Below are 46,243 nucleotides of genomic sequence, written 5' to 3'. Positions count from 1 at the left end.
CTTATAGGTAGATTCCTTACGTGTTACTCACCCGTTCGCCGCTAACGTCAAAGGTGCAAGCACCTCGTCGGTTCGCTCGACTTGCATGTATTAGGCACGCCGCCAGCGTTCGTCCTGAGCCAGGATCAAACTCTCATGAAAGTTTTTCACGAGCTGTTTGCTAGCTCATTTTATTGCTGACTTATTTATAGTAGTTCTCACTACTTTGAATTGTTTGGTTTATCGATTGTTATCGATTTCCTACACAAATTGGTTCGTCTTCTTTGTTCAGTTTTCAAAGGTCTATATCGTTGCTGTTTGATGCAACTTTTATAGTGTATCGTAATCAGGAGTGATTGTCAATACTTTTTTAAAATTATTTTTTTAACAACTTGTTTTGTTGTTGTCGCCTCATCGAAGCGACTTAAATAATATATCATGTTAACCTGTAACATGTCAACAACTTTTTGAAATTTATTTTTGAAAAGTTGTTGAGATAAAAAATAATCTCAGTCGCATTTCTTAACGACTGAGATATATATTATCATGGTTTATTTACTTTGTAAATAGTTTGTTAAGACTTTTTTATTTAATTTAAGTTAATTTACTAATTCTAACTAATACCACTTGATATTACAAACGTTCATTTAACTCTTTCGCTAAGTCTTCAAATCCTGGTTTTCCAAGAAGTGCAAACATATTTTTCTTATAAGCTTCAACGCCTGGTTGATCAAATGGATTAACACCATTTAGGTAGCCTGAAATACCGACAGCTAATTCAAAGAAATAAATTAAATATCCTAATGAATAAGCATCCATTTTTGGTATAGTAATCAATAAATTAGGAACATGGCCATCTGTATGAGCTAATACTGTTCCTTCAAATGCTTTTGAATTAACGTAATCTACATCTTTACCTTCTAAGTAGCCTAATCCATCTAAATCAGATTCAAACTCAGGAATGTTAACATTTTTTTCTGGAGATGCTACTTTAATAACAGTTTCGAAAATATTCCGTTGTCCTTCTTGAATATATTGACCTAATGAATGTAAATCAGTTGTAAAGTTAGCGCTTGATGGATAAATACCTTTATTATCTTTACCTTCTGATTCTCCAAACAATTGTTTCCACCATTCAGAGAAATACCGCATTTTTGGTTCATAATTAATTAATAACTCTGTCACTTTACCTTTGCGATATAAAATATTCCGCATAACTGCATATTGATAGGCAATATTATTTTCAATCTTGTCGTCGCTTAAATCAGCAAGTGCATCAGCTGCTCCTTGCATTAAATCATCAATATTAGCCCCACTTACAGCAATAGGTAATAACCCAACAGCTGTTAAAACAGTAAAACGACCGCCAACAGCATCTGGAATTACAAATGTTTCATATCCTTTTTCATCAGCTTCAGATTTTAATGCGCCACGTTCTTTATCTGTTGTTGCATAAATACGTTTTGCTGCTTCTTCTTCACCATATTTATCAATCAACAGTTTTTTGAAGATACGGAAAGCAACTGCAGTTTCAGTTGTTGTTCCTGATTTACTGATGACATTAATTGAAAAATCACGGTCTCCAATAACTTCAATTAAATCAGCAATATAAGTTGAACTTAGAGAATTACCAGCAAAAAGAATTTGTGGTGTTTGTCTCTCTTCTTTTGATTGTAAATCAGCAAAAGTATGAGATAAGAAATCAATCGCTGATTTAGCTCCTAAATAAGAACCACCAATTCCCAATACTAATAATACTTCAGAATCAGATTGAATTTGTTTAGCCGCTTCTTTAATACGACCATATTCTTCTTTATCGTAATCTTTTGGTAATTGAACCCAACCAGTAAAATCATGGCCTAGCCCTGTACCTTCATGTAGCATTTTATGAGCTGCTGATACGAATGGTTGCATAGCGTCACGTTCATGTGGTTTTACATATGGATCTACTTTAGAATAATCAAATGTTAAATGTGTCATAATTTCTCCTCTATCCTTGATATTTTTTACAATTTTTTAACCCTTCATTTATCCACCCTGGCATTTCATCGGCTATCGATTGAAAACCAATATCGGGTGTTTTCCGCTTAGGCGGTCGCCCTAAACGTTTAGGATGATTTGGAACGTGCAAAGGTTTTAATGAGCGTACAGACAGACTAAGTTTTCTAGTATACTCATCATGATCGATGACTTGAACTTGAATCTCATCACCAATTGAAAAATAGTCATTAATATCCGAAACGTAGTGGTGATTAACTTCAGAAATATGGATTAATCCCTGTTGATTATCTGCAAGCTGTACGAATACACCATACGGTTGGATTCCTGTTACCTTTCCTTCTACGATATCTCCAATATTGTAACTTTTACCTTTATTCAACTGAATTCACATCTTTCGTGTCATCGGAAAAATGAATATTTTCAATCACAATATCGTCTATCGGTTTATCATTATCATCTGTCGAAACTTCTTCAATAGCATAAACGGTTTCCATACCATCAATGACTTGGCCAAACACGGTATGTTTTTGATCTAACCAAGGAGCGCCCCCGTTATCTCGATATGTAGCAATCACCTCTTCTGGCCATTGCAACATTTGCATCTGTTCAATCAACATATCAGGGACATCTTTAGCAGTCACAATAAAAAATTGTGATCCATTTGAATTTGGTCCTGAGTTTGCCATCGATAGAGCACCATTAAAATTGAATAAGTCTGTAGAAAATTCATCTGCAAACGGATGACCAAAGAAACTTTCTCCGCCATAACCTGTTCCAGTTGGATCTCCACCTTGTATCATAAAATCTTTAATGACGCGGTGAAAGATAACACCGTCATATTTCCCTGCTTTGGCTAAACCCATAAAATTTTCAACGGTTTTTGGTGCCTTATCAGGAAATAGAGCTATACTAATTTCACCTTTATTCGTTTGAATATGAGCAATCAATTTGTTATCGCTCAAATCAAGCTGTGGAAATGTCATTCTCATCCCTCCTTTTTCCTTTATTGTATCAAAATATCGTTTATTTAGCAGTATTTTTTATCAATCTCTACTTGACATGACTTATTGGTTCGTAAATGTTCAAGCATTTTATTTATAATCATCCTAATGAATTTTAGACTTTGCAAAATAATATTTTTAGTGACTGTCTTTTCATGATATGATTAACGTAAATTATTATTGGAGGCAGAAATGAATCAACTTATTAATTTTCCATTGATTACTTCATTTGCTGCAATAATCATCACTCAGTTAATTAAATATCCGATTGCCTTAATCTTTAAAAAGTCTGATACGAAACTTTCTATTATTCATGCGACAGGTGGCATGCCAAGCTCACATTCTGCGGCGGTAACGTCACTAATTACCACTTTAATTTTTCAGTATGGTTTTCGTTCACCATTAGTTGGAATAGCTGTTACTTTTGGTGTCATCATTATGTTTGATGCAATGGGAGTTCGTAGACAAAGTGGAGAACAAGGTGTTCTTCTGCATTTTCTAACGAAACAACTAAAGGCTAAAGCAAAAATAACAGGAGATACTGAGCTATTAGAACAGTTAAATAAGATGGACGAGGATCGCATGGTCATTAACGATTACTTAGGTCATAAACCATCAGAAGTAATTGGTGGAATGTTTTCAGGAATCATCATCGCTTTTATCTTCCGGGGCATTTTTACCCTGCTTCATTTGCCGATGTAAAAGAAGGAGCAATTATGACAGATACGACAGATATATTAATTATTGGTGCTGGCCCAGCAGGTTTATTTGCTGGGTTTTATGCTGGTATGCGTGAATTAACCACGCGAATTATTGATAGTTTACCTGATTTAGGTGGCCAACCTAAAGTTTTGTATCCTAAAAAAGATATATATGATATTGGTGGCTATCCGGCGATAACGGGGGACCAATTAACTAAACAATTAACCCAACAACTCCAACGTTTCAAAGATACGACGACCTTCCAACTAAATGAGGAAGTTTTAACATACGAACAGCATAATCATGTATTTAAGGTGACGACTAATAAAAATATTTATTACGCAAAAACGATTATCATTGCCACGGGAAATGGGTCTTTCCATCCCCGAAAAATCAAACTAGAAAACGATGATATCTATCAAAATAATATTAGTTACTACTTCCCCAACCCTAGTCAGCTAAAAAATAAAACGGTCGCGGTTTGCGGTGGCGGTGATAGTGCCTTAGATACTGCTCTGGGTTTAGCACCCTATGCCAAACAAATCTATTTGATTCATAGACGCAGTCGTTTTCGTGCTCATGAATACTCTGTTGCCCAAGCGAAATGTAAGGAAAATATTGAATGGATAACGCCTTATATTCCGAAAGGGGTAAATGGAAAAGCGGATACTATAACACATCTGGAAATTATGCATACGAAGACTAAAGAATATCAATTATTACCTATTGATCACTTATGTATGGCATATGGCTTTGTTTCTTCCTTAGGCGAATTAAAAAAATGGCCAATTGATTATGACCACAGTAAAATTAATGTCACTTCAAAAATGGAAACTAATATTGCAGGAATATATGCAATTGGAGATATTGCAACGTATCCTGGCAAAGCGGAATTGATTGCTACAGGTTTTGGCGAAGCACCAATAGCCATTAACAGTATTAAACAATATTTGAATCCAAAAGAACATATAAAACCTATTCATAGCTCCCATATGTTTTAAAAAGGCCGGACAATCGTTTATTGTCCAGCCTTTTTTATTTTTAAATCTCTTTTTCCAATCAATTGTAAAACAATAATGCCGATTTGTACGATTAAGAAACCATGAACAAAACAGGCGAGGAAAAAAGTATCATTCAAAACGAGGATAATAGGATCCGTACTAGGATAAAATAACCAAGCGTCATTATTGAAAAACACCTCATGGAACAGTGTAAATATCGATTCAAAATCAATAAACAATAAAAATACTACCATGATTGGCACCCAGCGTAACCATTTGAAAGTGATTCCCAAAACCCAAAGTTGACGACTTCGCGATAAATAAGTCATATATCCAATCGCTAACAGGATTGAAATAATTAATAAGCTATTATTCAATAAAAATAATTGTTTCACTTCTTCAAAATGAAACTCGCCTGAACTACTCATCGGAAAATATTGAAAATTCAAATCTTTTATCCAAGGAAACGTTACATACCGTAACAAATGCTTATAATCAGATAATATCTCGGGAATGGAAAATGGCACTTTTTGTTGTAAATTAAACCACTGTAAATTCAGCTTAAATAAACTAATATTCCAGGTCGTTACCAATATACTCCCTGTAATCAGACTCGCAAGACAACTAATGGTTCCAATGAAATGCCACCGTGATTGCTTCTCCATTACTATTCCTCAATCAGAAAGCGTTCAATAAATTCTTGATGATTTTTTACAATGGCATCCGGCGTTACACCTAACATTTCAATATCAGATTGGTGATGAACTCCAGTCTCAATAAGAACTGAATAAACATCCGCATTTAATCCCGCTTGAATGTCAGTTAGTAAATTATCTCCTAAAACAATAACATCACTGGAAGGAACACCTAATTTATCAATGGCACCTTCGATAATGGTTGGTTCAGGCTTTCCACAAACAATAGGTGATTGTTCTGTGACATCAGCGATAACTTGTGCGATAGCTCCTGCTCCAGGAACAAAGCCATTCTCACTTGGAAATTGAATATCTGGATTAGTTAAATAAAAACTTCCTCCGTTTTGAATCGCTAAACATGCAAAACTTAACTCCTGATACGACACTTCCTGATCTAAACTTACAATCACCACATCAACGGCTTGTTCATTAGTATTTTCTAAACGATAGCCTAGTTCTTCAATTGAGTGTTTTAAAGCTGATTTACCAATAACAAATGCTGATTCTTGACTATCACTAACCTGTAAACGACTAATTAATGCATCAGCGCTAGAATAAAAATGATTGTCATCCACAACAATATCATGATATTTAGCTAAGAAATGTTGTGCTTCCGCATGAGATCGTGTAGCGTTATTCGTCACAAATAAAAAAGGAATTTTATGTTCTTCAAGAAAATTTATAAATGCTTTAGCTCCTGGGATTGGAGACTTGCCATGATACATTGTACCATCTAAATCAATTAATAATGCAGTAATAAGGACCACCTCTATCTTATTTCAAAAGTCGTTGGTTTTTTCGTTTTTTTCCGTTGATTATTGGATTGTTTTCCACGACCTTTTTTATCAATTATTGTAAATTCTTTATTTATTTTAGCATGTTTTGGTTTCGCTTTTTTAGCTGTATTTTTTCGACGATGCGAACGGTTATTATTTTTACGTCGTTTCTTACGTGAACTTTTTTGAATATCTCGATACTCTTGAGTCACTTGGTTATCACGATTTTTAATTTCCGCCTCTGAACGTTTATGCTCTAAGACGAAATAGGCACAACCAAAGCTACAATATTCTAAAATATAATCCGGTAAATGTTTGATTTCTTGATCTTTCTGGCCTGTATGGGCTTCATCATAGTAAAATCCTTTTAAACGTAATTGTTCAAAACTCCAATCCCCAACAATAAAATCATACTGGTCAAATAGCTCTGTATAACGTTCACTAAGAGCATCACTATCAAATCCATCATGATAGTTTACCTTTAGTTCAAACTGATGATCATTAATTTTTAACTTATCCTCTGAGATACGCTGAACATTCGCTTTTGGATAAGGTAAGGCGTCATGTTTTTCTTTTAACTCAGCTTGTCGTTTTCTAGAAAGCATTTCATTCCTCCTCTCATCCCATTAATTATCGACATCTAACCAATGCCCTAGTGATACTGGTGGCAGTTGTTGATTATCTTTTTCTTGATTGACGTTATGATGGAAAGATGTTTGTTTTCCTTGTTGTTGCCAATTTAACAAAATACGTCCAATATAGCGGAAATTGTAAGCATTACTTAAGGCAGCTTCCCTAACAGCATCTTTAATCATTGACGGTTGATAGCGATCTTTAGTTAGCCAATGCGTAACCATTTCGTATTCAGTGGGGGAAAGTTGTCGTCCAAATTCATCTTCAATCAAATTAAACACGTCACGGACAGCTTGATCTTGATTTGCTTGAGTGACTTCTCGACTCTTTTGTTCTTCTAACTGCTCTAATTTCACATATAATGGGTGAAGACTATAATACTCCTCAACTTGTCCATCTTCGTTTTTACGTGATTTGATTGCTAAAACACCACGATCTAACAAATGATCAATACAAGCATAAATTTCTTCATCTGTATAACCCATTCGACGTTGTAAGGCATTAATAGAAGGAAAACTATTTCCCGATTGAATAAAACCCAGTAAATGAATTAAAAACATCATCGATTCATTTGTAATATCTAATTGATGATATTTCTCTAATATTTCTGTTCGAATAACCGTATATTGCTCTTCGTACAACCTTTTGCCCCTTTCTATGAATGGTGAATAATAAAACGTTCAATTCGTTTAATCGCTTGATTAAATATGTCTTCACTAGTGGCATAACTTAACCGAATATTTTGCGAAGCACCAAAAGCACTTCCCGGGATAACTAATACAAATTCCTCTTCTAATAAAGCTTGCACAAAATCATCGACTGATTGAAAGCCAGTCATTTCTACAGCTTTTGAGACATCAGGGAACAAGTAAAAAGCCCCTTGTGGTTTATCAGGTAACTCAAAACCAGGAATGCCAGTAACTTGTTGATACGCATTATCTAATCGTTTAGAAAACTCTTGGTGCATACGTTCAAAGGATTGATTGTCCCCAGTTAGAGCGGTCAAACCAGCATATTGAGTAAGCCCTGTGACATTACTATTCGTTTGGCTAGATAATTTAGCTAATTGGTTTATTATCTCTTCGTTAGCTAGAACATAGCCTAGTCGCCATCCAGTCATTGCATATGCTTTTGAAAAGCCGTTCACAATAATTGTTTGCTCACGAATATCTTTAGGTAACGACATCATTGAAAAACTTCTCGCATCACCATAAACTAAACGATAGTACATCTCATCAGCAATTATTAAGATATTATGTGCCACACAATATTGACCAATAGCTTGTAACTCTTCTTCACTATACACTTGACCAGTCGGATTAGATGGTGTATTTAAAACCAAAATTTTAGTGTCTTCAGTGACATATTGATCTAACAATTCAGGATTAACTTTAAAATGATCAGCTTGTTTAGTTTCAACGATTACAGGACGACCACCAGCTAATTTAACTTGCTCTACATAACTTACCCAGTAAGGGCTAGGAATAAAAACCTCTACCCCTGGTTCAACCAAAATCTGACATAAAAAGTAAAGAGCCATTTTAGCCCCATCAGCAACAAAAATTTCTTCAGGTGTATAACGGACCCCATCATGATTAAAATGAAAGTCGCTTATAGCTTGTCTGAGTTCTAAAATCCCTCTACCAGGAGTATAGTGATGACCTAGTCCTTGATACATAGCTTCTTGTACACCATCTAAAATATATTTGGGAGTTTGAAAATCTGGTTCGCCTAACCCTAGTGAAATAACATCCTTCCCTTCAGCTTTTAACTGACTAGCTACTTGACTAGACATTGTCGTTTTGGAAGGGGTTAATTGTTTAATTCGTTCTGTGAACATGATATCCTCCTATAAATTATTAATTGTTTCGTACCATTGGGCGTCGCTAGCATCGATATAATGGTAGCCTAAAGCACCATTTTTATCACGAAAACTAACTTCCCAGACATATTCGCCATCTTCTAACCCAATATTTGCTTCCTTCACCGTTGCATCTGGTAAGTTGTGTCTAGCTAGAGATAAGGCATTCTCATGATTGACCAATTTATCCGCTTTTGTTTGTGTTTTTTTTTTAGTATCAGGAGAATAAGTAAAATAAATTTTTTCGTTATTTTTATTATTACCCTCTACTGTATAATACGTTTTATCTGTCGTAAAAACATAAAAACGACGCACATTTTTTAAATTTGCCTCATTTTTTGCCATTTTAGTGGTCTCAGCTTCCCAATGCGCAACATCTTTTTGCGTCGTAAAATATAGAGCAGATGTCCCTAAAATGTAGATAAATAAGATAGCTATAATAATATTAATTATTTTCCTTGTCATAGGTTGCGTCCTTTCTTATATCAAACACATCTGTTACCGATTCAATTGGTAACCATTGAAAATTTAACCCTGTCGGTAAATATTTTTGAATTAGCGTCGCATATGCACTTTTCAAAATCCGTTGATCCAAGCTGATTAAAATGGCAGAATCCTCAGTTGACTGCAAGCATCTCCCAATCATTTGATTCAGTGAAATCATCATCTGAGGTAACGCATATTTTGTAAAGTAATTTTCTTTATAATAACTAGCCATATCTTGTTTGGCTTTTTGGTCTGCTCGATCTGGATGTGGAAAAGGTAGTCTCGTTAAAATATATATATCACTATTAGTCGTAAAGTGTACCCCTTCATTAAAGCTTTGTAACGCTAGTAAAAAACCACTAGTTACGCGATTATATTGGTCGTGAATCTTCTGCCGGTTTCTACCTGATAATTGGGGATAAATATACTGTTTCTCTTCAGAATGTAGTATATTTATCAGTTTTTGATACGTTTCTTCAAGTAGAGAACGTGATTGGAAAACAATATGGACTTTTACTTGTTGAGTAATAACTTGTGGCAATTGTTCAGCAATCAATTCAGCAATTCGTTCACTACTATTCATTTGTGATAATTTATCTATTGATGGCTGTCCTGAAATTACAAATGCCGGTAATTGTTCAGAATAGTTATATTCACTAGTATATTGGAAATAGTCAAAATGATTGATGGTCAACTCTTTAGGAATTTGACGTTCATTCATAAAATAATTTAGGCTAGCACTCATCCAAATCCGATTAATCATTGGTGCTTCAACAATTTTATTTAATCGATCCAACAACGAGTACGTTTTTCGATTGATTCGATAAGACGTTTCATTAACCTCAATCGTTAAATAATCATCTGAAGTAAGCGCAATGGTTGTAAAAACTTTTTCGTTCTCGTTTATAAGCAATTGAACAGCTTGAATCCAACTATTATAAGTCTCAGATTGGAGAAACTGACGATTCTTTCCCAACAATTGACCGAACCCTTTGCTAAACTCTGTTACAGCTTTTACTGCTACTCGTAAATAATCTAGCCATTGCATTTGAACGCTTTTTTTATAGGCAATATATATTTCTGGAGCAGCCGTTTGCTGATAATAGGCTAAATGTCCGTATTCAGTGTCCAAAGCATCTTCAAAAGCTGCTAAAGTTGCAATCATATTTTGATAGGACAACTGAACCTCGTAATACCTATCACTCATTTTATGTGAAATTTTATTTCTTAATAACCAGTCACTAAATTGATTAAATATGCGATCAACTTGTTTATACTTCGATTGATAAAGCCATGAATCAAAACTTTCTAATGCAAACCATCCTGAATTTAAAAATAATTGATGACATTCATCCATAATTAGGTGATGACAATTTAAATCGACTAGAATATTAGGATGTTGTAATAAATAAGCATGGTTGGTAATAACCAGTTCAGCATCTCGGGCACGTTCTAATTGCCTACCATAAAAGTCAATCATTAGTTGTTCGGATGATAATTCAGTACTCGCCAACTTCCAATAACGTTGCCAAAACTCTTTACTATACAACCCATGATGTAATTCATAAAAATCTCCGGTCTCAGTTTCTTCAATCCAAACTAAAATACTCATCGCAATCATCATATCTTGTTTTGATTCTTGCGAAAGTTGTGTCATCATTTGACGAATTAATAAATTAAAAATAGCTTGACTAATATAATGATTGGCACTTTTAACAACAACAGCTGATAGCGAACGACCTAAAACACTCTCTAATAATGGCACAGTATCTTCAGAAATCTGATATTGTAATAAAGTATTAGTCGTCGAAAATAAAATGTTTCCTTTATTTTTTTGCATGATTCCGACAATACTAGCTAACGTTTTCCCTGTTCCAGATGGGGCTTCAAGAAAAATATCCGTTTGTTCACTCTTTGATAGATCCTCAATCATTTTTTCCTGAATGGGTCTTAAATCCACTGCTTTTAAAAATGATGGTGCTATTTGAGATGCTCCAAAACTTGGAGTCACCGGATGATTAAAACGCTCCTCATACCAATGGACAATATATTTTCCCGTTTCCCGTACAAAAGCGGATAAGAATGGCTGGATTTTTTTAAAAGTTTGTTTAGATAACTGCTGCGCTTTAGCCATTGCTAATTCTAATACGTGCATCGTTGCCATTGCATCATCTATCGCCGAATGCGCATGATCTAGAGGAATACTCATTGCTTCTGCGAATTCTTGTAGTTTATAGGAAGTTGCTCTTGGATATAATACGCGTATTAATTCGACAGTATCAATGGCATCTTGATTTAAAGATGGAAAACCTTCAGCTTGAAAAGCATGATTAATAAAACCATAATCAAATTGAATGTTATGAGCAACAATCACCGTATTTTGTAGTTTCCCCCATATTGTATTTGCTACATCACTAAATTGAGGCGCATCCTTCACATCGTTTGGTGTAATACCTGTCAAGTCTGTAATATGAGTAGGAATATCCGTTTTCGGTTTAATTAATGTATCATAAGTATCAATATGTTGGCCTTGTTCCCAAATAACAATGCCCACTTGGATGATGCGATCACCATTGCGATATGATGGGCCAGTTGTTTCCAAATCTAATACAGCATAACGCGTTGGCATCTCTTGTCACCCTTTCCAATTAAATGATTTTGATAATTCGCTTAACAATAAATCTTTTTTATTAACTATTCGACCGCAAACAACCTCTTTTTCTAACCATTTCAAACTTTCACCTATTAGGCGTTTATTTTTGGGCGCAAATGATTGAATAATTTCTCTTCCACCAATCGCTAAGTCTTTTAATGAATGGATTGGTAAATCCTGATATTGTTTTGTGACTTCATCAGGCATTGCTGGTGAAAAATAATTTCCGAATGGTGAGTGAGCGTCTTGTTGTTCACATAAAAAGTCTTCAAAATCTTGAACCAATTGACCGTTCAGTTGATAAAGTTTCCAATTCGAATAATCATTATGCTGTTCACGATACTGGATAATGGTTAACCAATCATTGATTAATTCAATATTAGCATTCGACATTTTCCACGCTTTCCCAAATTTTTGAGGTGAAATAGCTGACTCATCTTGAAACCATAAAACTAAGGTCCATGCCAAAGTTGCTTCATTAAAAGGTGTGGACGGTGCAAAATCATTCAATAAATGTTCGAAACTTTTAGCTAATGAATCGGTTAGTGGACAATATTGATAAAGCTTCGTTTGATAGAAAGCAGATAATCCTTGTTGCCAATGTAAACTTTCCCACAATTTATTCATTTCAACTAAAATACGTTCAACCGCTATTTTAGAAAGCAACGGAGCGTGGTGAGCAATCGCATCATAGGTTTCTGACTCAATTGAAAAATTTAATTGTCCGGCGAAACGAACCGCTCGTAACATTCGCAGAGCGTCTTCATTAAACCGTTCATCTGCAATTCCCACAGCAATAATTTCTTGATGTTTAATCGCTTCTTGCCCGGCGAAATAATCAATAATTTCGCCATCTTTGGTCATCGCTAATGCATTCATTGTGAAGTCACGACGTAGTAGGTCTTCTGATAAATCTTTGACAAATTCAACCTTATCAGGTCTACGATAATCTTGATACCCAGATTCCGTTCGAAAAGTAGTGACTTCGTAGGTTTCTTGATTAGATAATACCATAACCGTTCCATGCTCTAGCCCAACGTCAAAATGTTTAGGAAAGATTTGTTGCACTTCTTCTGGATAAGCCGAAGTCGCAATATCAACATCTGAGATTTCACGTCCCAAAATCATATCACGAATACATCCGCCCACAAAATAGGCTTTATGGCCTTCATTTTCTAATTGGATTAATATATTTTTTGCTTTATTAAATAAGGGATGATCGATAAACATCCTACAGCTCCTAACACAATTAAACTCTTAAAAATCTAGATAGTCTTGATCTAACTTCCAAGCATTATAGCGTTCATAGATAGTTGCTAAGCTCGGCTGCATCGTTAAATTAGGATTATTAGCAAATACTTGTCCGATTTTAGACCAATTTCCCATTTCCTGTAAGAAAGATAGATAGTCTTCCATAAAGCTTAAATTATCTTGTAAGAAGGCTAATGCAGACTGATAACTTTCTTCTGCAGCTGGATAATCCTCTTCTAATTGGAACGTTTTAGCTTTCAACCAATCGACGTGTGGATCAACAAAATTTTCATTTTCTAAATCAGTGATTAATCCTTTTGCTAATGATAACTTGTTAGCTGCTACTGCGTATTCTAACATTTTAACTCGAGCTTCAATATTATCCGGGTCTAAATCACTAGCAGATTCTAAAGCATTGAAAGCTGTATCGTAATTGCCCATTTTTTCAGCAATTTCAGCTTTCATCGTATATAAAGCAACACCGTAAGGGTCTTTTTCGAGTGCTTCATCCACTAAATCCAACGCCTCTTCATAATTATAAGACATCGTTTTTACTTGGGCATACAAAGATAATAAATCGGCATTTAACGCGTCATCATCATAAAGCTCTTTTAAGAGGGTTTCTGCTTTTTCATATGCCTCCAAACGGTAATAATAAAAGGCGAGTTGCTGCCGTTGTTTTATTGTTCGTTTATCTGCTGGAATACGTTCAAGTGCCTCAGTGGCTGCTTCCACATCACCCGCCCAAGCCAATGAATCAATATAGTGGCCATCTGCCTGTTCTTTCAATTGTGACGGTAAATCTTTAAATTCAAATAACTCATTATACAGTGGAATGGCATCACTAAAATCTCCTTGCTCGTATTTTAATTCAGCCATTCCAAATACAATTGCAAACTGATCAGGAGCTAATTGTCTAGCTTCTTGAAGTTTTTGAAAACTCACTTCTGGTAGACTAATTAACTGATAGGCATCAGCTAACGATAATAAGCTGGCAACATATAAAGAACTATCAGTCGGAATAGTGAGTAATTGGTCAATGGCTTTTTCAATCTGACCATCGTCAATCAATAGTTCAGCTTCCAATAACGCCCAAGACTCTTCCTCAGGATAGTTAGCTTTTCCAATACTATAAATTTCTTGGGCATAGTGTATAAAGCCCAGTTGTTGTAGAGCATAGCCACTAGAAGCAATTGTTTCAATATCTTCTTCTTTTAAAATTTCTTTTAGCTCTTTAAAACTGTTATCCGCAGCTTCTAGTTCATTACGTTGTATATGGGTAATAACATCATTTAATTTATCACTCATGCTATCGCTCCTCTTTTTTATTTAGCATACCTTATATTTTACCAGCTTTATGACAGAGTATAAACAGAAACTATTTTATACTAGTGACTATTATATCGAAACTTTATCAACGATTCAGTAACATTTCTAGTAACATGAGCCTGCTTAATATAAAAGAAAAGGCTGGGTCTAAGCCCAACCTTTATTATTAATTATTTAACACGTTCATTTTAATATATGGAAATTAAACTGATATGTACTAGTGTTAAAACCCTATAAAATCAGCGTTTTTAACTCGATTCTAAATATAAATTTTCTAACTAGTGTGTACTAGTTGCTACTTTTTGCTACTTTTTTAAACGTGATAGGCACTTCACCGTCAGATGTTAAAAGCTTCCGTAACGCTTTAAAATCGTTTTGAAATGCAGTATTTGATTTACTACTCATTAAATAAGTAACGAGCAACTCCCGATGAGGAAGTCGCTCGTCTAATATTAGTGAGCCGTTCCGCACGTCCACCGTTTCTAACTCAACTGAAATTGTTTCACGTCCGCTTACTTTCAAAGTTTGGAACGCTTCAATTTCTGTGTCTAGTTGCTTGCCATTGAAATTGATTGCAACCGAAGGTAGCTGATTAGCTTCGACTTCAGTTGTTGCTTTTAAATCTTTAAACTTATACATTGCTACCTCCTTCTAAAATTGCATATCTAATTCTGTGATTACACCTTGCTCGCTTGAAATATCTTCAACATAAGCGCGGTAGCTATGGCCACCCATTGATAGATTGATCTCTGCAGGCTGTACCTGTTGCCCTAAACCGTTGAATTGATGCTGTACCATATCATTCACGCGTGCATTGGATCATGCGACCATTCCACCGATATCCAGTTGCATGTTAGCGCGTGGCTGTAAGTTCTCCGTTACGGCTTCCGACATGCTACGCGCGGTGCGTGTCACGTCTTTGATTTGCTTATCTAATCCGATCGCGAACCCTTCGCCAGTGTATCCACCAATGTCACGTGTTACACGTGATGGCGAATGAATCTTCAGAGTAGAGCGCATAGCCGAAGCCGCGGCATTTGTAATGCTTCGAGCCGTTGACATGATACTGCCACGCATTGAGGCGAGCCCATTGTTGAACCCTGCCCCCATGTTGCGTCCTGCTGCTGTTGCTTGACTAGCAGCCGAATTCATCGCAGACACTGCTGCGCTCATGGTGCTTCGAATCGTTGCAAGAGACGCGCTCATTGTGGACTGGATCACGCTTCTAACTGCGTTAAATCCCGATTGTGTCACGCTCTTGATTTGATTCATTGAGCTCTGAACAGTTGATTTAATGGCGTTTAGCGTTGATTGCACGTTCGATTTGATCTTGTTCAGCGAGCTTTGTACGAGTGATTGAATGCTGTTCATCGTGCTCTGTGTCGTTGACTTGATCGCATTCAGTGAACTCTTGACCGTGCTATGAATTTCGTTCATTGCACTAGATACGGTGCTTCTAATTTTGCTCATCTGAGATGATACGGTGCTAGACATTGCGTTAAAGGTTGACGTATACGCTGATTGGATACTGTTCAACCCTGATGTCGCCTGTGACACCATACCTGACATGCCACCAGTAACCGCTGCTCTAATCGCATTCATCTGAGCAGATACAACGCCAGCAATACCAGAGAATACACTCGTAAAGGCATTGCGCATTTGATTTAGCCCTGAAGTTGCCGCACTCGCCATCTGTGCGGTCATTGTTGTCACTGTAGACACCATTGTAGGTGCGACTGCTAAAACAACTTGCGGTAGTTGCTGCATACCTGTGCGAACCGCGTTAATCACGTTTTGCATACCATTTGTGGTTGCCGTCACCATCATTGTCATACCAGTCGTTACCCCTGTTGCCATCTGTTGGAAAGCCGTGGTAAATGACTGATTGATTCCTTGAAGTGACGTCATGATCGTTGTTCTAATTTGCGTCATTGCAGTAGTTACAACAGCTGTAATACCGACAAAAGCAGATTGAACCTGTGTAGAGATACCAGTAAATGACGTTGCGAACGCCTGTGACATCCCTGTAAGGCTCGTTTGAACGGTGGTGTTAATTGTGGTTAGAGTCGTTTGAATAGTTGTCTGAATACCTGTGAACGCCGTTTGGATATTGGTTTTTATGGTATTCATCGCGTTCTGCATTGTCGTGCCGATATTGGTAAAGGCAGTGTTGAACGTTGTACCGATGTTAGACAATGCGGTGCCGATGTTCGTGTTGACGCTCTCCATCGTGGTACTGATGTTAGTCTGCATGTTAGACATGATCTGTTGAATCTGGCTAGACATTTCAGAAAACTCTTGAACAGACCCTTGATTCAAAGTGTTGTAATTTCCGATACCTGAATCAGAGGCAGTACTCGTTGCGCTGTTAACTGCGTCCGCCTGCGCCTCCCTTTAATTATTAATATATTTATATTAAATGTTACTAAAACTGGCCGGAAAAGCAACTTAAAAAACGGCCCGCAACCGCGACCATTTTTTCAACCTTAGGCACTTAAATTTTTTCCGTCGGCGGCACCAGCACAAACCGCTGGTGGTGATCACGCCCCTGCTCCAGGGCGGCGTGTACTTCCGCAGCGGCCGCAAACGGCTGGCAATTGAGGTCGTCTTCGAGTAACGCACCCGCGGCAAACTGCGGATTTAACCACTTTGCCGCCCGCGCTAGTTGGTCGTCGGTAGCGTGGCTGATGACGAAGCCGCTAATTTGCTTTTGGGCCATGTAAAACTGGCGGACGTCGAAGGTAAAATGATTATCCGCCGGCGCCGTGATCAGCGTGACCTGGCCGCCCTGATTGAGCGCCGCCAAGTTAGCCTGCAATGGCACCTTACCGGACGTATCAATGATGTGATCAAACTGCCGGTCGCACTGGGACGCCACCGGTTCGTGGTAATCCAACGTTAACTCGCTTCCTAATTGCCGACAGCGGTCAAAGTCGCGCGCTGCGGAAGTCGTCGTCACGACCGCCCCTAACTGGTGCGCTAGCTGAATAAACTTACGGCCGACGTTCCCGGCCGCCCCCTCGATTAGGATGGCCTGCCCGCGGGTTAGTTGCATGACGTCTTGCAACACAATCGCGGCCGTCGCGGCCGAATGGACCGCCGCCACCAGTTGGCGGGCGTCCACACCGCATGGCACCGGATAAAGCCGGTCGGCAGCAACCGCCACCATTTCGGCGGTCGCCCCCATCCGCCCGTCGTAACCGGCAGAGTTGGTCCAAACCAAATCACCGACCGCAAAGTTAGTCACGCCGGCCGCCACCCGCAGTACCGTGCCGACCAAATCACGGCCGACAACGTGCGGCGTGGCCAGTGCCGTTTGAAACGCCCCACTACGAACAAAGGTATCGACGTGGTCGACCGCCACGGCCTGCACCCGGACCAGTACCTGATTGGCCCGTAGTTGCGGTTCGTCAATTTCCCGCAATCGTAACGCTTCCGGCCCACCGAGTTGCTCGAAAGTCACTGCCTGCATCTAAAAAAACTCCTCTCATCATTTTAATTATATCTGTCCTTAATTTTAACAAAACTGGGCGAGAACGCAAGGGTGGCTCGGTTTTCCAAATCTTCTAATTATCGTCACTGAACCAATATTTCCACTAAAAAAGTCGGCAACTACTTGCCGACTCCCGTCCCCTATTTCACTTCCACAAACTTACTCGTTGCGTCGTCGTACTTTGCTAAGATATCATTCTTTTTATCGTAGCGATAAATATCAACTAGCTTATCGCTGTCTTCATCGTATAACTTGATTTCGGTCACGTTATCCCACGGCTGACTTTCAACGTACGTGTAGTCGTCGGCGTCCCGGTCTTCTTTGTTAGCCATGACGGAAACCGCGGTCGCCGCGTCCTTTGAGAGCACGCTTAGCGCTTTTCCCGTATGGTGTTGGTTCGAATCTTCCGTGTCGTCACTATCATTTTCATCCACATCGTCGGTTGAAGTTGTCGTGGTGGTTGTAAGTAGTTTGACGGCCTTGCCCACGTTGGCTTGCCCCATCAAATCAACCTGCTTTTTGGCCGAGCCGGTACTACCTTCAAGTTTAAACGTGTAGGACCCCGGCATCAACGGCCCTGCCTGGTAGCTTTCGTGATCGTACTTCGTCGTACTCAGCTTGACATCGTTGGCGGTAATCGCTGCGCCCCTTCTAAAGTGCAACACAAAAGTTAGACAAAATTGAATATTTTTAAACTGCTAAGGCATGTTCCCTGTATTCGCAGGGAGTCATGCCTTTTGTTTTCTGTGATATTCGTCGATTGTTAAACCAATCGACGTAATTCTTTGTGATTTCCTTGAATTCTCCAATATCTTTACACTGTGGAAATCCATTAAGACATTCTGTTTTAAGAAGATGAAAGAAGCTTTCAATTGGCGCATTATCAAGACAGTTTCCCTTACGAGACATGCTTTGTATAAATTTTTTTCAGAGAGTTTATCGGTATAGTAATTCAATTGATAATGCCAACCTTGATCTGAATGAATTATTGGTTTTATTCCTTCCGGAATATTTTCTGTGAGTTCATCGAGTGTATCCATAATTAGTTTACTATTAGGACTATTACTTACTTGAAATGCTAAAACTTCCTTGCTTGCTTCGTCAGTAATAGCTGAAACGTAAGCCCACTTAGTATCGGCCAAGCGTACTTGTGTAACATCGGTATGTAATACCTTTGAATAGTAGGAAATAAAAAAGCCCTACCAGTCGGTTGATTGGTAGGACGTTTATTGGTTAAATATATTATATCATATAGGAGGAGAATCATGAGTAATTTATTTGTAGTTTTATTGTTAGGAGCTATTGGTGGTATTTTCTATTTTAGAAAAAAAAGACAAGAAGAAACGTAATATTGCAATCGGTGTTGCCATTATCTCGTTCATACTTTTTGGCTTAACTTCACCAGAAGTTGAAGATGGATACGAAGCAAGTAAAGAATCGGAAACACAAGAAAATTCAACTAATGAACCTGTAGAAGAGAGTTCAACTAGTGAATCATCAGAAGAAAGTTCCAAACCAGTTGAAAGTGAAGAAAGTTCTAAAGAGAGCGAAAGTGAAAGTGAATCATCAGAAGAAGTTACTTACGATGATCCATTAGAACAATCAGCACACGATGTATTTGGTGAAGATTTACGTTCATTCAATGTTATTGAAGATAGTGGAATGAAAGATATCTATGTTGAGGCGAATATTTCAATGAATTTGACCGCAAACATGATGAAAGGTAGCTTTGAAATGGATGTTCTTGACTATGCTGAAAAAGTTAAAGCCGAAGGGTTTTCTAACATAATTTATATGGCTTACGCTGAAGCAACAGATTCTTATGGTAATGGCACAGAAGTGGCGGCGGGTACAATCACACTATCTAAAGAAACAATTGGCAAAATTAATTTTGAACAATTTTCAAGAGATAATTTACCGAAAATCGCTGATAACTACAATATGAATATCGGAGATTAAAATAAAAAAGCCCTACCCTTTGACTTTGGACGGTACAAGGGTAAGGCAATCTGAAGTTTTAACAAAAACGCACGGAGTGTGTGCTTTTTGTATACCTATATTTTAACATAAGAAAGGAAGATTTGGTATGTGGGTAGTCCCATTAGATAATGGAAAATTTAAGTTTACTGAACGGTACAAGGGTAACTTAACAGGTAAAACTAAATATGTAAGTGTTACCCTAACATCAAAATCGAAACAAGCTGAAAAGAAAGCAATCAGTATTTTAAATAATAAAATTGAAGAAAAAGAAAACAGAACTACCATAAAAGATTTGTGTTTCCACGATGTACTGAGACGAGTGGTTTAATGGTCATTCAAAAACAATTAGATCATCGTCTATCGTTTCCACAAAATCAATCATCAAAATTGTAAAGAACAAAGTGGACAAGGACGTGTTGATATCAAGAATGGATGTAAGATATATGCAAAACTTAATGAACGGGTTAGATTACTCAAATTCCTATCTGACACATATTAAGTCCATTTTTAATTCTGTGTTTGATTATGCGGAGAAAATAAATGCCATTGAAAACTCGCCAATGCCTAAAGTTAAAATAAATTATAAAGCGAAAAGTTTAGAAGATTATAAAAGTACAAGTGAGAAGTATTTAACAGTGGATGAAGCAGAGAATCTAATTTCTACATTAAAAGGTAGCGAGCGAGTGATCCATTGTGGTTATTTAGCGGAGTTCTTGTATTTAACGGGTGCCAGATATAATGAAGCAGCGATTTTAACAGAAGATGATTTTGATTTTGACAATAATACTGTTTACATAAGCGGTACATTAGACAGGACAAAGGGATATAAGAATGCTATTAAAGGTCCAACAAAAACTGCACAATCAACTAGAGTTGTCCAACTGACCACTAGGACTATGAACACTGTCAAAGAAGTAATAGAGTTTAATAGATTGATGAAGTTAGCAAGACCAGCTTATACAGATAATGGATTTCTTTTCACAACCAAGAATGGTATACCAATTGCTAACAATGCTTTTAATCTTACATGTAAACGGATAGCCAAAGAAATTGGTATTGATAAGACTATCTCATCACACATATTTAGACACACACATATATCTATCCTTGCAGAAAATCGCGAACCAATGAAAGCAATTATGCAACGAGTTGGTCACGCTGATGAACGGATTACCAATGAAATATATACCCACGTAACACAGAATATGAAAGAAACCATGCTACACAATTTAGAGAAACAAGGGTTTTAAAATGAAAATAATTGCTACTTTTCTGCTACTTTTATCCTTAAAAACAAAAAATAACCGCTGATATACCTTGATATATCAACGGTTATAGATTGTTTCTATTTAACTGCATCTTTTAATCCTTTACCAGGTTTAAATGCAGGAACTTTGCTTGCTGGAATTTCAATTTCTTCACCAGTTTGTGGGTTACGACCTTTACGAGCGGCACGTTCACGAACTTCGAAGTTACCAAAACCGATAATTTGAACTTTTTCACCTTCAGTTAAGTTTTCTTGAATTGATTCAAAGATTGCATCAACGATAGGAGCTACTGTTTTTTTAGACTCATCTACTTTACCAGCAACACTTTGTACTAAATCTGCTTTATTTGCCATTAATTTCACCTCCTTCGTTAAATCATTATTATGATTTAAGCATATAGGAGTATCTTCGTTATCTGAGATAATCCTTCTATAATATAACACAGGAACCTTGTGATAACAACGTTTTAATCCGAAAAAAACGCAATTTAAAAGCGCTATTTTCTCTCTCTTGAAATCATATGGATAGGTGTTCCAACAAAATCAAAAGCTTCTCGAATTTGGTTACTTAAAAATCGTTCATAACTAAAATGCATAAGCTCTTTGTCATTGATAAATGCAACAAATGTTGGAGGCATAGTCGATACTTGCGTTAAATAGTAGACTCTTAACTTCCGTCCTTTATCTGAAGGCGCAGGATTAATTAGTACTGCTTGATTTAAGACCTCATTCAATACAGATGATTGTACACGACGTTTATGGTTGTCACTAACTCGTTGAATTAAATCAGGCAACTGGTGAACTCTTTGCTTAGTCTTAGCAGAGACAAAAACAATCGGTGCATAATCAATAAATTGGAAATGATAACGAATATCTTTCTCAAACTCTTTCATCGTTTGATTATCTTTTTTTAAGGCATCCCACTTATTGACAACAATAATGATGGCTTTCCCCTCTTCATGAGCATAGCCAGCAATTGTTTTGTCTTGTTCTTGAATACCCTCTTCCGCATTAATCACAATCAATGCAACTTGTGATCTTTCAATCGCACGCATTGCACGCATAACAGCATATTTTTCCGTTTTTTCATAAACTTTTCCTTTTTTACGAATCCCTGCTGTATCAATAATACGGAATGGCTGTTCATCAATAACAAATTCAGTATCAATAGCATCACGAGTAGTTCCCGCAACTTGGCTAACAATAACGCGTTCTTCACCTAAAATCGTATTAACCAAAGAAGATTTTCCTACATTCGGACGACCAATGAGAGAAAACGTAATCGTTTCATCATCATCTGCCATATCTGGTTCTCTAGGCACTAATTGGAAAACATGCTCTAGCACGTCTCCAATCCCCAACCCATGCGCTCCAGATAATGGATAAGGATCTCCAAGTCCTAAACGATAAAAATCATAAATTTCAGCTCGTTGTTCAGGATTATCTGCTTTATTAACCGCCAAAATAACTGGTTTTTTAGTTTTTCTTAGCATTTTAACAATCATTTCGTCTGTTTTAGTAATACCATCTCTAACATCCGTTAGCATAATAATGACATCAGCTTCATCCATCGCAATTTCGGCTTGCATATGAATTTGCGTCATAAAATCAGCTTGATTAAATTCCAAGCCCCCTGTATCTATGACATTTAACGTTCGGCCTAACCATTCACCTCTAGCATATATACGGTCACGAGTCACTCCAGGGATATCTTCGACAATGCTAATTCGATCTCCAACTATTCGATTAAAAATAGTAGATTTTCCTACATTTGGTCGACCGACAATAGCAATAGTAATTGCTTGACTCATACTTAGCCTCCTTCCATAAATAAAAAGGTAGGCCAGGTTTCCCTTAGCCTACCCAAAAATGTTTAAGCATTTAAATTATTCATCATCAAATGAAAAACCTTTTAATTGGTCTCCTAAGATATCAGACATTGTGAAGCCTGAGTCATCATCAGAAGTATTGTTATTTTGACGATTTTGAGGACGTGCTTTCTTTTGTCCTGCCTTAGGAGAACGTTTTTTAGTTTCTTTACGGAAACCATCATTTGATTCTTCTTGACGAGCAGGTGCTTCTTCTAAAGCTTTAATACTTAATGATAAACGTTGTTCTTCAGGATCTACATCAAGTACTTTAACTTTAACGTCTTGTCCTTCTTCTAATTTATCTGAAGGTGTTGCCACATGTTCATGTGCAATTTGAGAAATGTGAACTAAACCTTCAACACCTGGGAATACTTCTACAAAGGCACCAAAGTCTACTAAACGGCGAACAACACCATCTAATTCTGCTCCTTTAGGTGCTTTTTCTTCAATGTTATCCCATGGACCTTCTTGAAGATCTTTAATTGATAATGAAATACGTCCATGTTCTTCATCAACAGAAAGAACTTTAACTTTTACATCTTCACCTTCAGTTAATTCATCTGATGGATGTTTAACATGGTGATGAGCAATTTGAGAAATGTGAACTAATCCGTCAATTCCACCTAAATCGATGAAAGCACCAAAGTTTGCTAAACGAGCAACTTTACCTTCAACAACTTGTCCTTCTTCAAAAGAAGCTAATTTTTCAGCGCGTTCTTTTTGACGTTGTTCAGCTGCAATTTCTTTATGAGATAAGATTAGACGGTTTTCATTAGGATCAATTTCAATGATTTTAACTTCTAATTCTTTACCTTGGTATGGAGAGAAGTCGTCAACGAAATGATTTTCTACCATTGATGCTGGGATGAATCCACGAACGCCTGCATCAACAACTAAACCACCTTTAACAACACGTGTTACAGGTACAGTAATTGTTTCATTGTTGTCAGCTTTTTCTTCTAATTCAGCCCAAACTTTTTTCGCTTCAACACGACGTTTTGATAGTAAGAATGAACCATTTTCTTTTTCTTTAATTTGTTTAATAACAACTAACTCAACAACATCACCGACATTTAATACATCAGTAATTTCATCAAAAGGAGTGGCTGAAATTTCGTTGTAAGGAATAACTCCTTCAACACCAGCGCCTTCAATACCAACGATTACTTGTTTGTCATCGTCAATAGTTAAGACTTCACCTTTAACAGTGTCTCCAATTTTTACTTCCATTGATTCAGCAAATAAGTCTTCCATTGATGGAATTTCTTCGTTTGCTTCCACTTCGTTGTTTGCTTGTTGTTCTAATTCGTTTGACATAACCAATATCCTCTCCTAATAAGTACTACCTCATTCGCTATGTAATCTAGCCAATGATACAATCTCCATGTTATCATGAATAATCCATGAACTCAAGGTTTATTTTTAGAGTTTTTCAATCTCTTCAATGATACGATTCTCAACTGCATTTAAATCCATATCTGATGAATCAATAACAATCGCATCACTTGCTTGCTTCAATGGACTTTGTTCTCGCTGCATATCATAATTATCGCGCGCTTTAATGTCTTTTTCTAAGGTTGCTAACGATTCGGTAGAGTACCCTTTTTCGTTATTTTCAGCATAGCGGCGTCTGGCTCTCGCTTGAGGTGTTGCCGTTAAATAGATTTTTAAATCTGCATCAGGTAAAACAACTGTACCAATATCGCGACCATCCATCACGATGCCTGTTGTTTGTTTGGCAATTAATCGTTGTTTATCAACCATAATGTCACGAACTGTTTTAATCGCTGAATAAGCAGAAACAGCTCGTGTTATTTCATCTCGGCGAATAGCATTGGTGACATTTTCATTGTCTACAAAAACTTGTTGTTTCGAATCATCCGCTTCAAAATGAATTTTAAGCGCAGAGGCAAGTTCTGTAACAGCTTTTTCGTTGTTGGCATCAATTTCTTCTTTTAATGCTGCCCATGTTAATGCACGATACATCGCTCCAGTATCTAAATACACAATTGCCAAGCGTTCGGCTAAACGTTTGGCAATTGTGCTTTTCCCTGAAGCAGAAGGACCATCGATAGCGATTTGTAAGTCTTCTGATTTAATCTCAATCCGCTCCTTTTATTAATTCACTTTTAATGTTGTACCTGGGCCGATATTAGCTCCAGCTGAAAGACCGTTAAGTTCTAATAATTCGTCAAGTGACATTCCATGATTGACAGCAATCCGGTATAAATTATCTCCAGCTTGAACGGTATATGAATTACCACCACTCGCTTCATCATTAGCTGATTGTTCGGCTGCTTGTGACTCTTGATTAGCTTGTTCTTGCGCACGAGATTGAGATTCGGCTAAAGAGGATTGTTCAGCCTGACGTTGTGCCTCTGCTTGTTCTTGAGCATTTGATTGTTCTTCTTGTGCGATGCTAGCATTTTCTTCAGCTAAACGTTTAGATTCTGCCTCAGAAGATTGACGTGATTCTTCTTCCGCTTTTTTAGACGATTCTGCTTTTTTAGATGATTCAATCGATTCTTGTTTTTTCTTGCTTGATTCATCGGCACTGCTATTTTTTGTTTTAGACACCATGACTTGTTCAGCGTTTTCTTTTTCGGGTAATTTTTGCTGATTAGAATAATATCCAAAAACAATAATCGGAATTAAAACAATCACAATACCTAAGAATAGTAAGGCTTTTTGTAAGGATGTGACTGATTTTTTGTTTGAATTTTTATTGCGAGCTGAACGTGAGTACTTACGATTTTTTAAATTTTCATATTCATCAAAAGGTTGCTGTTCTTCAGATGTTGAAGTTGTATTATTTTCGTGTTTTGGTGTATTTTTAGCCTTTTTATTTTTTTTGAAACGATTCTTGAAATCCATAATAATCCCCTCTCTTAATTTCTCTCAAATTGTACCATTAATCAAATGCAAAGTCAGTAAATCCAGTTGATTAAACACTGATTATCCTAAAAGCTGATCTAATCGTTCACGCCAAGTTTGGCGTTGCCATTTTGGCGCTCGCTTACTGCGCTTTTTATATAACTGGAACCAATCACTATCTAAAAAGGTTGAATCACAATTTGAACAACACCGTGTTTGTTCACTTGATGGCGTATTATCTTGCGAATATAAAAGTTGCTTTCTTAAACACTGTTTAGTTGATAGTAATTGTTGAACTTGACTTATCTTTTCTTGTTGAGATTGGTAGTAAGATTCTAAATGTTTCTCTGCTTGAGAAAATTGGTTAAAATGTTGCGTGTAAAATCGTAAGACAGCTTGATGATATTCTGATAGCTGATTTTTAATTGGATTAAAACGTTCAGGATGGTTATAGCTTGTCTGTAATAATTGCTTCATTTCCTGGTAACTATCTTTATTACGTACTTTTAAGGTGGATAATCTACCTATTTCATTAGGTGTCACCAACCATAATGCTAATGACTGCTTGCCATCACGACCACAACGACCATCTTCTTGAATTAATTCTTCTACTGAGGTTGGTAAGTGGTAATGAATGACAAAGCGAATATTTTTTTGGTTAATTCCCATTCCAAAAGCAGAAGTCGCCAGTATAATATCTAGCAATCCCGTACGAAATTGTTGTTGAATAATATAGCGATCATGGTCAGATCGATCAGCATGGTAACTTTCAATTTGCCAATCAGTCACTTCTATTAATGTTTGTTTTAACGCTTCTAACTCTTCTTTATTATGAACATAAATAATTCCAGGTTTTGGTAGTTGATTAATCCATTCAATTAATACCGGTAATCGTTGTTCTTCAGAAGTTTCTACTTTGGCATAAAAAATATTGTCACGATTAATATCTTCCTGAATAATTGACACTTTTTCATCTGTCTGAAATAAAAAGCGTTGAATATCATAACGAACATTCTGATTGGCAGTAGCTGATAGCGCGAGAGTTAGCGGATTATTTAATCGTCTTCTCAATTTTCCCAATTCACTATACTCTGGTCTGAAATCAATCCCCCATTGGGAAATACAATGTGCTTCATCAATAACCAATAAATTAATCTGTAATTTTTTTATTGCTTGAAAAACTTCTGGTTGTTGAAACATTTCAGGTGATAAAAAAACGAATTGATAGCGTGAGAGATGGTGAATAATCCATGCTTTTTCTTGTGAACTCTGTTGACTATTAAGAGCAATCGCCCGATTAATTCCTAAACATTGAAGTTGTGCAACTTGATCTTGCATTAAAGCAATCAGTGGCGAAATGATAATCGTCACACCTTCTGACTCATACTGATAGAGCTGATAAACTAACGATTTTCCCCCACCAGTTGGAAGAATTGCTATAACATTCAGGTCTTCTGATAAATTATTCAATGTTTCCAATTGCCCTGGCTTAAATTCTGAATATCCCGTTAATTTACGCAATTGATGATACCAATTAGCCATCGAACCATTCACCTCCTAAAGGTAAACTTCCGTCACTTAGATAGTATTTGACTAGACGCATCATCCAATATGGCAATTTCTCCCCATAACAATGGCGAAATTCTTCGAATGTTTTTGGCAAATCAGTAGCATGCCAATCTTTAAACGATTGCTTAAACATTTGCTCCCATTTTTTTATAAAGGGGTTAGGAAAATATAGCATAATTTCCATCAAATGATCATTGATTGTACTTGGTTTCAACCGTCTTTGATGGGAAATTTCTTCTATCGTTAATCCTTTTTGCCAAAACTGATAAGTAATTTCAACCGATTGGTTCCAGGGATGCTGATTCGCTAATACAAATCGAAAAAAGTGTCCTAAAAAACTATCTGTATGTAAAAAATGAACAAATATCTTACTAAAATAAGCAGTTATTAATAAAGACATTTCCGTTACTTTATACGGTGTTTCATTAGCCATTTGACTCATTGTGTAAGCTGGAACTTGATAGCCAACTAATAGTTCGAGATACCACTCGGTGATTTTCTCAGGCTGTTCAGCAAAAAAGGTTAACAATTCATCGTGGACAACTTGGGCCATTTCACCCTTATTGTTCCATTTTGTTTTCCTTAAGCTAAAATAAAAATGTTTAACGAGTTGTTGCGCTTGAAAAGAAGTCGTTACTGGCTGATAGTTTGTTACTTTCATCCGCCCATAACTTAATGTTTGTAGTAATAATAGAAAGGCGTTTTGATAATTAGCTAGTATATAATGAGGCACTGTTCCTAAACGATAAGTAAAAATACCATAGTATTCTTCATCTAAAATAGGTTGCTCAGTCCATTGACTCCTCTGTAACCATATTTTTTTATCTAATTTAGGTGCCACTCCTAACCAAGCATCAACCTGATTTTCGACAGCAAAAAAAAGTGTGGTGGCAGTCCGCCTGCCAACCAACACTTGATATAAACTATTCTTAGATAAATTAGGGTGTCTGTCATTAAGTAACTGTATCACGCGTTCCAATTATGATGCTCCTCTAAACGATTAAGAATGTTCAGATTTAGGATAAGCAAATCCAAATTTTTGAATTAAAGTTGGTAAAACTTTTACCACTACAATATGCGCCATAATAGAAACCAATAGCCCTTTTAGTAAGTTGAAAGGAATAATTCCAAATAAGATGTAAGTTCTTATATTATCAATTGGAAAATTCATCACATACATATAAAAAGGTGTAATAATATAATAGTTAAGCACCGTCATCACAATAGTTAATGATAAAGTGGCTAACGCATAACTGCCTATTGCTCGCCAATTAAAGTTTTTTTTCGTTTGGTGAGCATATCCTAATAATTGACTCGTAATCGGTTTTTTTAAAATATAGTAAATCGGTAATGTATATGCTAAGGTTGCTAAAAAACTAGTGAAATCCCCAATTGGAATTCCCATTTCTCCCCCAGTAAAGACATAATGTAAAAACTTCGCAATAAACGCAGATAGTGTCGCACCAATCGGTCCCTCAACAAAGGCAACCAATAAAATGGGAATATCACTAAAGTCTATCTTTAAATACGGCAAAGCTGGCATGACTGGGAATGAAAAATACATTAGTAAATAAGCTAACGCTCCCATAATGGCACTGAGTAGTAGGCTTTGAATCTTACGGTTCATAATATCTCCTTCTACTTCAAGAGGCATTACTGAAGATAGAAAAAAACTCTTTCTATCTTCAGATAAAAAGAGTATGAATGCAGACTAAATAAACTGTACTCATCTTCTTTCATCCTGACTATACAGTCGGTTTTAGAATTTCACTAAATCAATCGTTTGCACGAGTCGCGGACTATCACCGCCGATCGGGAATTTCACCCTGCCCTGAAGATTTTTTTATTTTATTACGTTTATTATAATCCTTTATATTTAATTGTCAAGATTATGCTTTATTAGCTAAATCTTTTAAGCGATGAACTTCTTTTTTCAGTAATGGACGGCTTTCACCTGGCTGTAAATTACCAAGATCCAAGAATCCATAGCGTTCTCGTTTTAATTTATCCACTGGACAATTTATAGCCTCTAGCATTTTCCGTACTTGTCGATTACGACCCTCATGAATCGTTAACTCTACGATAGCTTTTTGCTTATCTTTATCGATTTCTTTAATTCTTGCGTTGGCACGTGCCGTTTTTTTACCATCAATAACAATACCATTCGCTAATTTATTCATGTCTGACTTACTTGGAATCCCATTCACCTTAGCACTATAAGTTTTATTTAGTTCATAACGTGGATGCATCAGTGAATTCGCAAATTCACCATCATTAGTTAATAATAGTAAGCCACTTGTATTATAGTCAAGTCGTCCAATCGGATAAATACGTTGTTCTACTTCTGGAAAATAATCTGTTACCACTTTTCGTCCTCTATCATCAGATACTGCTGTAATAACACCTGTTGGTTTATAAAATAAATAATAAACTGGTTCTTCTTTATAGATAGGGACTTTATCTACTTCTACATGATCATTCGTACTGACTTTTGTTCCCAATTCTGTCACAATTTCTCCATTAACTGCAACACGTCCATCAACAATCATTTTTTCAGCATCTCGTCTTGAGGCCACACCGGCGTGTGCAATGACTTTTTGTAAACGATCCATCTTACTCTCTCCTTATTATTCTATTCAAATAACTGATCTTCATCGTTAGTTTTTTGTAATAACGTACTTAAATCTGGCATCTCTTCCAATGAGTTTAATCCAAAATATTGATAAAAATAATCTGTTACCCCATATAAATTTGGTCGCCCAGGAGATTCTTGTTTGCCAACAATTTTAATCAAGTCACGTTGTTCTAATTTTTGAATCATTCCATTTGAATTAACTCCGCGAATATCATCTATCGTTAAACGCGTCACTGGTTGTTGATAAGCGATAATTGCTAATGTTTCTAAGGAAGCTTGAGTTAATTTTTGAGCGAAGGGAGACTGAGCATACTGTTTAATAATTTCAGCAAACTGGGGTTTCGTCACTAACTGATAATGATGATTAATCGTTACTAATTGTAAACCCGACGATTGATCATTTTCATAACGTTTTTTTAATCTTAATAATTGATAATCAAGCGTTTCACGATCAATTTCTAATAACGTCGCCAATTCATCACTTGTTAACCCATTTTCTCCACTAACAAATAATAAACTTTCAATTTTAGGAAGCTGGTCCATCCCATTCCTCATTTCTCACTAATATAATATCTTCACCTAACTGGCTTTGTTGCATCCAAATTTGTTGTCCTTTCACTAGTTCTAATAACGCTAAAAATAACGTCACCACTCGTGAGCGCGTTAATGGATGTTGCGATAGGATTTCTGAAAAAGCTATTTTTTTATATGTTGACTGTTTCATCCGTTCAATAATATCAGTCATCCCTTCATCCACCGAATAAGGATCAGTTTTCACAGTGGTAGTCACTGGCTGATTAGCTTTTAGCCGCTCGACCATTTTTATAATAGCAGATTGTAAATCATTAGTCGTGACTTCATTTTCTGCTAATGGCACTTTGGACTGATACCCTGTCAGATTAGAAGGCGCTTTGGGATACTCCAATTGACGATGCTGTTGCTTTTCATCCAAGACTTGACCAATTTCTTGATACTGCTTGTAAGCTAACAATTGTTCAACTAATTGCTCACGTGGGTCATCTTCTTCCTCTTGCTCAACAGCTGGTTTAGGTAATAAGTACTTTGTTTTAATCTCTATTAAGGTAGCAGCCATAACTAAGTAATCACTAGCAATGTCTAATTTCATATCCTTCATTTGTCGAAAATAATCCATATATTGTTGGGTTACTAGTACGATAGGAATATCAAAAATATCGATTTTTAAAGTTTTAATGAGATGCAAAAGTAAATCTAGCGGCCCTTCGAAAGCCGCTAGATCAATTGTTAATTGTTTTTGTTCCATTTCGCTCTTATTCAAAGTCAATATCCCTCAAAGCTTCCATCTCTTGAGTATCTAACCGTTTTTTCTTGGCCCACTTATTTAACAAAGGCGCCATATCTAACGATCCAGTAATTGTATAAGTTGGAAACTCTTCTCGTAAAGCTGTTAAAATTTCATATGATAACCCTTCGTTTCTAAACGAAGGATTTAAAGAGATATACCGTGTCACCAATGTATCATCTTGTTCATTTAAGTCAAAACCAATAAGTCCGACCACATTGGCAGTCTCTTCGTCTTTCCATAAATAAACCGTTCGTTTTCGATCATTAATTCGAGCCATTTCAGCATTTAAATCTTCAAAGGCTTTATAATCTTCGATATAGGATAATAATCCCATAACGACTTTTTCATAATTGCTCGTAAATGGTATTAACACTTCCAAGCCTCCTCTAGTCGTTATTCATTATTGCTAGCCTAGCACAAAAGTGGTCAGATAGCAATTTTCAATATATTAAATTACAATATCATTCATTAGTAACGGATGAAATAAAAAAGGACCATCCAATGAAGGATCATCCTTAATCCACTAGTCTGTTACATCCGTCTGCGGTTGTTTCGCTAGTAATTTATCATAAAGCATTTCGTATACAGGTTCAACCCTTAATACCTCACTAACAATATAAGAAGTAATTGCGGCAATAGCTAATGGCATTAGCGAACTAGGGTTACTAGTCATCTCACTAATTAATAAAATACTTAGGAAAGGTGCTCTAACAACTGCACAAAGGACAGAAACCATACCTAAAATAAGAAAATTAACCATAGCTAAGTCTGGTGTTAAAATTTGCAACGCAATATGATGAATTAGAACACCGGTTGCTGCTCCAATAACTAATACCGGAAGAAAAATACCTCCCTGTGCTCCAGTACTAAATGACATCGTCGTAAATAATAGTTTTCCAACCAGTATCACTAAAATAATTTTAAAACTTTGTGGATTTAAAACTAATGATTCGATTAAATCATGTCCACCACCTTGAATTTCAGGTAGATAGCTAGTTAACAATAATGACACACAAAATACGGCAAAAAATAGCCACGTTTTATAACGATCAAAACGTTTAAACAACCGTTGATTGTAATCCAAAGTAACGTTAAATAGGCAGCCAACTAGCCCACCTACAATTCCTACTAGAATAATCCAATAGTAATGATTTAAGGAAATGGACATTTCAACAGCAAATGAAAAAGTTGGTGCCACCCCTAAAATATAATACGACAGCATATTCGCAATGATACTAGAAATAAAAGCTGGTACTAAAATAAAAGGGGAGAAAGAATGATACATTTCTTCAACTGAAAATAATGTTCCAGCAATTGGTGCATTAAAAGCTGCGGATAATCCAGCACTAGCTCCTGCTGTCATCATCAATTTCTTTTCATCGTCTGACATTTTGAAGAAACGAGACAGCCATTTAGCTAAAGTCCCCCCTATTTGAATTGAAGGGCCTTCACGACCTAAACTTAATCCAAAGAAATTATTAATTGCTCCACCAACAATCTTACTTGTCACTGTTGGCCAAGGATTAGCTTTCACTTTATCGGTTAATTCTGCTTTTATTTGAGGAATCCCTGAACCTCCAGATAATGGCGCCCATTTTAATAACCGATTCACAATAATGGCGCCCACGAACATCACGATTAAAGCAATGATTAAATGTTTCCATGATGAAACCGTCAAGAAAGCCTGACTAGCTTGAGCAATACGACTTAATAACCAGCGATAAAAAACTGCCCCCAAACCACTGATTAAACCAACTAAAACAGCATATAAAATCATCTTTAGATGAAAATATTGATTTCTTTTCACTTTTTACCCCCCAAAAATATAAATTAATTCTCTCAGTGACTCTCTTCTTTCAAGCGTATTCCATCAGTTTCTTGGATTACTTTGCGATGTTTTAGTAAGTTTCCTAAAGCGCGTTTAAATTGGGCTTTGGAAATATTAAAGTACTCTCTAATCGCTTGTGGATCACTTTTATCATGATAAGGTAAGAAATGATCAGGCTGACGTGTTAATAAAGCTAATATCATCTGCGCATCTTCACTAATCATTTCATACGCTAAAGGTTTTAATGATAGGTTTAGCGTATGAAATTGCCCAATACCAATAATGCGTCCATTAACTTTTTGGCCTAATCGAGGTTCTTCTTCTCGCTCACTTTCATGAATAAAAGCTAAATGGTAATCACTTGTTAAAACATATGAACCAACCAATTTAGCATGATAGACAATACCTTCTACTTCTTGATTCCGCCATTGTTTTTCTTTGCCTTTTGGAGGGATAGCAATTTGTCTGAAAATATCATCGTTAGCAGGTTCCGCCCAAATACGATCTTTTTTATCAACGGTTAGAGCGACCAATAATTGATCACCTACTTTTGGCCATAATCGTGTTTCACTCGGTAAAAAGTCTAATGAAACCACAATTTCTTTATCAGGTAATCCAATATCAACAAAGACACCTAAATCTTTGCGCACTTTAGTGACACTTGCAAAATCGTACCGTCCTTGTTGAATCGTTGGAATCGATTCTGTCAACATGGCTTCCCCTTTATGATTGACATAAGCGAATCCTTGCACCATTTCTCCAATTTGATGATTTTGAGTGGTTTTCATCAAGCGATAGGTGATGCCATCAATCTGCGCAAAATAATTATTTTCATTTTCATCAATAATCAAAGCAGATATAATCGTTCCTAAACGTTCATTCACAGTATCCCCTCTTTCATTAAAAGAAAAGGCTGGGAGACTCTCCCAGCCTTTTTTATTTCGTAAGAATTTAAGCTTAGATAGTTGTTGTAGCTCCATCGTACACGATACCGCGACGAGTGTCTACCGTAATTAATTGACCATCTTCAATAATTTTAGTTGCGTCTTTTGCACCAACAATAACAGGTGTTTGGCTATCTACTGCAACAACTGCTGCATGACTAGTTAAGCCACCTTCTTCAACAATAACTGCTTGAGCGCGTTTAATCGCTTCGTTATAGTCTTTATCTGTTGATTTAAGAACTAAGACAGATTGGTCAAGAACATCACGTTCTGCTTCTGCGGCATCTTCAGCAATTACAGCATGTCCGATAACGCTTTTTTGACCGATACCTTGACCTTCAACTAATTTTTTACCAATTAATTGAATTTTCATCAAGTTTGTCGTACCACGTTCACCAACAGGAACACCTGCAGAAATTAAAATTAAGTCACCATCATCAGCGTAACCTGACTCTTTAGCAATATATGCTGCTTGTGTCATCATTTCATCTGTTGATTCTGGTTTTTCCATAACAAATGGTTCAACACCCCAAGCTAAAACTAATTTATTTGCTTGGCTTTCAGAGAAGGTTGCTGCGATAATTGTTGAGTTTGGACGGTATTTAGAAATCATTTTAGCCGTATGGCCTGATTCAGTAGCAGCCACGATTGTTTTAATTTTTAAATTGTGAGCAGTGTGTGCAACTGATTGGCTAATGGCTTCTGCCATATCATGTTTGCTATTACGTTTTAATACATAGCTGTCATGGTCGGCTAATTCAGCTTCTGTACTTAAAGCAATACGATTCATTGTTTGAACTGCTTGAATTGGGTAGTCACCTGCTGCAGTTTCCCCTGATAACATGATAGCATCTGTTCCATCGTAAATAGCATTCGCAACGTCAGAAGCTTCGGCACGTGTTGGACGAGGATTACGTTGCATAGAGTCTAACATTTGAGTTGCTGTTACGACTGGTTTACCTAGTTGATTACATTTACGAATCATTTCTTTTTGTACACTAGGAACTGCTTCAGTTGGAATTTCTACTCCTAAGTCTCCACGAGCAATCATTAATCCATCAGATACTGATAAAATATCATCTAAATTATCAACACCTTCTTGGTTTTCAATTTTTGGAATGATTTGAACAGTTTCATTACCAGTATCTTCTAAAATTTCACGAATTTCTAAAACGTCAGCTGGTTTACGAACAAATGAAGCCGCAATATAGTCAATATCATTTTCTAAACCAAAGCGAATATCGTTGGCATCTTTTTCTGTAATACCAGGTAATTGAACAGAAACGCCAGGAACGTTAACACCTTTTTTATCTTTAATTGTTCCGCTGTTTTCAACAACTGTTACGATTTCGTTAACATCATTGTCGATTTCTGTTACACGTAATTCAACTAATCCATCGTCAATTAAAATACGAGAACCAACATTTACGTCGTTAATTAGTTCATCATAAGTAACAGAGATTTTTGATGCATCTCCAGCAACTTCATCCATTGCTACGCGAACTTCAGTTCCTTTTTCTAAGAATACTGGTTCGTGATTTTTCATATCATGGGTACGAATTTCTGGACCTTTAGTATCTAGTAATAGTCCGATACGTTTGCCAACTTTTTTAGCAGCTTCACGAATATTTTTGATTCGTGCAAGATGTTCTTCATGATCACCATGAGAGAAATTTAAACGGGCAATATTCATGCCTGATTCCATTAATTGCATTAATGTTTCTACAGATTCAGAAGCTGGGCCAATTGTACAAATAATTTTAGTTCTTTTTTGCATGATATAATCTCCTTCATTATGCCGAAACTAATAAGAAATTTCATTATTTACATCGTAAAGTGCCATATATGGATTAGTTGTTCTTTGTTTACCAGATAACACTTTACTAATGTCATTATAAACAATATCTTTACCTTGAATACCGATACATACACCTGATTTACCTTTATTTAGTAATTCAACTGCAGTATATCCAAACATACTTGCTAAGACACGGTCTCTAGCAGTTGGTGCACCACCACGTTGAACGTGACCTAAAACGGTAACTCGAGCATGGTAATCACCACGTTCATTCAATGCTTTTTCAAAATCTGCACCGCGCATAACACCTTCAGCTAAAATAATAATCGTATGTTTTTTACCACGTTCACGTCCACGGTCAACTTGGGCAACAATTTCATCCATATTAAATTCTGCTTCTGGAATGATGATTTGTTCAGCACCTGATCCTAATCCAGACCATAAAGCAATGTCACCTGCATCACGTCCCATTACTTCAACAATAAATGTCCGCATATGGCTTGTTGCAGTATCACGTAATTTATCGATAGCTTCTAATGCTGTGTTGCAAGCTGTATCAAAACCGATAGTGAAGTCTGTACCTGCAATATCATTATCGATTGTTCCTGGAATACCAACAGTTGGGAAACCAGCCTCGGATAAAGCTTTAGCTCCTTGATAAGATCCATCTCCACCGATAACAATCAAGGAATCAATGCCAAATTTTTTAAGTTGTTCAATCCCTTTTTGTTGGCCTTCTTTATTTTTAAATTCAGGATAACGTGCTGTATAAAGCATCGTACCACCTTTACTTAAAGTATCACTAACATCATTAACAGAAAGTTTGCGAATGTCGCCTTCTGCTAATCCTCGATATCCGTAACGAATACCATAAGCTTCGTTACCATCGAAAATAATTTTTCGAACAACTGCTCGAATCGCAGCGTTCATTCCAGGGGCATCTCCACCACTTGTTAAAATACCGATACGTTTGACCATATCATCTTTCACCTCATATTTGTTTATCATTTCACTATAAGTTTAACAAAAATTTAAGAGGATGTCTTTTATTTTTATCAATTTTATTCAAGTAAACGTTTACTCTAGCTTAATATTAGCTTGTCCATACAAGTTAGCAAGTTCTGATAACATCTCTGCGTTTAATTGCACATTAAATTTATCCGCTAACCAATATTTTTCTTTTTCTTGTTCTAAGGTAAAATGTAAGCGAACTTTTCCTGGATTTTTCTTAATTATGTGAACTAATTCACTTTTACTTTTTGATGCTGTTTCCCGATCAGTTACTTTTATCTTCAACGCTGTACGGAAAGGTGAATGGCTTATTTTTTGTAATAAATGAGAGTATAGTTCTTTATTTAATAACTGAGTTTTTTGAACAATCATTTGTAATTGTCCATTTCGCATCTCTACTCGCCCATAACAGCACAATTGAGCTTGCATATGAACACGGCTCGCCTCATCAATATATGTTTGTGGAAATAGTGTTAAAGAAATAGCACCCGTTTCGTCCTCAAGGGTCGCAAATGCCATAGGATCTCCTTTTTTGGTGCGGATACGTTTAAAATCGACAATTTCACCAATTATCCAAGCTTTATCCCCTGATTTTAACCGTTCAATAGGTGTTAATAGGCCTTTACGGAAGAAAATAGTATAACGCTCATAGATATTCACAGAAAATGCTTGGCCTAAAGTTTCAATTTCTCCAGTCATTAATTCACGATCACTATATTCACGACATGGGGAAATTTGAGGCATAAATAATTCATCGTTTTCCAATTCTGCATCAAACGATAATTGAGTTTGTTGCGTATTGTTTTGTCCAAACAATTGAACATGAGCCAATAATTTAGGAATTGCCTCTTCAATAATCGTGCGTCGATTAAATGCCATGCCATCAAAAGCACCGGATTTAGCCAAACGAATTAAGTGTTCTTCTTTAATCACTGTTTTAGGAAGACGATTAACAAATTGGAACAAATCCTTATATTTCCCATTCATTTGTCTCCCTTGAACAATTTCTTTTGCAACTTGTTTTGGCAATCCTTTAATATTTTGCAAGCCTAATTGCAGCGTTTGCTCATTCACAACTTGTAAATTCACATAGCTCTGATTAATATCGGGAATATTAATCAGCACGTCTTTTTGTTTCGCTTCGGCCAATAATTGTGAGCCTTTCTTATCAAAGGTATTAACGACTTCTAAGTTACCATAGTAAAAAGCAGTTGGATAATGTACTTTAAGCCACGCTAGCTGATAAGCTAAATATGAATAGGCATAAGCGTGTGATTTATTAAATCCATAATTTGCGAAAGCTTCAATGTAATTATAAATAGTGACAGCCGTATCCTCTGTATATCCTTTACTCTTCGCACCTTCAATAAACTGACCTTTCATTTCTGACATAATGGCTAGTTTTTTCTTACTCATTGCTCGCCGCAATAAATCTGCTTGTCCCAAAGTAAAGCCAGCTATTTTTTGTGTCACTTGCATTACTTGTTCCTGATAAACCATAATGCCATACGTAGGCGCTAAAATCGGTTCTAAATCAGGATGAGGATAGGTTATCGGTTCTTGACCATGTTTTCGTTTCACAAAATGGTCAATCTGTTGCATAGGACCTGGACGATACAAAGCATTGACTGCTGCAATATCATCCATACTTGTTGGCTGAACACGTCTTAGCACTTGACGAATTCCTTCTGATTCAAATTGAAACACTCCAAATGTTTCTGCACGACGAAATAACGCGTAAACTTGATCATCATTCTGATCAAATGCTTTAGGATTAAGCGATTTACCAGCTAGTCGACTAGCAGATTGTGTCGCTTTTTGCAAAATGGTTAAGTTAATTAAACTTAAAAAGTCCATTTTAAGCAGTCCCAAAGACTCGACATCATTCATTGTAAATTGTGAGTTCCAAATGCCATGATTTCCTTGTTGTAACGGAAGATGATCACGTAAAGGTGATTTAGAAATAATCACTCCTGCCGCATGAGTTGAAACATGTCTTGGTAATCCTTCAATACGTTTAGCCAGCTTAAACCAAAGTTCTCCTTGGGTTTCCTGGTGAATCAAAGTTCTCAATCTGTCAGATGCTTTAAAAACTGATTCTAGCGAATTATTTCCCGTTTTAGGAATTGTATTCGCCCATTGAGATAATGTTTCTTGGCTTTTTCCTAGTGCGGAACCAACGTCACGAATTGCTTTTCTGGCAGCAAAAGTCCCAAAAGTAGCAATTTGGGCAACATGATCCTGACCATATTTATGATAAACATAATTTAAAATATCTTGTCTTCGATTATCGGGAAAATCTAAATCAATATCAGGCATATTTTGTCGTTCTGGATTTAAAAAACGTTCAAATAGTAAATCATTTTTAATGGGATCGACTCCAGTAATTCCTAAAGAAAAGGCAACTAAGGAGCCAGCAGCTGACCCACGTCCAGCTCCTAACATGATATGCTGTTTTCTAGCGTACGCTAAAACATCCCATACAATGAGGAAATAATCATCATACCCCATCTCATGTATTACTTGAAGTTCATACGTTAATCGCTGGGTATATTCAGTTGTCGGTTGTTTAATTTGAGAAGATAATCCACTAAATGCTAAATTTTTTAAATACTCACCGGCACTATTCACATCATCGGGCAAAGGAAATTCGGGCAGTAATGTCTCTTGCTTTGGCATTTCCAAATCCATCATTTGCACGACTTTTTCCAGTTGTTCAAGTGCCTCTTCTTGATGAAGTTGAGTATATTTCCGTTTGACTTCGTCTGGCGACTCTAAATACTGGACGCCTTTTTGCGATAATACTGTTTCGAAGTCATCAACTGTCTCATTACGATTGATAGCCTTTAAGATGATTTCTGCTAACATGTCGTCAGGATATAAATAAGAAATTTCTGGTGTTGCAATTAATGGCACTTGTAATTTTTTAGATAAATTATTAATTGCCTCCAAGTGATAATAGGCTCGGCTCTGTGCATTTAATCCTATATATAAATGATCTTGTGGTAAATGACTACGATAATGGTGAACGATTTGTGCTGCCTGCTCGAAATCATTAGTTTTTATTCCAGCCATATGAGGCCCATTATTAGCCTCAAAAATAACAATAAGATTTTCACCATTTGTAAAAAGTATGCTTTCAATATCTGTGACTTTAACATGACTTTCACATTGTAAATAAGTACTTATTTGCATTAATGATTGGTATCCCGCATAATTTTTCGCATAAATTATTAATTTATGATTATTGAGTAAGGAGTCATAGACTGAAAAATCAATGGTCAAGCCAATAAGCGGTTTTATTTGTTTACGGACACATTCACGATAAAAAGCCAATGCCCCATATAATACATTGACATCGGCTAATCCTAAGGCTTGATAATGGAGTTCTTCTCCACGAGTAATATATTCAGAAATTGACAAAGGGCTCTGCAACAGAGAATAAGCACTAATTACTTGTAACGGTGCAATCATCGAATTTCCCCCTCTAATAAGCGAAACGATTATTATTTAGCAAGTAACGATTGATTCCGTTGTTTAGCCGCAGCGATGTCATCATCCGTCAATTCTGGATCTAAAAATTGAGGGCCTTTTAAAAACATCGCATCACCAAAGCTAAAGAAACGATAACGTTCGTCTACTGCATGAGAATATGCATTGAGCACGTGTTGGCGTCCAGCAAATGCACTGACTAGCATAATCAACGTTGATTTTGGTAAATGGAAATTAGTGATGAAAGCATCCACTACTTTAAATTCATAACCTGGGGCAATAAAAATATCCGTCCATCCAGAATCAGGTTTGATTTCACCGTTAAACTTAGTCCCTATCGTTTCTAACGTCCGAATAGACGTTGTTCCAACTGCAATCACACGATGATGATTAGCCTTTGCTTCGTTAATCATTTGGGCGGCTTGCTCATCAAAACGATAAAATTCAGCATGCATATGATGATCATCGATAGCTTCCGCCGTTACTGGCCGGAATGTTCCGAGTCCCACATGTAACGTCAAGTAGGCAATTTTTACCCCTTTAGCTTTTAGTTCTTCTAAAAACTCAGTTGTAAAATGTAACCCAGCAGTTGGAGCCGCAGCTGACCCATTTTCTTTGGCATAAACCGTTTGATACCGGTCAGGATTATCTAATTTTTCTTTAATATAAGGAGGGAGAGGCATTTCACCTAAACTTTCCAAAATTTCTAGAAAAATGCCATCGTAAGAAAATTCAACAATACGTCCGCCATGCTCCAGTTCTTTAGTCACCGTAGCTTTTAAATCCCCATTACCAAATGTTACCGTTGACCCTACTTTTGCTCGACGGGCTGGTTTCATCAACACTTCCCATTTATCGCCTTCGATATTATTTAATAATAGAACTTCTTGGTGACCGCCTGTTTCCTCTTTCACACCATATAAACGCGCTGGCAAAACACGCGTGTTATTTAATACTAAAACATCACCCGCTTCTAACTGGTCAGCTAAGTCAGGAAAATGTCCATCTTGATAGTCACCTGTCTGCGCGTCTAACGTTAATAATTTACTTCCTAAACGATTGGGTATTGGTGTCTGAGCAATTAATTCTTCCGGTAATTCAAAGTCAAAATCATTCGTTGTTAATCCCACGTTAACGATCCTCCTGTTTTGTCAATCCTAAGTGTTTAAATCCTTTGTCCGTTACGATTCGTCCTCTAGGTGTTCGCTGTAAAAAACCTTGTTGAATTAAATAAGGTTCATACATATCTTCAATTGTCGTAGTATCCTCAGACAGATTAGCTGCGATAGTTGATAACCCTACCGGACCACCGTTATAAAATTGAATCATAAGCTGTAAAATTTTCCGATCGATACTATCAAGACCACATTCATCAACATTCAAAACATTTAGAGCTTCTTGTGTAATAGATAAGTCAATACAATCGTCTTGTCGATAGACTTGGGCAAAATCCCTTACTCTTCTAAACAAACGGTTCGCAATTCTTGGTGTTCCTCGAGAGCGACGTCCGATCTCTAGACTCGCATCATCTAATATTTGAGAATGAAAAACATGGCTAGTTCGTTGAACCACTTGTTGTAATTCTTCTTGGTTGTAGTAGCGCATATGTGAAACAATCCCGAAGCGATGACGGAGAGGTGCTGATAATGCACCTGGTCGTGTTGTGGCTCCAATAAGCGTAAAAGGAGGTAACGGAAAATGGACAGGATGAGCCCCTTCATCTTGACCAATAATAATGTCCACCTGAAAGTCCTCCATAGCACTATATAACATCTCTTCCACTTGTCTTGGTAAGCGATGAATTTCATCAATAAATAAAATATCTCCTGGTTCTAATTCATTTAATAGAACTAATAAATCGCCTGTCTTCTCAATAGCTGGTCCACTCGTTGTTTGTATATTAACGTGCATTTCATTCGCAATAACTGTACTTAATGTGGTTTTCCCTAATCCAGGTGGTCCGTATATAAGCACATGATCGAGCGACTCATCACGTGCTAAGGCGGCCGAAATATACACTTGTAGTTCCGTTTTTAGTTCCGCCTGGCCGATATAATCTGCAAACGTTTGGGGACGAATAGAGGCTTCCATGGCGATCTCTTCCGGTTGTTTTTCTGGAGAATTTTCATGGAAAATGCTGTCATCCATATTAATCGTCCTTTCTATCCCTTAGTGATAAACCGTAACGCTACTCTTATCGCATCAGCAGTCGTTTCCACTCCAGTGAAATCCGATTGTTTGACTGCCCGCTTTATTTCCCTCGCAGAATATCCTAAACTAGCTAATGCTTCTTCTAATTCCGTAATATAATTAGGCTGATTATCACTCATTCTACGATTATCACTTGGTTTTTCTTGGCCCACATCTTCGTAAGAGACAATCTTATCCTGCAAATCTAAAATAATACGTTGTGCCGTTTTTTTCCCGACACCAGGAAATTTCGTTAAAAATGTCAAATTTTCATTTTGAATCGCCTGAACTAAACCATTATTATCTTCTAAACTAAGTATAGAGAGAGCTGATTTAGGTCCAATGCCATTCACTGAAATTAATTGCATAAATAAATATTTTTCAGCTTTTGATATAAATCCATATAATCGTAAATCATTTTCAGATACCGATTGATAAATCCAAACTTTACATTCCTGACCAACTTGCGCTTGAAAACGATAAGGATTGGCCATATAAATGAAATAGCCAATCCCATACGTTTCAACCACAATGCCATCTGGTGCTACATGGTCAAGTTTTCCAATGATATATTCAAACATTCCTTTTGTCACTCACCTATTTGACTAATTTTTTTAAATCGCCATACCCTTCAGCATCCATATCTTCCAAAGGTACAAATCGTAAGGATGCAGAATTAATACAATAACGTAATCCGCCTAATTCTTTAGGCCCATCATTAAAGACATGACCTAGGTGAGAATTAGCCCCTTCACTACGGACTTCTGTTCTTACCATTCCATGTGTTGTATCGGTTAGCTCTTTAATCTCACTTTCCGTAATGGGTTTTGAAAAACTAGGCCAGCCACAGCCAGCATCATATTTATCTGTTGACGCAAATAATGGTTTCCCATCAACAATATCAACATAAATTCCTTTTTCATAAAAATCATCATATTGACCTGAAAATGGCCGTTCTGTCGCTGCATTTTGTGTCACATCATATTGGATATCATCTAATTCTTTTAAACGATTTTCTTTTTCGTGAGTATTCATTATTATCCCTCCAAAGAGTTAGTATCTTCATTTTAGCATACTCTAATCCATTGCCCCGAATGATTGCTCCTAATCTTTAGGACTTTGATGAGGGTCTTGGATTCTTTTAAAAAGTCGTTCAATTTCATAATTCGAAAAGTGAATTAACACAGGACGTCCATGAGGGCAATTATAAGGGTTTGTAGTATGCGCTAAATCATTTAATAATTGATTCGCTTCACTTGCGTCTAAATGGTGATTGGCTTTTATCGATCGTTTACAACTCATCATAATAGCTGTTGCCTCCCGATAATCTTTAACAGTTGCATCCGGATCATCTAAGGCTAATTGAATCAATTCTTCCACAATATGTTCTATATTTTTATTTCCCATCCAAAGGGGATGTTTTTGCAAAGCATAACTATTATTACCAAAAGGTTCTAAAATAATTCCCATATCTACTAAACGAGGAAGCATTTGGTCAATCTTTTGTTTTTCAGCTTGCGTAAATTCTAACACGTAAGGAATTAATAAATTTTGTAAATCTTGTCCTTGCAGAGCAATAGCTTCCCGATAGTATTCATATTTTATTCGCTCTTGAGCAGCATGTTGATCAACAAGATACATCCCCGTTTCATCATAACAAGCTAAATATGTCCCTTGAATTTGACCTGCATATACTAAATCAGGGAATTGATTATTAAACGATTGCTCATCTGTCTGTTGAACCAATTTTACCGTTCGCCAAACAGAGCTTTGATGATTGGTTGGCACTGACTCTAATTCTTCCGTGTTGAGATAAGTACCCTGATCACTTGAAGCGTCTTTAATTTCTTGTTTTTCATGAGCATAAGGCTTCAAATACTCCGGCATAAAATGGTCTTCATTCACCACATTATCTGACTCGTTACTCTGTTCTTGAGCATAATTTGTAGTCGGAGGTTGTGTCGAGTCATCTAATATTTTTTCTTTTGCTGGCAACTCACTTGTAGACACAGATTGAGAGTTAAAATCTAATCGACTTTGAACCCCACGATCTTTTTCAGTACTCACTTGTTGGTGTCCTAACGCCTTATTATCTATCGTTACATTTGGCGTTTCCTGTCCCGTCGACGGAATGCGTTGAACAGGGGTGATGGCTTGATCGACACTTTGTTGAATCAGATGATACAAGTCATCCTCACTACTAATACGTACCTCTTGTTTTGTTGGATGAACATTTACATCGACTAATTGAGGATCTAGTGTGATATAGATAGCCGCAATTGGATAACGACCAATCATTAATTTTGATCCGTATCCTTTCAGTATTGCTTGATTTAGCACATAATTTTTAATGTAACGTCCATTCACAAATAAGGACAAATAATTTTTACTGGCTCGAGTTAATGAAGGATTTGAAACAAAACCTGTCACTTCAAAATTTAAACTTTCACCTTTAATCGGTAACAGCTGTTTGGCTTGATGATAACCATAAATAGCAGACAAAACTTCCTCGACTCGACCTTTACCATTAGTTTCCAACAGCGATTTCCCATCATGCTCATAAATAAAACGAATATCAGGATGACTTAATGCTTCGCGATTAATGATATCTGTAATATGAGACAATTCTGTTTGTAAAGACTTCACATATTTTAATCGTGCTGGTGTATTGAAAAATAAATTTTCTACACGAATCGTCGTTCCTTGTCTTAAATGCGATGATTGTTGGTCGACAATTTCACCAGCATTAAGGGTTAATTCCGTTCCTTCATGACCATCACTCGTTTCTAAATGAATTTCAGAGACTGACGCAATACTAGGTAAAGCTTCCCCACGGAATCCTAAAGTTCGAATACGAAACAAATCATGATGGCTATGAATTTTACTCGTTGCATGCCGTTTAAATGCGAGCTGTGCATCACTAGTCGACATTCCTTGCCCATTATCAGTTATTTGTATTGCTCTTAAACCAGCTTCTTCAACAGATACAATAATCTCACTAGCATTCGCATCAATAGCATTTTCTACTAATTCTTTAACCACTGACGCTGGACGTTCGACTACCTCTCCAGCTGCAATTTGATTGGCAACCTGAGTGGGTAATTCTTGAATCGCCATATTATTCCTCCTCAAGTTTTGATACTAACTGGTCTAAATAACGGAACGCTTCTCTAGGTGACATATCATCTAACGTAAGTGACTTCAGATCATTAATAACCTCTTTTTCATTGTTTAATAATTCTGATGAAACGGGTTGAACGTCTGGTTTGAATAATGATAATTGTTCCGGTCTATCCTCAATATCTTGTTTATTTTCTAAATCAATTAAAATATGTTGCGCATTTTGAATCAATGATTGAGGCAATCCCGCTAACTGAGCCACTTGAATTCCATAACTTTTATCAGTCGGTCCGACAAAAATTTTATGTAGAAAGACTAATTCACCATCTTCTTCGGTGGCACCGACATGAATATTTTTTAAGCGTGGCAAATGTTCTTCTAATGTGACTAATTCATGATAATGAGTGGAGAAGAGAACTTTACATTGAAAGTTTGCATGAATATATTCCAATATTGCTTGTGCTAAAGCAATTCCATCA

General features: G+C 36.6%; 45 protein-coding genes, 1 rRNA gene, 1 pseudogene and 1 riboswitch (1 of these 48 running past the window's edge). Of the genes and pseudogenes, 5 read left to right on the top strand and 42 right to left on the bottom strand.

From position 1 onward, the window contains the following. From B8955_RS04210 to B8955_RS04195, 4 genes are all read right to left on the bottom strand, one after another. Positions 1-141, bottom strand: a 16S ribosomal RNA gene (locus B8955_RS04210); the annotation flags it as partial. A 471-nt stretch (positions 142-612) separates the two neighbouring features. Then, on the bottom strand, positions 613-1,959 hold the full coding sequence (locus B8955_RS04205) for a glucose-6-phosphate isomerase (RefSeq protein ID WP_084098916.1): 1,347 nt from the start codon (positions 1,957-1,959) through the stop codon (positions 613-615). Between the two features lie 10 nt (positions 1,960-1,969). Then, complete coding sequence (locus B8955_RS04200; RefSeq protein WP_084098914.1) at positions 1,970-2,359, bottom strand: CvfD/Ygs/GSP13 family RNA-binding post-transcriptional regulator; 390 nt, start codon at positions 2,357-2,359, stop codon at positions 1,970-1,972. Continuing rightward, positions 2,352-2,963, bottom strand: coding sequence for a peptidylprolyl isomerase (locus B8955_RS04195; RefSeq protein ID WP_084098912.1), 612 nt, complete (start codon positions 2,961-2,963; stop codon positions 2,352-2,354). Before B8955_RS04195 ends, B8955_RS04200 begins: the two co-directional genes overlap by 8 nt. Before the next feature lie 210 nt (positions 2,964-3,173). On the opposite strand from B8955_RS04195, the gene B8955_RS04190 reads away from it, so the two are divergent. After that, positions 3,174-3,683: a divergent PAP2 family protein gene (locus B8955_RS04190; RefSeq protein ID WP_084098910.1), complete on the top strand. Its 510-nt coding sequence runs from the start codon at positions 3,174-3,176 to the stop codon at positions 3,681-3,683. Positions 3,684-3,697: 14 nt separating this feature from the next. Continuing rightward, positions 3,698-4,684: an NAD(P)/FAD-dependent oxidoreductase gene (locus B8955_RS04185; protein ID WP_084098908.1), complete on the top strand. Its 987-nt coding sequence runs from the start codon at positions 3,698-3,700 to the stop codon at positions 4,682-4,684. Positions 4,685-4,701: 17 nt separating this feature from the next. On the opposite strand, the gene B8955_RS04180 is transcribed toward B8955_RS04185, so the two are convergent. From B8955_RS04180 to B8955_RS07090, 15 genes and pseudogenes are all read right to left on the bottom strand, one after another. Then, the gene (locus tag B8955_RS04180; protein WP_084098906.1) at positions 4,702-5,349 is read right to left on the bottom strand and encodes a TIGR01906 family membrane protein; all 648 of its coding nucleotides are present in this window, start codon (positions 5,347-5,349) and stop codon (positions 4,702-4,704) included. Positions 5,350-5,351: 2 nt separating this feature from the next. Further along, positions 5,352-6,146, bottom strand: coding sequence for an HAD-IIA family hydrolase (locus B8955_RS04175; RefSeq protein ID WP_234983521.1), 795 nt, complete (start codon positions 6,144-6,146; stop codon positions 5,352-5,354). A 2-nt stretch (positions 6,147-6,148) separates the two neighbouring features. Continuing rightward, positions 6,149-6,760 carry a YutD family protein gene (locus B8955_RS04170; RefSeq protein WP_084098905.1) on the bottom strand — a complete coding sequence of 204 codons (612 nt, stop codon included), beginning with the start codon at positions 6,758-6,760 and terminating at the stop codon, positions 6,149-6,151. Positions 6,761-6,781: 21 nt separating this feature from the next. Beyond that, entirely contained in the window at positions 6,782-7,429 is a 648-nt protein-coding gene (locus B8955_RS04165; protein WP_084098903.1) for a DnaD domain-containing protein, read from the bottom strand. A gap of 14 nt (positions 7,430-7,443) precedes the next feature. Further along, the gene (locus B8955_RS04160) at positions 7,444-8,628 is read right to left on the bottom strand and encodes a pyridoxal phosphate-dependent aminotransferase (RefSeq protein WP_084098901.1); all 1,185 of its coding nucleotides are present in this window, start codon (positions 8,626-8,628) and stop codon (positions 7,444-7,446) included. Positions 8,629-8,637: 9 nt separating this feature from the next. Further along, positions 8,638-9,114 (bottom strand): cell wall elongation regulator TseB-like domain-containing protein, encoded by a 477-nt coding sequence (locus B8955_RS04155; protein ID WP_084098899.1) that lies wholly within the window; start codon positions 9,112-9,114, stop codon positions 8,638-8,640. Continuing rightward, on the bottom strand, positions 9,095-11,764 hold the full coding sequence (locus tag B8955_RS04150; RefSeq protein WP_084098897.1) for an exonuclease domain-containing protein: 2,670 nt from the start codon (positions 11,762-11,764) through the stop codon (positions 9,095-9,097). The genes B8955_RS04155 and B8955_RS04150 overlap by 20 nt, the downstream gene beginning before the upstream one ends. Positions 11,765-11,770: 6 nt before the next feature. Further along, the gene (locus B8955_RS04145) at positions 11,771-13,018 is read right to left on the bottom strand and encodes a CCA tRNA nucleotidyltransferase (protein WP_084098895.1); all 1,248 of its coding nucleotides are present in this window, start codon (positions 13,016-13,018) and stop codon (positions 11,771-11,773) included. 27 nt (positions 13,019-13,045) lie between these two features. After that, positions 13,046-14,347: a tetratricopeptide repeat protein gene (locus tag B8955_RS04140; protein ID WP_084098893.1), complete on the bottom strand. Its 1,302-nt coding sequence runs from the start codon at positions 14,345-14,347 to the stop codon at positions 13,046-13,048. A 309-nt stretch (positions 14,348-14,656) separates the two neighbouring features. Then, entirely contained in the window at positions 14,657-15,007 is a 351-nt protein-coding gene (locus tag B8955_RS04135; RefSeq protein ID WP_084098891.1) for a distal tail protein Dit, read from the bottom strand. Between the two features lie 180 nt (positions 15,008-15,187). Next, a complete protein-coding gene (locus B8955_RS04130) occupies positions 15,188-16,654 on the bottom strand; it encodes a phage tail protein (RefSeq protein WP_084098889.1) in 1,467 nt (488 codons plus the stop codon). Positions 16,655-16,862: 208 nt separating this feature from the next. Continuing rightward, positions 16,863-17,840 (bottom strand): alcohol dehydrogenase catalytic domain-containing protein, encoded by a 978-nt coding sequence (locus B8955_RS04125; protein ID WP_056936359.1) that lies wholly within the window; start codon positions 17,838-17,840, stop codon positions 16,863-16,865. 161 nt (positions 17,841-18,001) lie between these two features. Further along, positions 18,002-18,364, bottom strand: a complete 363-nt coding sequence (locus tag B8955_RS04120) for a hypothetical protein (protein WP_234983520.1) — start codon at positions 18,362-18,364, stop codon at positions 18,002-18,004. Positions 18,365-18,551: 187 nt separating this feature from the next. Continuing rightward, the gene (locus tag B8955_RS07095; RefSeq protein ID WP_127835649.1) at positions 18,552-18,770 is read right to left on the bottom strand and encodes an IS3 family transposase; all 219 of its coding nucleotides are present in this window, start codon (positions 18,768-18,770) and stop codon (positions 18,552-18,554) included. 74 nt (positions 18,771-18,844) lie between these two features. Next, positions 18,845-19,003, bottom strand: a pseudogene (locus tag B8955_RS07090) (hypothetical protein); the annotation flags it as partial. 163 nt (positions 19,004-19,166) lie between these two features. Here B8955_RS07090 and B8955_RS04110 point away from each other — a divergent pair. The 3 genes from B8955_RS04110 (at position 19,167) to B8955_RS04100 (ending at position 21,091) form a co-directional block, all read left to right on the top strand. Continuing rightward, complete coding sequence (locus B8955_RS04110) at positions 19,167-19,820, top strand: hypothetical protein (protein WP_084098885.1); 654 nt, start codon at positions 19,167-19,169, stop codon at positions 19,818-19,820. Positions 19,821-19,947: 127 nt separating this feature from the next. Continuing rightward, positions 19,948-20,169, top strand: coding sequence for a hypothetical protein (locus tag B8955_RS04105; RefSeq protein WP_084098883.1), 222 nt, complete (start codon positions 19,948-19,950; stop codon positions 20,167-20,169). A gap of 115 nt (positions 20,170-20,284) precedes the next feature. Beyond that, on the top strand, positions 20,285-21,091 hold the full coding sequence (locus B8955_RS04100; protein ID WP_159444431.1) for a tyrosine-type recombinase/integrase: 807 nt from the start codon (positions 20,285-20,287) through the stop codon (positions 21,089-21,091). 95 nt (positions 21,092-21,186) lie between these two features. Here the strand turns inward: B8955_RS04100 and B8955_RS04095 are convergent, their stop codons facing one another. The 23 genes from B8955_RS04095 to mutS form a co-directional block, all read right to left on the bottom strand. Then, positions 21,187-21,462 (bottom strand): HU family DNA-binding protein, encoded by a 276-nt coding sequence (locus tag B8955_RS04095; protein ID WP_084098879.1) that lies wholly within the window; start codon positions 21,460-21,462, stop codon positions 21,187-21,189. A gap of 143 nt (positions 21,463-21,605) precedes the next feature. Further along, positions 21,606-22,919, bottom strand: coding sequence for a ribosome biogenesis GTPase Der (gene der / locus B8955_RS04090; protein ID WP_084098877.1), 1,314 nt, complete (start codon positions 22,917-22,919; stop codon positions 21,606-21,608). Positions 22,920-22,994: 75 nt separating this feature from the next. After that, positions 22,995-24,296, bottom strand: coding sequence for a 30S ribosomal protein S1 (gene rpsA, locus B8955_RS04085; RefSeq protein ID WP_084098875.1), 1,302 nt, complete (start codon positions 24,294-24,296; stop codon positions 22,995-22,997). Between the two features lie 105 nt (positions 24,297-24,401). Next, complete coding sequence (gene cmk / locus B8955_RS04080; RefSeq protein ID WP_084098873.1) at positions 24,402-25,079, bottom strand: (d)CMP kinase; 678 nt, start codon at positions 25,077-25,079, stop codon at positions 24,402-24,404. An 18-nt stretch (positions 25,080-25,097) separates the two neighbouring features. Further along, on the bottom strand, positions 25,098-25,853 hold the full coding sequence (locus tag B8955_RS04075) for a LysM peptidoglycan-binding domain-containing protein (RefSeq protein WP_084098871.1): 756 nt from the start codon (positions 25,851-25,853) through the stop codon (positions 25,098-25,100). 81 nt (positions 25,854-25,934) lie between these two features. Further along, positions 25,935-27,395: a RecQ family ATP-dependent DNA helicase gene (locus B8955_RS04070; protein ID WP_084098869.1), complete on the bottom strand. Its 1,461-nt coding sequence runs from the start codon at positions 27,393-27,395 to the stop codon at positions 25,935-25,937. After that, positions 27,388-28,392: a helix-turn-helix domain-containing protein gene (locus tag B8955_RS04065; RefSeq protein WP_234983522.1), complete on the bottom strand. Its 1,005-nt coding sequence runs from the start codon at positions 28,390-28,392 to the stop codon at positions 27,388-27,390. Before B8955_RS04065 ends, B8955_RS04070 begins: the two co-directional genes overlap by 8 nt. A 30-nt stretch (positions 28,393-28,422) precedes the next feature. Beyond that, the gene (locus tag B8955_RS04060) at positions 28,423-29,049 is read right to left on the bottom strand and encodes an ECF transporter S component (RefSeq protein ID WP_084098867.1); all 627 of its coding nucleotides are present in this window, start codon (positions 29,047-29,049) and stop codon (positions 28,423-28,425) included. Positions 29,050-29,146: 97 nt separating this feature from the next. Continuing rightward, positions 29,147-29,265: riboswitch (FMN riboswitch) on the bottom strand. Between the two features lie 46 nt (positions 29,266-29,311). Beyond that, entirely contained in the window at positions 29,312-30,034 is a 723-nt protein-coding gene (locus B8955_RS04055; RefSeq protein WP_084098865.1) for a pseudouridine synthase, read from the bottom strand. 20 nt (positions 30,035-30,054) lie between these two features. Next, positions 30,055-30,600, bottom strand: coding sequence for an SMC-Scp complex subunit ScpB (scpB, locus tag B8955_RS04050; RefSeq protein WP_084098863.1), 546 nt, complete (start codon positions 30,598-30,600; stop codon positions 30,055-30,057). Continuing rightward, the gene (locus B8955_RS04045) at positions 30,584-31,354 is read right to left on the bottom strand and encodes a segregation/condensation protein A (RefSeq protein WP_234983519.1); all 771 of its coding nucleotides are present in this window, start codon (positions 31,352-31,354) and stop codon (positions 30,584-30,586) included. The genes scpB and B8955_RS04045 overlap by 17 nt, the downstream gene beginning before the upstream one ends. Next, positions 31,347-31,754: a reductase gene (locus B8955_RS04040; RefSeq protein WP_084098861.1), complete on the bottom strand. Its 408-nt coding sequence runs from the start codon at positions 31,752-31,754 to the stop codon at positions 31,347-31,349. Before B8955_RS04040 ends, B8955_RS04045 begins: the two co-directional genes overlap by 8 nt. Before the next feature lie 150 nt (positions 31,755-31,904). Beyond that, positions 31,905-33,188 carry a ClC family H(+)/Cl(-) exchange transporter gene (locus B8955_RS04035; RefSeq protein WP_084098859.1) on the bottom strand — a complete coding sequence of 428 codons (1,284 nt, stop codon included), beginning with the start codon at positions 33,186-33,188 and terminating at the stop codon, positions 31,905-31,907. A gap of 32 nt (positions 33,189-33,220) precedes the next feature. Beyond that, entirely contained in the window at positions 33,221-34,093 is an 873-nt protein-coding gene (locus tag B8955_RS04030) for a CvfB family protein (RefSeq protein WP_084098856.1), read from the bottom strand. A gap of 73 nt (positions 34,094-34,166) precedes the next feature. Then, positions 34,167-35,930, bottom strand: a complete 1,764-nt coding sequence (gene pyk / locus B8955_RS04025) for a pyruvate kinase (protein ID WP_084098853.1) — start codon at positions 35,928-35,930, stop codon at positions 34,167-34,169. A 27-nt stretch (positions 35,931-35,957) separates the two neighbouring features. Further along, the gene (pfkA, locus tag B8955_RS04020; protein WP_084098850.1) at positions 35,958-36,929 is read right to left on the bottom strand and encodes a 6-phosphofructokinase; all 972 of its coding nucleotides are present in this window, start codon (positions 36,927-36,929) and stop codon (positions 35,958-35,960) included. Positions 36,930-37,028: 99 nt separating this feature from the next. Continuing rightward, entirely contained in the window at positions 37,029-40,436 is a 3,408-nt protein-coding gene (locus tag B8955_RS04015) for a DNA polymerase III subunit alpha (RefSeq protein ID WP_084098848.1), read from the bottom strand. A 32-nt stretch (positions 40,437-40,468) separates the two neighbouring features. After that, on the bottom strand, positions 40,469-41,584 hold the full coding sequence (gene queA, locus B8955_RS04010) for a tRNA preQ1(34) S-adenosylmethionine ribosyltransferase-isomerase QueA (protein WP_084098845.1): 1,116 nt from the start codon (positions 41,582-41,584) through the stop codon (positions 40,469-40,471). A 1-nt stretch (position 41,585) separates the two neighbouring features. Next, positions 41,586-42,602, bottom strand: coding sequence for a Holliday junction branch migration DNA helicase RuvB (ruvB, locus tag B8955_RS04005; RefSeq protein WP_084098843.1), 1,017 nt, complete (start codon positions 42,600-42,602; stop codon positions 41,586-41,588). Positions 42,603-42,616: 14 nt separating this feature from the next. After that, positions 42,617-43,225 (bottom strand): Holliday junction branch migration protein RuvA, encoded by a 609-nt coding sequence (gene ruvA / locus B8955_RS04000; RefSeq protein WP_084098841.1) that lies wholly within the window; start codon positions 43,223-43,225, stop codon positions 42,617-42,619. A gap of 16 nt (positions 43,226-43,241) precedes the next feature. After that, positions 43,242-43,679 carry a peptide-methionine (R)-S-oxide reductase MsrB gene (gene msrB / locus B8955_RS03995; RefSeq protein WP_084098839.1) on the bottom strand — a complete coding sequence of 146 codons (438 nt, stop codon included), beginning with the start codon at positions 43,677-43,679 and terminating at the stop codon, positions 43,242-43,244. A gap of 69 nt (positions 43,680-43,748) precedes the next feature. Continuing rightward, positions 43,749-45,761 carry a DNA mismatch repair endonuclease MutL gene (mutL, locus tag B8955_RS03990; protein ID WP_084098837.1) on the bottom strand — a complete coding sequence of 671 codons (2,013 nt, stop codon included), beginning with the start codon at positions 45,759-45,761 and terminating at the stop codon, positions 43,749-43,751. 1 nt (position 45,762) lies between these two features. Then, positions 45,763-46,243, bottom strand: the 3' end of a protein-coding gene (gene mutS / locus B8955_RS03985; RefSeq protein WP_084098835.1) for a DNA mismatch repair protein MutS. 2,087 nt of this gene lie beyond the right edge of the window; only the last 481 of its 2,568 coding nucleotides appear in the window; its start codon lies beyond the right edge, outside the window — the gene reads right to left on this strand; the stop codon is at positions 45,763-45,765.

Source organism: Aerococcus suis, from assembly GCF_900176325.1.
GTDB classification, from domain to species: domain Bacteria; phylum Bacillota; class Bacilli; order Lactobacillales; family Aerococcaceae; genus Aerococcus; species Aerococcus suis.
This window is presented reverse-complemented; position numbering and strand designations above follow the sequence as displayed.

Bases quoted from the DNA above. Each gene is read 5' to 3' on its own strand.
- B8955_RS04125 (WP_056936359.1), bottom strand. From the start codon at position 17,840: ATGCAGGCAGTGACTTTCGAGCAACTCGGTGGGCCGGAAGCGTTACGA.
- scpB (WP_084098863.1), bottom strand. From the start codon at position 30,600: ATGGACCAGCTTCCTAAAATTGAAAGTTTATTATTTGTTAGTGGAGAA.
- B8955_RS04195 (WP_084098912.1), bottom strand. From the start codon at position 2,963: ATGACATTTCCACAGCTTGATTTGAGCGATAACAAATTGATTGCTCAT.
- pyk (WP_084098853.1), bottom strand. From the start codon at position 35,930: ATGCAAAAAAGAACTAAAATTATTTGTACAATTGGCCCAGCTTCTGAA.
- B8955_RS04075 (WP_084098871.1), bottom strand. From the start codon at position 25,853: ATGGATTTCAAGAATCGTTTCAAAAAAAATAAAAAGGCTAAAAATACA.
- pfkA (WP_084098850.1), bottom strand. From the start codon at position 36,929: ATGGTCAAACGTATCGGTATTTTAACAAGTGGTGGAGATGCCCCTGGA.
- B8955_RS04120 (WP_234983520.1), bottom strand. From the start codon at position 18,364: ATGGGGCAAGCCAACGTGGGCAAGGCCGTCAAACTACTTACAACCACC.
- B8955_RS04190 (WP_084098910.1), top strand. From the start codon at position 3,174: ATGAATCAACTTATTAATTTTCCATTGATTACTTCATTTGCTGCAATA.
- ruvB (WP_084098843.1), bottom strand. From the start codon at position 42,602: ATGGATGACAGCATTTTCCATGAAAATTCTCCAGAAAAACAACCGGAA.
- B8955_RS04185 (WP_084098908.1), top strand. From the start codon at position 3,698: ATGACAGATACGACAGATATATTAATTATTGGTGCTGGCCCAGCAGGT.
- msrB (WP_084098839.1), bottom strand. From the start codon at position 43,679: ATGAATACTCACGAAAAAGAAAATCGTTTAAAAGAATTAGATGATATC.
- B8955_RS04145 (WP_084098895.1), bottom strand. From the start codon at position 13,018: ATGTTTATCGATCATCCCTTATTTAATAAAGCAAAAAATATATTAATC.
- B8955_RS07095 (WP_127835649.1), bottom strand. From the start codon at position 18,770: ATGTCTCGTAAGGGAAACTGTCTTGATAATGCGCCAATTGAAAGCTTC.
- B8955_RS04055 (WP_084098865.1), bottom strand. From the start codon at position 30,034: ATGGATCGTTTACAAAAAGTCATTGCACACGCCGGTGTGGCCTCAAGA.
- rpsA (WP_084098875.1), bottom strand. From the start codon at position 24,296: ATGTCAAACGAATTAGAACAACAAGCAAACAACGAAGTGGAAGCAAAC.
- B8955_RS04150 (WP_084098897.1), bottom strand. From the start codon at position 11,764: ATGCCAACGCGTTATGCTGTATTAGATTTGGAAACAACTGGCCCATCA.
- B8955_RS04060 (WP_084098867.1), bottom strand. From the start codon at position 29,049: ATGAACCGTAAGATTCAAAGCCTACTACTCAGTGCCATTATGGGAGCG.
- ruvA (WP_084098841.1), bottom strand. From the start codon at position 43,225: ATGTTTGAATATATCATTGGAAAACTTGACCATGTAGCACCAGATGGC.
- B8955_RS04070 (WP_084098869.1), bottom strand. From the start codon at position 27,395: ATGGCTAATTGGTATCATCAATTGCGTAAATTAACGGGATATTCAGAA.
- B8955_RS04100 (WP_159444431.1), top strand. From the start codon at position 20,285: ATGCAAAACTTAATGAACGGGTTAGATTACTCAAATTCCTATCTGACA.
- B8955_RS04160 (WP_084098901.1), bottom strand. From the start codon at position 8,628: ATGTTCACAGAACGAATTAAACAATTAACCCCTTCCAAAACGACAATG.
- der (WP_084098877.1), bottom strand. From the start codon at position 22,919: ATGAGTCAAGCAATTACTATTGCTATTGTCGGTCGACCAAATGTAGGA.
- B8955_RS04095 (WP_084098879.1), bottom strand. From the start codon at position 21,462: ATGGCAAATAAAGCAGATTTAGTACAAAGTGTTGCTGGTAAAGTAGAT.
- B8955_RS04180 (WP_084098906.1), bottom strand. From the start codon at position 5,349: ATGGAGAAGCAATCACGGTGGCATTTCATTGGAACCATTAGTTGTCTT.
- B8955_RS04170 (WP_084098905.1), bottom strand. From the start codon at position 6,760: ATGCTTTCTAGAAAACGACAAGCTGAGTTAAAAGAAAAACATGACGCC.
- B8955_RS04205 (WP_084098916.1), bottom strand. From the start codon at position 1,959: ATGACACATTTAACATTTGATTATTCTAAAGTAGATCCATATGTAAAA.
- B8955_RS04015 (WP_084098848.1), bottom strand. From the start codon at position 40,436: ATGATTGCACCGTTACAAGTAATTAGTGCTTATTCTCTGTTGCAGAGC.
- mutL (WP_084098837.1), bottom strand. From the start codon at position 45,761: ATGGCGATTCAAGAATTACCCACTCAGGTTGCCAATCAAATTGCAGCT.
- B8955_RS04135 (WP_084098891.1), bottom strand. From the start codon at position 15,007: ATGTATAAGTTTAAAGATTTAAAAGCAACAACTGAAGTCGAAGCTAAT.
- B8955_RS04105 (WP_084098883.1), top strand. From the start codon at position 19,948: ATGTGGGTAGTCCCATTAGATAATGGAAAATTTAAGTTTACTGAACGG.
- B8955_RS04155 (WP_084098899.1), bottom strand. From the start codon at position 9,114: ATGACAAGGAAAATAATTAATATTATTATAGCTATCTTATTTATCTAC.
- B8955_RS04140 (WP_084098893.1), bottom strand. From the start codon at position 14,347: ATGAGTGATAAATTAAATGATGTTATTACCCATATACAACGTAATGAA.
- B8955_RS04130 (WP_084098889.1), bottom strand. From the start codon at position 16,654: ATGTCTAGCCAGATTCAACAGATCATGTCTAACATGCAGACTAACATC.